The organism is Bradyrhizobium sp. Kon58 (assembly GCF_055807455.1).
This window is the reverse complement of record NZ_JBVVOT010000001.1, coordinates 165,100-219,332: the sequence shown is the minus strand read 5'-3', so window position 1 is coordinate 219,332 and position 54,233 is coordinate 165,100. Positions and strand designations below refer to the sequence as shown.

The following is a 54,233-nucleotide window of genomic DNA, read 5'->3' as shown; positions in this document are numbered from 1 at the left end:
GATGCGGCTGTTGGTGCGAACCTGTTTCTTGACCTCGGCCTGGACGACATCGAGCGGCATGCCCATCAGGGCTGCGGCGATCTCGGCCTGCTGCTCCTGATCATCGGTGATGCCGACGGCGGCGAAGATCGCCTCGTCCAGGGTCGGCGGATCGTGGCGCACGCGCCGCGTGCCATATTTGGTATTCCAGTCTGCGTTCATAACGGCCTCGTTTCGATGCCGGGATACCTAGTGCCGTCTATGTTGCATTGCAATATGAAATTGGTGTGGCATCTCAGCTATGCACCGGTTGGGTGTCAGGGTGGTGACGCGACACCGGCAACGTCCTCGACCCGCTGTTGTGGCCAGCGTTTCAGCGCCGCGTGGCCCGCTTCCGTCAGCCCGTAGATTCCCCGCTCGGTGCGTTCGAACCAGCCATACACATTGTTAAGCATGATCTTGCCGGCATCGGGACAGCGTTGGCGCAATTCGCTCACCTTCCGCGGGCCTGCTGCAAGCTCCGAGGCGCAGGCCAGCGCCTGCTGCCGGTAGGCCGTCATGATCGGCGCGCGGGTGCTGCCGCCCAGCACCGGATCGCCCTGGCGGCGCTGATGCTCTGCGACGAGGCGCGAGCGGACCTTCGGCTCGCGCCGAGGGGCTGCCGTCGGCGGCTTCACCAGCACCTCGACCTGACCGCGGTCGGTCACCCCGAGCATGCCGAAGCCGAGGCGGCGACAGAGATTGCGATAGCGCGCGTCGGTCTCGCGTCCCTTGCCGCGCACTGACATCTTTGCCGCAATCCAGACCTCGTCGCCGGCCGGTGCACGATCGACCGCCTGAAGGATCAGCTCGAGATTGAAGCTCAGCTTGAGCTCGCCGATCACCACCACCGGCGGGTCGCCGGCGCTGAGGCCCACGAGATCGCAGCCGCCGATCTCGCCCTTGACCGTGAAGCCGAGCTCTTCGAGGAAGCGTTTGACGGGCAGATAGAGCGTGGTTTCCAAAGGAAGCTTCCGAGTGTCACGTCCGGTTGGGAATCAGTACCGCGCAGTTTAGCCCGGAACGGCCCTACAGCTCTGCGCCATTTGATCGGGAACAGATGATCCGGCTATCCTGCGGGTGGGACAATCGGGCGCTTCACGAAGATGACCATCAGGAATGGGCTCTATCATATCCGCATCGAAATGCTGGATGCCGTCCAGGGCGGCAACCAGGGCGTCATGGTGATGCGCGACGGCACCATGCGGGGCGGGGATTCATTCTTCTTCGCCTACGGCAGCTACACCTCGGCCGACGGCAAGTGGAAGGGCGAGCTGACCAACGAGGAGCATTCCCCCTCGTTCGACGAGCGCCCGGTGTGGGGCCGCAAGGTCGTGACCATCGGCTTCAGCGGTACCTATAATGACGAGACCGCGTACGGCGAGGGCATCGCGCTCGCCGGCAAGCAGAGCATCCGTTTCAAAGGAAATCTCCGGCTCTTGGTGCCAGATTGACTACACCCGCCCGCCGACCGGAATCAGCGCGCCGGTGACGCCGCTCGCGGCATCGCTGGCGAGGAACAGGATGATTTCGGCGAGCTCCTGCGGCGTCACCCATTTGGCGAAGTCGGCTTTCGGCATGTCGGCGCGGTTCGCCTTGGTGTCGATGATCGAAGGCAGCACCGCGTTCACGGTCACCTTGCCTTTCCACTCGCTCGCCAGCGCCTCGGTGAGCCGGTGGACGCCGGCTTTCGACGCCGCATAGGGGCCCATGCCGGAGCCGGCCTGAAGCGCGCCCATGGCGCCGATATTGACGATGCGGCCGGCTGTGGACGCGGCCAGATGGGGCAGCGCCGCGTGTGAGGCGTTGAGCGCCGTCAGCAGGTTGAGCGCATGCATGCGCTGCCACGTCTTGACGTCGCCGTCGCCCACGGTCTCGAAGGCGAAGCCGCCGGCGATGTTGATCAGCCCATCGAGCTTGCCAAAGTGTCTTGCCGCCGCCTCGACCGCCGTCTTTGCTTGGGCTGCGTCGGACAGATCGACGCCGCCGATCTCGATGCGCTCAGGCGTCGCCGAGATTTGCGATGGCGCATGGTCGATGCCGGCCACGCGCGCGCCGCGCGACTGCGCGGTCTCGGCGACGACTTTTCCAAGTGCGCCGAGTGCTCCGGTCACGATCAGAACCTTGCCTTGCATCATCGTTCTCCAGGCGCGGCCGTATAGGATTTATGCCCGCTTACGATTGCAGATAGCGCGCCTTCAGTGCGGTCCGCTCCGCTGTGCCGAGCTTGAGACCCTTGCGCAAGTAGGTTTCGAGGTCGCCATACTCGCTACCGACGGCCTCGAAAGCAGCGGCAAGATACGAGGCCTCGACGGTGCCGATCGCGTCGAGAACATCGGCGGGAAGATCGGAGACATTTGATGCGTCGCGCTTGTAGTGCTGGTTGGTCAACAGGTAGTCCTCGGCAATGATTTCGTCGGCGACGCCGAGCGCATGCAGGATCAGCGCGCTGGCAAAGCCGGTACGGTCCTTGCCGGCGGTGCAGTGAATGACGAGCGGCGCGCGGTCCTCCAGGAGATGCCCGAACAGGTTGCGGAAACTGGCCGTGTTGTGGCGGACATAGTTGCGATAGGATTCGCGCATGAGTTCGAGCGCGACCGGCGCGGTCAGCCTGCCCCTGGCGAGCTCGGCGCGGAGCGCAGCCACGACCGTCGGCTCGATCGGCAGTGAATGCACGGCGATCTCGTCGACCACGCAGACACCCGCCGCACGCTCCGCGACGCCACGAAAATCGAAGGCGCTGCGCACGCCCAGCGCGCGGACGATCTCGACATCGGCGGCAGTGAGCTGGCCGAGATGGTTGGAGCGGAAGATGTGCCGCCAACGCGTGGTACGGCCATCTGCGGTCGGATAGCCGCCGAGGTCGCGAAAATTGCTGGCGCCTTGCAGGGCGAGGTGGCGGGCGGGGGAGTCTTTCATGGAGGTGTCTTGTCACGCATCTGAAGCGGTCGGTGACCGCCTGTGCGACCATATGATCCCGCAATCAAGTCCGGAATCAAAAAGGGCCGAAACTTCGTTGTTTCGACCCTTTTTCAAACTGACGCCGGACGCTTGAGAGGGCGCGGCGGTATTGAACCGAACGCAGGCATCAGCGATCCCATTTCGGCTTGGCTTCATCGACTGCTTCCTGATGGTACCAGCTGCCGCTGCAGATCGTCTCGTTCACGGGGAGCGAGGCGTGGTTGGCGGGAAGGCGGGTCTCACCGTTGCGGCGCCCCCCGAGAGCGGAGCGGCCCCCGACAGGGAATTGGTAGATCTGTGCAGATCCGTGACTCAGTCCATTGTTCATCATTGCGGTATCTCCCGAGATCGCAGCGCTGGCCTCCATGGTGCGCCCGACTCGTTGGCTTGTGGTTACTGGAATCCCCATATCGGCCGTGCATTCCGAAATGCAAAGTGCTGAAAAGGAAATCAGCCTTGGCCTATTTTGTAGGCAGGTTGCATTCTGCTTCCTCTAAGGCAGCGCTCGGGTGGCTAACGCGTGGGCCGTTGCGAAGGTTGCGGGCGACGGTCGCAGACTTGGCGAATATTGCCGGACGTTGATGCGCGTTTAGTCGGCAACCTCAGGCCGGGGCCTGCCTGCTCCAGAATCGGGCGTTTTCCGCGGGATTTTTGCGGTGCAGCTTCACGCAAAGGTGCGCCGCTATGACGCACGGCGCACTGGCCGATCCGCCGGGAGGGAGAGGGGGCCGCCGGCGGTGGAAAACCTCCCGCGCTGCGGCCTTTTGGCACGTTAAATGCTTGGAAGGGGTCGGCCGATGTTGGCCGGGTAAACAATCGTGCGGGGGCCTGCGGCCCCCACCTTTCGCATCATCTACAGAGAGGCTCAATGACCAAGTATAAGCTCGAGTACATCTGGCTCGACGGATATACGCCGACTCCGAACTTGCGCGGCAAAACTCAGATCAAGGAATTCGCGTCGTTCCCGACGCTCGAGCAGCTTCCGCTCTGGGGCTTCGATGGCTCCTCCACCCAGCAGGCTGAAGGCCACAGCTCCGATTGCGTGCTGAAGCCGGTCGCGGTGTTCCCGGATGGCGCCCGCACCAACGGCGTGCTCGTGATGTGCGAAGTCATGATGCCCGACGGCAAGACCCCGCACTCGACCAACAAGCGCGCCACCATTCTCGACGATTCCGGCGCCTGGTTCGGCTTCGAGCAGGAATACTTCTTCTACAAGGACGGCCGTCCGCTCGGCTTCCCGGCCTCCGGCTATCCGGCGCCCCAGGGTCCGTACTACACCGGCGTCGGCTTCTCGAACGTCGGCGACGTCGCCCGCAAGATCGTCGAAGAGCATCTCGACCTCTGCCTGGCTGCCGGCATCAACCATGAAGGCATCAACGCGGAAGTCGCGAAGGGCCAGTGGGAATTCCAGATCTTCGGCAAAGGCTCCAAGAAGGCCGCTGACGAAATGTGGATGGCCCGCTACCTGATGCTGCGCCTGACCGAGAAGTACGGCATCGACATCGAGTTCCACTGCAAGCCGCTCGGCGACACCGACTGGAACGGCTCCGGCATGCACGCCAACTTCTCGACCGAGTACATGCGCACGGTCGGCGGCAAGGAGTACTTCGAGGCGCTGATGGCCGCCTTCGACAAGAACCTGATGGACCACATCGCCGTCTACGGCCCGGACAACGACAAGCGTCTGACCGGCAAGCACGAGACCGCACCCTGGAACAAGTTCAGCTACGGCATTGCCGATCGCGGTGCTTCGATCCGCGTGCCGCACTCCTTCGTCAACAACGGTTACAAGGGTTATCTGGAAGACCGTCGTCCGAACTCGCAGGGCGACCCATACCAGATCGCTTCGCAGATCCTGAAGACGATCGCCTCCGTGCCGGCCGACAAGAAGGCCGCCGCCTAAATCCTCCCGGCCCGGGCTGGGGGGCTGGCCCGGGTTGGACTTCGATCCGCCGAAGCCGAAAGGCTTCGGCGGATTTTTCATGCTGATGACAGCCGTTGCGGAAGACCCCTCGGACATCATGGCGCGAAACTTGTCCATCGCCGCCGAAAGCGGGATAGAGTGCGTCTGGATGCGTGCAGGGCCGGGGACGGCTGGTGTTTGAAGGCTTCTACAAGACGAGATTTCAGCTCGGCGACGCCGTCGGCCGGAGCGTGATGCATGCTGGCAACGGCAAGATGCTCGGTGGCAATTCGGCCTTCGCCCATATCGGCACCTACGCCAAGACCGAAGCCGGCATCGACATCGTGATCAGCACGGTCCGCCACAACCCCGATCCGAACTACCGCGCCATGGCGGGCACGGACGATGCGACCCTGCTGGCCAAGGGCTGGGCCGACGGCGATCTCTATCGCTTCAAGGGCGAGCTCAAGGAGCTGCCCGGCGTACCCTTTCAATCGTTGATGACGCCGATCACCGAAGACGAGATGCCGATCGCCGGCGGCGTCGGCGAGGCCGGCATCGCCGACGGGCTCTACTCGGTGCATCTGCGCATGCTCGATGGCGTCGACGGCGGTCTCACCGGCGTGATGCTGCTCAACAAGGGCCGCATCCTCGGCGGCGATGCATCATTCTATTATCTCGGCAGCTACACCGCCGCCAACGGGCGCTGGAAGGGCCAGATCCTCAACCAGGAGCACACGCCGGCCAAGGACGATCCGATCTTCGGCGGCCACGAGGTCGGCATCGGCTTCTCCGGCACTTATGATGCCGAGCAGGCGGTGCTGGAGGCAACGGCGCTCGCCGGCAAGCGCAGCCTGCGCCTGACCGCCGCGCTCAAGCTGATGCACCGCGCCTGATCGCCACGGGAATCGCTGATGGAAACAATTCGCATGCTTTCGACGCTCGGCCTGATGGGCGCGATGCGCAGCCTGTCCTCCGCGTACGAGACCGCGACCGGCGTCCACATCGACGCTGATTTCGCGCCGACCTTGGCGCTGCTCAAGCGGCTGCGCGACGGCGAGGCCGCCGATCTCGTGATCCTCACCCGCGAAGGGCTCGACGAGATGATCGGCGAGGGCCGCGTCGTCTCAGGGAACGCGGCCGATCTCGCGCGCTCCTTCGTCGGCATCGCGGTGCGGGCAGGGCAAGCACATCCCGACATCGCCACCGCATCCGCGCTGCGCGACACGCTGCTGGCTGCGCGATCGGTCGCCTATTCGCGGCTGGGGGCGAGCGGCGTGTACTTCGCCCAGCTGGTCGTCCGGATGGGGATCGCGGCAGAGATCAATGCCAAAGCCACCATCGTCGAGCAGGGCTTTACCGCGAAGCGGCTCGTGAGCGGCGAGGCCGAGCTCGCCGTGCAGCAGATCAGCGAGCTGAAGCAGGTCGAGGGCATCGAGGTAGTCGGCCCGGTCCCGCACGATCTGCAAACGCCGGCCGTGTTCTCCGCCGGCCGGATGGCCAACGCCAAACATGCCGAAGCCGCTGACCGGCTGCTGCGCTATCTGGCGTCGCCCGAGGTCGTCCCCGTGCTGCGCCAATCGGGACTCGAGCCTTGAATTTGCCGGGGCGACGACGCAACTTGGCGTCCATGCGGACTTTCCTCGTTGCCATCCTCCTCACGCTTGCGGTGCCGTTGTCGGCGCATGCGCAATCGGCCGATCTCGTCCTGTGCGACCGGGTTGCCGCCGACCCCAGCGATCCCGACAAGCCGGCCGACATCAGGGGCGTGACGGAGATTGCGGCCTCCGACGTCGCGACCGCCATCAAATTCTGCAAGCAGGCCGCGCCGTCGTCGCGGCGCGCGATGTTCGCGCTCGGCCGCGCCTATGCGGCCAACCGGCAGACGGCGGAAGCGATGGCTGCCTGGCGCAAGGCCGCCGACAAGGGATCGAGTGCGGCGATGGTCGAGCTCGGTGTGGCCTACGGTACCGGCTCCGGCGTCGCCAGGGATGAAGCGCAGGCCCGCAAATTGTTCGAGAAGGCGGCGCAAGCCGGCAATCCCCGTGGCATCAGCAATCTCGCCGCGCTCAGTGGCACCGGCGGTGCCGCGCCGGCCGATCCGGCACAGGCGCGCGCATTGCTCGGCAAGGCCGCCGAGACCAATGCGGAAGCGCAGTACCAGCTCGGCGTGATGCTCTCCGAAGGCACGGGCGGGGCGAAGGACGACGCCGCAGCGCGCGCGCTGTTCGAGAAGGCGGCGGCGCAAAACCATCCCGGCGCGCTGGAGCGGATGGGCGCCTTCGCGCAGGAAGGCCGCGGCGGGCCAAAGGACAAGGACGCCGCGAAATCCTATTACGAGCGCGCCGCAGCGCTCGGCGACGCCGATGCCAAGCAGGCGCTGGAGCGGCTGCGCTGTCCCTATGCGATCAAGGACAAGCAGGGCAAGCTCGTCACCACGCTGTGCTTCTAAAGCGCGTTGCACGCGCTTTGGATTTATTTGTGAGCGTGAGCTTTTCGGAAGACCGCTGCGCACTTTTCCGGATCATGCCGTAGCTCACTTGTAGTAGTAGGCGACGTTGTTGCGGGCGTCGCGATAGCTCGTCTCGAGAAAATCCGGATATTGCGCGGCCGCTCGTGCCACCGCGCGCACGACGCAGTCCCAGAAATCGCCGTCCCAGCTGAAATGCGCGAAGGTCGCGTCCTCGAACCTGACGGCGGTGACGATGGCTTGCCTGATCGCATCGTCATCGGCGCACGGATGAGCGCGCTTCATATAACTGAACATCGGCCCCTCATGGGCGTGGTCGCGATCCCGGCGGTACTTCGCGCTGCTTTGCTCCGGCGTGAGGGTGCGGTTGGCGCGGACCTCCTCGACGGTCGGGCGCCCCTCGACCGAATCCAGCTGGGTGCGTCGGCGCCAAAGCTCGAACGCGGCATCGAGCAGCGGCTGCTTCGCCGCGCTTGCGATGAAGGTTGCGATCTGCGCCTCGGCTGATGGCTCCATGTGATCCATGCCGCTTTGTCGCGCGCCTGCAACAGCGGGTTCGAAGCCGGCTTGGGGGAGTGCGTAAGGGCCGCTCGCGACCGGCCAAACAAAAAACTCGAAAAACAACCCCATGCACAGTAGCCAAGTGTTTGAAATCACAGGTCCGCAAATGGCGTGAAATCGCTACCTGCGGAATTGCCGAAATCTATTGCGCCGTCGGGCAAAACAGGCGCATGATGGCATCATGGCAGGGTGTGGCTTCGCGAATGCCCCTGCGCGAAAAAGCCCGATGGTCTTGGTGCGATGGCGGTGCTAGGTAGCGCGTGCTTTCCTTCTGATATTCCGGGTCAATTGCGTTGCTGGACGGACTCTACAAGGTTGAATACGGCGTCAACGATGCCTTCGGCCGCAGCATCATGTGCATGCATGACGGCAAGCTGCTGGGCGGCAATTCGGCCTTCGCGCATCTCGGAAGCTATTTCGAGCGCGACGGCGAGATCATCGCCGAAGTCATCACCGAACGGCACAACGACGATCCCAACTACAAGCCGCTGATGGGGGCCGACGTCGCCTCGATCGGCGCGCGCGGCCGGCTCGTTGGCAACCAGATCCGTCTGGCGGGCAGCGCGGACACGATGCCAGGCGCCGGTTTCTGGGCCAATCTCACGCGGCTCGATGACGAGGGGTTGCCGCCGCAGGGGACGATTGGTCCGGGCGGGGTGGTGAACGGGCTCTATGCGATCCACCTGCGCGCGCTCGACGGGGTCGATGCCGGGCTCTCGGGCGTCATGCTGCTGATGGACGGCCGCATCCTGGGCGGCGATGCGTTCTTCTACTATCTCGGCTCCTATTCCTCGGCTGACGGCCGCTGGAAGGGCGAGATCCTCAACCAGGAGCACACGCCGGCGAAGGGCGAAAATCCCGTGTTCGGCGGCTATGAGGTCGGGATCGGCTTCTCCGGCACCTGCACCGCCGACAGCGGCGAACTCGAAGGCATCGCACTCGCCGGCAAGCGCAGCCTACGGCTGGCGGCCTCACTCAAGCTGATGCGAAGGGCGTAGGACGGTTACTCAAAAATCTGGGTGTCTGCTTTTGAGAGAGTAACGCAGGCTGGCGTGCGACTCGTGGCGATGTCGGCAAGCGACCCCGAAGCGGGCGTGAGCCCCCTCGGAGCCTATGGTCAGCCGATGATCCAATGCGAACAACGTAGTCAGATTTGATGAGCAGCGCGGAACCTACCGAGGCGCACACACCCTTTACTTGTACAAGCCAAATTAAGAAATCATTAGACGAGCCTCGGATATTGACATTCCAAGAGGGGTCACGGATCCGAACGATGCGATAATGGACAGAGTGATGCGAAATGAAGGCTTTGTCTTTGCCGTCCTGAATGCTTATCGATTCAGCGAAACTCTGCGCTTGTGGATCGCAATTGCAATTGTTGCAGCCGTTGACCTCGTATGGCTTCGCGCCGATGGGATGACGATGGCTATCGACCCGACGCAGGCGATTGCGTTCTGCGCGGCCGCTCTTCTCTCCTTTGTTTACACGAGATTGAGGGCGGATCGGCGTATCGCTGAGCTTGCCACCGCTTTAACTCAGATCATTGCCTTTACGATCGTGGGCGCGATCCTAAGTTATTTAACCGTCACGGCAAAGTTTCCGTTGGTCGATTCCCAGCTGGCCGGCGTCGACACCCTGCTGAGACTCAATTGGCTGGCTTTCTTTGAGTGGGTTGAGGCCAGACCAACTATCAAAGCGGTCCTCGCAGTCGCGTATCACAGCTGTATGCCGCAGGTCGCTATCTTGTTGGTGTGGCTGAGTGCGTGCGGGCGATTTGAAAGGATGCGAGAGTTTGTTTGGCTGTTCGTAACATCCCTCCTCGTGATTATTCCGATCTCATGGATACTGCCGGCAGCGAGCGCATGGGTCTACTTCGGCGTCGTCGACCGAGTCGACGCGTATCATTTGATCGATTTTAACGCACTCCGAAGCGGCGAGATGACACGCATCTCGTTGACGCACGTGAATGGTCTGATCACATTCCCTTCTTTTCACGCTGCGCTGGCCATAATACTCATATACGCCAGCCGAGGCGTGAAGATGCTTTTCCCGCTATACCTTGTCTTGAACGTGCTGATGCTTGCTGCAACACCTACTGTAGGCGGCCATTATTTCATTGATGTCATCGCGGGCGCGGGTGTCATTCTCTGCCTCGCTTGCCTTCGACAGCTTCGCTGGGGCGTTTTGTTTGCGCGATGGAACACCTCGCCATCTCACGCGACCGGATAGTCATCCACGCTCTGCAGGGGGCAGAGCGGTTTGTCTTTGGCAGAGGTCATCAAACGACAAACAGATTGAAGTCCGCTTGTAGCCTAACTCGCTAAAGCGAGCTGATCATGTCCGCTCCCAAACCGTGAGGAAGGGGCAACGATGTCTTCGGCCGCAGCATCATGTGCATGCATGACGGCAAGCTGCTGGGCGGCAATTCGGCCTTCGCGCATCTCGGAAGCTATTTCGAGCGCGACGGCGAGATCATCGCCGAAGTCATCGCGGAACGCCATAACGACGATCCCAACTACAAGCCGCTGATGGGGGCTGATGTCGCCTCGATCGGCGCGCGCGGCCGGCTTGTCGGCAACCAGATCCGTCTCGCGGGCAGCGCGGACACGAAACACGGCGACGAACATTGGTTCCTGTCGTTTTGACGCTCGCGGGCCGCAGATCCTTCGCCACTCCTCGAAGTGGCGTTTGGGACAAGGGCTCACCTTTTCATTCGCGCGCAACACGTAGGCGGCTGCGTCAAGAGACTTTTCCGCGCGCCTTGTTTGCCGCGGACCACCGCCGCTCGATTTCCTTCACCGCCGCCCGCATGTTGGGCAGATACTTTTTGGCGGCCGCCTCCGGCGTCATCGACGACGAGAAGAAAATCAGATTTAGGCTGCCGAGGACTGGGCCGCCCCCCGGAATGGCCAGCGCGATCGCGCTGATGCCCGCCTCCGATCCACCGACGGACGAGGCGTAACCGTCCTTTTTCGTCTGTGAGAGAATGTCCTCGATGAAACGACGGTCCTTTGCCAAAGCCGCGTCCTCCTCGACGAGTGATGCGGTGAGGTCCAGCATTTCTCGTCGCAGAGCAGGCGCGGAGGCAGCCAAGATGGCTTTCCCAAGCGCGCTGCGCACCAAGGATCTCCTCCGTCCGACCATGGACCGATGAACGGAGAACGGACTGAAGGGATGTGTGCTTTCCCGAATAAGTACCGACCCGAGTTCGAACACTCCGAAGTCGCTTGGCCAGGAGACGCCATCCAGTAGGCCGAACATCGCGGGCAGTGCCGCCTGGCTCGATAGATCCCGTGAAGACACGCCTTCGCTCAAGGTGCGTACTTGGGACGTCAAGCCGAACAAGGCATTCGTCTCGTCAAAGGTCACGTAGCCATCTTCGCGCAGCGTATCGAGCAGACGATAGCAGGTGGTACGGTTGAGTCCTGTCCGCTTTGCGAGTTGTACGACGTTGGATGGGCCGCTTGCATTGAGCTCGTTGATCAGCGCCAAGCCACGGGAAAGTGCCCTTACGCTGCGGTGCATGATCCCTCCAGACGTGTTCGCACTGCGAACATTTCATAGACTCAGATGGAATCCTACTTCAATCGGCGGCAATCCATCCCGGCACGCCCAAAAGGGCGGCGACGGGAGGAAACGATGGTTCATTCAAGCTTTTATTTGTCTGCGGCCGTGTGCTTGGCTCTCGCGGCGCCGGTCGCGGCGCAGACCGCCGGCGGCCCCCCGAATCTCAGCGGTGGCAAGGTCAAGGTCGGTGTCCTGACTGACATCGCCGGCCCCACGGCCATGGCGAACGGCAAGGGTTCGGTGATCGCGGCTGAAATGGCCGCCGAGGACTTCGGCTCCGGCCTCAACGTCGAGGTGATCTCGGCTGACCATCAGGGCAAACCCGACGTCGGATCGCAGATAGCCGGACGCTGGTTCGACGTCGAAGGCGTGGACGTGGTCGCCGACATGCAGGGATCGCCGATCGGCTTCGCCGTGCAGAATATGGCGGCGCAAAAGAGCAAGATCATGTTGCTGTCCGGCTCGACCTCGTCGGACTTCAACGGCAAAGCCTGCTCGCCGCTTACGGTCCAGTGGACCGTCGACACCTACAACCTCGCGAAAGGCGCCGCCAAGTCCGTGATCGAGGCCGGCGGAACGAAGTGGTATTTTCTGACGGTGGATCAGGCGTATGGCAACGCCCTGACGCGCGATACGTCGGAGCAGGTCAAGCTCAACGGCGGGCAGGTGGTCGGCAACTCCGTGTTTCCGCCGAACACATCCGACTTCGCGTCGTTCCTTCTGACCGCATCCAATGGCGGGGCCAACGTGATCGCCATTGCAGCGTCGAGCGGCGATACGGTCACCGCGATGAAGCAGGCGGACGAATTCGGCCTGAGCTCCACGGCCAAGATCGTTCCGCTTCAGTCTGTGCTGACGGACGTCTACGCGGTTGGTCAGAAGATCGCGCACGACGCTTACGAAGTGTCGCCGTTCTATTGGGACCGGACGCCCGAAACGCGCGCTTGGGCCGAACGCTTCTTTGCCAAAGCCAAGATCATGCCGACCGGATTCCACGCGGGGGTCTACTCCTCCGTCGCGCATTATCTGAAGGCAGTGAAGGCGACGGGTACCGACGACGCTCCGACCGTCATGAAGCAGATGGAGACGGAACACGTGCACGACTTCTTCGCCGACGGCTACATCCGCGCCGACCGCAAGATGATCCACGACATGTACCTGCTCCGGGTCAAGAAGCCCGGCGAAAACAAGGGCGCCTGGGATCTCTACAACGTCATTCAGACGCTGCCCGGCGAATCCGTCAACCGCCCGCTATCCGAAAGTCCGTGCCCGCTGGTGAAGAAGTAGCCGCCAGCCATCGATCGACAATCCAACTCGGCGCAAGGAATCCAAATATGTCAGTCGCCATCGTCTGCGCTTCCCATACTCCCCTGATGTACAAGGGGCCGGCCAGCAACGAAACCGAGCAACGCGTACGAACCGCGTTCGGACGGCTGGGGAGTTTCGTGAAGGAGTTCGCACCGGACTACATCATCCAGTTCGCGCCCGATCACTTCAACGGCTTCTTTTACGATCTGATGCCGTCGTTCTGCGTCGGCGCCGGCGCCGTCTCTCTGGGGGATTGGGGAGGCGGGACGGGGCCGCTGGATGTTCCGGAGAAGACGGCGCTCGAACTCATCGACCATGTGCGGGCCGATGATTTCGATGTGGCCGTGTCGTATCGCATGCCGGTCGATCACGGTTTTGTCCAGTTGTGGGAGGCGATGCTCGGGGACTTCAAGTCGATCTCGATCCTGCCGATCTTCGTCAACGCCGCTGCGCCGCCTGTTCCGACCTACCGCCGCGCCCGGCAACTCGGTGAATCCGTCGGACGGTTCGCGGCACGTTCCGGCAAGCGGGTGTTGTTTGCCGCGTCCGGCGGACTCTCGCACGATCCGCCGCTGCCATCGATCAAGGACGCGCCGCCGGAGATCCGGGAGCGGCTGATCAATGGGCGAAATCCGACCGCGGAAGCCAAGAAAGCCCGCGAGAAGCGGGTGCTCGAGGCGGGCGTTCTCGCAGAAGCGGGAGAGGGGCCGTGCCAGCCGCTCAATCCGGATTGGGATGCGCAGTTCATGGAGATCCTGCGCAGCGGCCAGATCTGGCGTGCCGACGCGCTCGACACCGACAAGGTCCGCGAACTCGCGGGACGCGGCGCCAACGAGGTGCTCGCATGGGTCGCTGCATTCGGCGCCTTCTCGACCGGCGGCCATTTCACGATGGAGCAGGAATTCTACGAAGCCATTCCGGGCTGGATCGCCGGCATGGCGATGATGGCGGCCAAACAGGCGGACGCCACTCACTGATCACGAAAACACCGCGCGAATGCGGAAGCATCGCGGAGCAGGCAAATGGCATACGAAACAGACGTGCTTATCATCGGCGCCGGGCCAACGGGCTCGACGACCGCTCTGGCGCTCGCCAATTGCGGCGTTCGCAGTCACATCGTGTCGCGCGGCAACTGGATGGCAGACAGCCCGCGGGCTCACATCACCAACCAGCGCGCCAATGAGGTCTTCCGCGATCTCGGGATCTCGGACGACGTGGCCAAGTACGCGAGCCCCTGGGAGCTGATGGGCGACACGACCTTCACGACAAGCCTGGCCGGCACCGAGTTGATCCGGATGCGGACGTGGGGAACCGGCGACGATCGCCGCGGCGATTACCTGCGTGCCAGTCCTTGCGGAATGGTCGATATCATCCAGCCGCTGCTCGAGCCCATCCTGTTTCAGAAGGCCGCGGAGAAGGGCGCGACCTTCGCGTTCAACACCGAGTACGTCCGCCACGAGCAGGACAACGATGGCGTAACGGCGACGCTGCGGGATCGCTTGGATGGGCGTGAGTATACCGTTCGTGCGCGCTACATGGTCGGCGCGGACGGCGCTCGATCGATGGTGGTCGACCATCTCGGGCTTCCAATCGAAGGCCAGATGGCGCGCGCCGGCACCGTCTACACCATCTTCAACGCAGATCTGTCCAGGTACAGCAAACATCGGCCGAGCATCCTGAACTGGATCGTCACTCCGGACGCGAGCTTCGGGGAGATCGGCATGGGGCTGCTGCGGGCCGTGCATCCGTGGACGCAGTGGATCGCCGGTTGGGGCTTCGATATCAGCAAGGGCGAGCCGGACCTCGCGCCGGAAGCGATCATTCCGAAGATCAAGGTGCTGATCGGCGACCCTTCGGTTGAGATCGACGTCGTGAGAACCTCGATCTGGTACGTGAACCAGGCATACGTGACCCAGTATTCGAAGGGCAGGGTGCTCTGCGGCGGCGACGCGGTCCATCGGCATCCGCCGTCGAGCGGGCTCGGCAACAACACCTGCGTCCAGGACAGCCACAACCTCGGTTGGAAGCTTGCGTACGCCGTGAAGGGTTGGGCCGGTCCGAAGCTCCTGGAGAGCTACTCGCAGGAGCGGGCGCCGGTCGGAAAGCAGATCGTGCTGCGCGCCAACCAGTCCCGGCTCGACTATGCCCCGCTGAACGCATGCTTCCGCGTGCCGGGCGCCGAGAATCCGGTCGCCGCCGGCATCGCGCGTTTTCGCGATCCGGGTCCGGATGGTGTCGCGGCCCGGAAGGCGGCGCAGGCCGCGCTTGATCTCAAGCAGACGGAATTCAATGCCCAGGGCACCGAGATGAACCAGCGGTACGAATCCTCGGCCGTGATTCCCGACGTCGGTGGCGAGCCCGAGCAGTGGCGGCGAGATCGCGGCCTCTACAATCAGCCGACGTCGCGCCCGGGTGCCAAGATCCCGCATGCGTGGCTCGTCGATCGCGACGGCTTGCGGGTGTCGACGCTCGACGTGACGGGCAAGGGTCTCTTCACCATCGTGACGGGCCTTGCCGGCGCCGCATGGAAGGACGCGGCGCTGCGTCTCGACCTCCCGTTTCTCCGGGTCGTCGTGACAGGCTCTCCCGAAGCGCAGGACCTCTATTGCGAGTGGCAGCGCATTCGCGAAATCGAGGAAGCCGGCGTTCTTCTCGTCCGTCCCGATGGTGTGGTCGCCTGGCGCGACATGGAGGGGACCTCCGACGTGGGCAAAGCCTTCGACCGGCTGAGTGCTGCCATACGCGCGGTTCTCGATCTTCCAGACCTCTCGGCGATCCCGCGCGAGAAGCCGCAGCCCCCGTCGAAGCAGAGCGGCACGCCGCTCTTCGCCTGACACACAAACCAACGAGATCGAGTCATGAGCGACACAAGACCAGCGAACTTCTCCAGCGTCTGGGCCGACCTGCGGGGCGTGTCCTTCAAGCAGCACTACATCGACGCCGGCGGAGTCCGGACCCGCTGCATCGAGTCGGGCGACCCCTCCAAGCCGCTCGTCCTGGCGCTGCACGGTGTCGGCGGCCATGCAGAGGCATATTCGAGGAATTTCGGGCCTCATGCCGATCACTTCTGGTTTGTCGCGATCGACATGCTGGGACACGGTTGGACCGACAAGCCCGCGATCGACTACCAGGTCAAGGACTACGCCGACCACGTGCTCGCCGTCCTGAAGGCGCTCGGCAGGGACAAGGCCATGATCAGCGGTGAATCGCTGGGCGGCTGGGTCGCGACCTATCTCGCCGTACATCGTCCCGCCGTGGTGGAGAAATTGATCCTCAACACTGCCGGCGGTTGGACCGCGCACCCGCAGGTGATGGAACGACTGAAGAAGCTATCGAATGAGGCCGCTTCCGATCCCTCATGGGAGCGTATCAAGACGCGCCTCGAATTCCTGATGTGCGACAAGAGCATGGTCTCCGACGACCTGATCCAGACCCGCCGGGCGATCTATGCGCAGCCGGGATTCGCCGACACGATGAAGCGGATCATGTGCCTGCAGGAGATGGACATCCGCCGACCCAACATGATCACCGCCGAGCAATACCGGTCGATCAAGGCGCCGACCATGGTCGTGTGGACCTCACATGACCCGACCGCCACGCCCGAGGAAGGCAAGCAGATCGCGGACATGATTCCGGGTTCGAAATTCGTCGTCATGAACCGCTGCGGCCACTGGCCTCAGTTCGAGGACGCGGAGCAGTTCAACCGCCTGCACATCGAATTCCTCCGGACCGGCAAGTAAGGATCGTTCAGATGAACCAGCAAACCAAGCACGGCGGGCTCGCCGCCGAGATCCGCGCGGCTTACGCGGGCACCCCGATCGCGCCCATCCGGACGCAACTGGCAGAGCTCGATGTCGATGCAGCCTACGCCATCCAGCAGGAGAACACTGCGCACTGGGAAAAGGAGGGGCGGCGCGTCGTCGGAAGCAAGATCGGATTGACCTCCCGTGCGGTCCAGAAGCAGCTCGGCGTCGATCGCCCGGACTTCGGCGTACTCTTCGCCGACATGATCGTGGGAGAAGACGAGCCTGTCGCCGCGGGGCGCGTCCTGCAGCCGAAGATCGAGGCGGAGGTAGCCTTCCTACTCGACCGCGATATCGAGGTCGAAACGCCGACCCTGGCCGACGTCGTGCGGGCAGTGGCCTATGCGATGCCCGCCCTCGAGATCGTGGGCAGCCGTATCACCAATTGGGATATCGGAATCGTCGATACCGTCGCCGACAACGCCTCGTCGGGGCTCTTCGTTCTGGGAGGACCCGTCCGGCGGCTGGATGGCTTGGACCTCCGCTCTCTCCAGATGCAGATGACGAGGAAGGACGAGGTCGTCTCGAAGGGGACGGGCGCCGCCTGCCTCGGCAATCCGCTCAACGCGATGGCCTGGCTCGCCGGCGAACTGGCGCGTCGCAAGCGGCCGCTACGCGCGGGCGACGTCGTTCTTTCCGGAGCGCTGGGACCGATGGTGCCGGTGAATCCGGGCGACGCATTCGAGGCCAACATCGCCGGGCTAGGGACCGTTTCGGCGCGATTCGCCTAGCCACACGAGCCGTATGCGTCGTGAACTCCTCGGGTGGCGGCGGTGCAGTCGACGTCGTCACGGCGCCGGACACGCCGCTCCCGTCTTCACCCAGGCCTCGACAAGCGCGCCGGCCTGCTGTTGCGTGCCCGGCACGGGTGAGCGGCCGAAGCCGGGCTTCCAGGCCCAGCCGACGAGGGTGTCCTTGCCGATATGGTCGATCAGGTCTTCCACCTTGCGGCCGCCATTGCGCGCGGGATCCCTGATCTGCTCGCAGATCTCGCCGACGGTCTTGCCCTCCCAGGCCATCTCGCGCGGGGCGAGATGCCAGTCGGGATGGCCGGGCATGCGGCCGGGCTCGAAATTGGCCTTCTGGTGGCAGGTGTTGCAGCGCATCGCCTCGAGCCCGTGGCCGTCGGCGCCGCGCGTGACCGGCGGCTGATGCAGGCGGGCACTGTCGCCCTGGTGCGGCCTGTCGCCGGCCGGATGACAATTGGTGCAGCGCGGATGCGTCAGCACCTTGCCGAGCTCGGTGAAGATTGCGGCCGAACGCTTCTCCGTGTCGCCGATCGAAGCAAAGCTCTCGGGCGAGGCGAGGGCGTGGCTTGCCGTCTCCGACGCCGCGTAGCCCGCACCGAGACTGCCGGCGAGGGCGGCGACCACGGCAATCATCTTGAACCGCACGTCGGGGATCATGATGCGTGTCACTTGGTGGCCATGAGGTAGCGCTTCGAGTCGGCGAGGATCACGTCGCGCACCGCCTCGTGATATTTGACGTAGCCGGTGCAGCGGCAGAGATGACCGTCGAGCGCGTCCGCGATGGTCTGCTCCAGCGCCTCGCGCGCGACCGGTGCCCGCGATAGGCGCTCCAGCAAGACCTGGCCCTCATTGAGGAAGCCGGCGGTGCAATAGCCGCACTGAAAGGCGAAATGCGCGATGAAGGCCTTTTGCAGGGTCGAGAGCTCGCCGTCCCTGGCGTGGCCCTCGACGGTGCGGATCGACTTGCCGTCGAAATTCACGGCGGGCGCGACGCAGGTCGGGCTGGTGGTGCTGGTGCCATCGGGCGCATCGATGATGACGGCGCAGCTCAGGCATTGCGCGGCGCCGCAGCCGAACTTGGTGCCGGTCATGCCCAGCATCTCGCGCAGAAAATCGTTCATCGAGAGATCGTCGCGGACGTCCATCGGACCGTGCTTTTGGCCGTTGATGGTGAGGCTGAGGGTCGTCACGCGAGCACTCCCTTCAATAGGCTTGCGGTGACCGGCAGCGCGCGGAAGCGATGGCCGGTGGCGTCGTGGATGGCGTTGATCAGCGCCGGCACGATCGGGATCATCACGACCTCCGCCATGCCCTTCGGTGCTTCGTCTGCCGTTTGCGGCTTCAGCATCTCGATCTCGAGATCGCGGAGCGGCAGGTCGGAGCCGCGTGCGACCAGATAGCGCCCGAGATTCCATTCGCCGTTGCCCGGCCCGCCCTCGAACGGGGGCAGGGTTTCGAGCAACGCGTAGCCGACGCCCATGGCGAATCCGCCCTGGGCCTGGCCCATCACCACCTCGGGCACCAGCGCGGTGCCACATTCGAGCACGCTATAGGCCTTGGCGATGCGAAGCGCGCCGGTTGCGCGCTCGATCTCGACGCGGACGACCGTGCCGCACATCGAGGTGTAGGCGGTGCCGATCCGGTTGTTGTCGGTCGGCGGAAACTTGACGCGGGTGCGGTTGATCCGCTCGAACCTGCCGTTGCCTTTGCGGATCGCCAGCGCGTCGATCTCGGCGCGGTATTGCTCGCCGGACAGCGGGAAGCGGGCCCGCGACCATGCCCAGCGCGAGAAGCTGTGCGCGACCGCACCGGTGACGAAGCCGCGCTTGTGAGCCGTCGCCGCGAGCGCAGGAAGGCCGAGCGGTTCGAGCCCGGGCATGGTGAGCTGGCCGTTCTGCCAGCTTGCGCTGGCCCATTGCCCCGCGCGCGGATCGGTCTTTGCGATGCGCCACAGCTCAAGCGCGGCGGGCCACAGGCCGAAGCGGAAAATGACGCGAGCGGCTTCCGCGGCGGAATGCGTGCCGACATGGGCGCCGATCGAGGAGCTCGTCGGCGAGCTGATCGCAGGCACCCAGCGCGGGTTTTTCTCCGCGGCATCCTGGGTCTTCTGGTCCATGGTTGAGGGATCGCCGGATGTGACCAGCCCGAGCACGTCATAGCTGTCGACGCGGGCGACCGAGACCTCATCGGCGATGGCGCCGAGATGGCTTGCGACCCGGTTGGCCAGCGCCGTCCCGATGCCGTTGCCCATCTCGACATGATCGCAGAAGATGACGATCTTGCCGTCAGGGGCGAGCTCGACACGGCCGAGCGAGCCGTCCGCGCCGGAGCCATAGTCTTTCGTCACGCAGGCGACGCCTGTGCCGACCAGTCGATCCGACGAGGTCTGCTTGAACTGTGCCCGCTGCTGCCAGATCGGGTGCTTCTCGAGCTTGTCGAGGATTTCGGGCGTGCGCACCGAGACGATGTAGGGATTGCCCGTCATGGTCCGGCCGTTCTGCGGCAGCGCGTTGCGCCGCCGGAAATCGATCGGATCGTGCTTGAGCTCGGATGCCGCTTCGTCGATCAGGACCTCCAGCGCCGTCATGGCTTGCAGGATGCCGTAGCCCCGCATCGAGCCCGCGCTCACGCCGCGCGAGTGCACCGCGACAGTCCTGACGTCGACCTTCGGAATGTCGTAGATGCCGATCGCGCCGGTGCCTGCGACGACGGCGACGCTGGCCGAGAAATGGGCGAGCCCGCCGCCGTCGAGCACGTGATCGGCCGCGAACGCCTTGATCTTGCCGGTCGCGCGATCGATGCCGATGCGCGAGCGCATCTTGATCGCGTGGCGTTTGATGCCGGCCTGAAATTGCTGGTAGCGGTCATGCGCCAGCCGCACCGGCTTGCCGGGAAAGCAGACCGCCGCGAGCGCAACATAGAGAATGAAAGGCGTGTGATCGCGACCACCAAAGCCGCCACCGACATGGGCGAACTGCGCGTTGATGTGCGCCGGCTTGTAGGGCGCACGGGCCTTGCCGAACAGATGCGCGATCGACTCCGCCGCCTCGTAGGGCGACTGGACGCCAAGCAGCAGTTCGAGATTGCCGCCCTTGCCGTCGTACCAGGCGAGCCCGCATTCCGGCTCCAGGAACATCGGGTCGACCGATTGCGTCTCGAACTCGCGGTCGAGCACCAGCATGGATGCGTCATCAGCTGCAAGTTCGGCACGGATCTGCTCGCCATGTTTCGCCGCCTTGGCGTAATCCGCCGGCATGTCCTTCGCGAGCGGCGACCACACCGGCAGCGCCGCGCTCTGCACCTTCTTGGGCGAGACCCAGCCGGCCTGGAGCGGCGAATAGACATCCGGTTGGTCAGGCGAGGGACCTGCCACGCGGGTGAAGCGGAAGGCCCCGTAATCGGGCACCACGACAGGCCCGGTCTCCTCGCCGAATTGGACGAACGTGCCGTCGCGCAGCGCGAGACGCGCCTGGTCGAAGGCATCGAACTTTTCGAAGATCAAAAGCGCGACCGGCTGCCCCAGATAAAGCGGCGTCTTGCCGATCGGACAGAACAGGTCGCCCGCATAGAATTCCGGGACCTGTGTGCCGATGCGGTCGAGATCGGCGGCTGTCACCACCACTGACGGCTTGAGCGCGCCACCGAGGCGGCCGAGGTCCATGCCGGTATAGACATGCGTGGCGTCGTTGGCGCGGACCAGGATGGCGTGCGAGGTGGCCTGCGGCCAACCCTGCAGATCGTTGGCGCGAAAGTCGGAGGCGTAAAGTTTCGCACCGGTGACCTTGGCGACGCCGTCGACGCGGCCGGCGCCCGTTGTCGCGGGATTGAACTTGCCGCGTCCAGGCAGCGTCTCGTGCGTTGCGAAGGGCACGCCCGCCGCGGACGTCAGATGTGACAGGCTGACCGAGATGCCTCCCGCCGACAACCACTTCACGAACTCACGTCGCGAAGGCCCCATGATCATATCCTTGTACAGAGTTTCGAGAACATCGGGATGCGGCCAGCATGTGATGTCCAGAGGGCATAGGCGAGCACCAATGCGAATCCGTCACGATGCATCATGCGACGATAGAACGGGTGAGGAGGTTTACAACCGATGAATGTAGTGCGCTCGCAGATCGAATTGTGGTTTGGTGCTTGCTTTAGAGTCGAATCGAACGGAAGACGGTCCGGCAACAGGGGGCGCAATTCAAATGCAGCAGGATCCGAACGGTGCGTCTTCAGTCACCAGCGCGATGGGCACGACGACATTGTCGCGCCGTCAATTGCTGGATTGCGGTCTCAAAGCCGGCGCGTTGTCGCTGTTCGCAGGTGCCGCGAATGCCCAGCACGCCGTGCACGACCATGCGGGCACGTCCCACACCGCGGACATGTCGCCGACCATGGGGATGGTCGCTGAAACGCCCGTTCCCGCCATGGACCAAGCGCTGGTCGAGCCCGAGGTGCGGCGGTCCGTCAATGGCGTGCTGAACACGACCATTCGCGTCGGCTATGCCTATCGCCAGATCGGCGGCGTCCGGCTCTATGTCAGATCCTATGAAGGCGGCAGCCCCGGACCGACCTTGCGCATGAAGCCCGGCGATACGCTGCGCATCAAGATGATCAACGATCTGCCGCCGAACCGCGATGGATTGCCGGCCGACATCAGCCATCCGCACCAGTTCAACAATACCAATTTCCATTTCCACGGCGCGCATACCAGCCCGAGCGGGATTTCCGACAACGTCATGCGCTCGATGGTGCCGGGCCGCAGCTATAACATCGAAATCACCCTGCCGGCCGATCACACCAGGGGCACCTACTGGTATCACCCGCATCACCACGGCAGCGCCGACATCCAGATGTCCTCCGGCATGGTCGGCGCGATCGTCATCGAGGGCGATTTCGCCGAAATTCCAGAGATCGCCACAGCCCGCGAACGCCTCATGGTGCTGACCCAGGTGGTCTACGATGCCAACGGCATGGTCGAGAATTTCGAGACGCTGTTTCCCGAGACCGCGACGCGCTTTCTCGCCATCAACGGCCAGCGCCGGCCAATGATCGAGATGCGGCCCGGCGAAGTGCAGCGCTGGCGCATCCTCAATGCCGCCTATCAGGACGACATGCTGCTCGATCTCGAGAAGCACGATCTGCAAGCGATCGCCTATGACGGCATCCAGCTCGGCGCCATGCAGCCGCTCAAGCAGGTCCTGATCGCGCCCGGCCAGCGCGCGGACATTCTGGTCAAGGCAGGCAGCCCCGGCACCTACGCCTTCAACGCGGCGCAGTACGACCAGGGCCATCCTTCGCCGGTGGGACCGCTGGCGCGGGTCGTGGTGTCAGGCGCGCCGATGGACATGAAGCTGCCGCGCGCTTTGCCGCCGGCGCCGCTCGCGACCATCAAGGATTCCGAGATCACCAACCGCCGCAAGGTGGTGCTGTCGGCGACCGCGCCGGAGGCCGATGCCGCCGGCCATTGGCAGGAATTCGAGTTCTTCGTCGACGGCAAGAAGTTCGACCCCAGCCGCATCGATCAGCGGGTCAAGCTGGGCGCGGTCGAGGAGTGGACCATCGTCAACACGCATGAGCATGACGACCACGTGTTCCACATCCATACCAACCCGTTCCAGGTGATCTCGGCCAATGGCAAGGCGCTGGCGGTGCCGGAATGGCGGGATTCCGTGATCGTGGAGCGCAAGGGCGGCCAAGTCGTGTTCCGCTCGCGCTTCATCGATTTCACCGGCGTCTACATGCTTCACTGCCACATGATGAACCATGAGGAGATGGGCATGATGCAGACCGTGGAGGTCTACAAGGCCTAAGCTGCGGGTCGAATTGCGCGAATTCGGCGGCGCGCGGCGCTGATCCGGGTCCGGCCGGGCTTCCCCTGGCGGCCCGCATGGCCTATGACGCTGCAACGCAACAATCCCCCAAAAAGACCCCATGATCCGCCTCGACAACGTCAGCAAGCAAGCCGGCCACCAGATCCTGTTCATCGAAGCCTCCGCCGCCCTCAACAAGGGCGAGAAGATCGGGCTCGTCGGGCCGAACGGCGCCGGCAAGACCACGCTCTTCCGGATGATCGCCGGCGAGGAACCGCCCGATGAGGGGCAGGTCTCGACCGATCGCGGCATCACCATCGGCTATTTCAACCAGGACGTCGGCGAGATGGCCGGCCGCAGCGCCGTGGCCGAGGTCATGGACGGGGCTGGGCCGGTGAGCGCGGTGGCGGCCGAGCTGCACGAGCTCGAGACCGCGATGGCCGACCCTGATAAGGCCGACCAGATGGACGAGATCATCGCCCGCTACGGCGAGGTGCAGCACGCGTTCGAGGAGCTCGACGGCTACGCGCTCGACGGCCGCGCGCGCGAGGCGCTGTCCGGCCTCGGCTTCAGCCAGGAGATGATGGACGGCGACGTCGGCAAGCTCTCCGGCGGCTGGAAGATGCGCGTGGCGCTGGCGCGTATTCTCCTGATGCGCCCCGACGTCATGCTGCTCGACGAGCCGAGCAACCATCTCGATCTCGAAAGCCTGATCTGGCTGGAGAAGTTCCTGCACGACTATGAAGGCACGCTGCTGATGACCTCGCATGATCGCGAGTTCATCAACCGCGTGATCTCGAAAGTGGTCGAGATCGATTCCGGCTCGCTCACCACCTACGCCGGCAATTACGAGTTCTACGAGCAGCAGCGGGCGCTGAGCGAGAAGCAGCAGCAGGCGCAGTTCGAGCGCCAGCAGGCGATGCTCGCCAAGGAGATCAAGTTCATCGAGCGGTTCAAGGCGCGCGCCTCTCACGCAGCTCAGGTGCAGAGCCGGGTGAAGAAGCTCGACAAGATCGAGCGGGTCGAGCCGCCGCGCCGCCGCCAGACGGTGGCGTTCGACTTTCCGCCGGCGCCGCGCTCGGGCGAGGACGTCGTTGCGCTCAAGAAGGTGTTCAAGGGCTACGGCAGCAAGCGCATCTATGACGGGCTTGATTTCATGATCCGCCGCCGAGAACGCTGGTGCGTGATGGGCGTCAACGGCGCCGGCAAATCGACACTGCTCAAGCTCGTTGCGGGTGCGAGCGAGCCGGACGATGGCACCGTGGCGGTCGGCGGCAGCGTCAAGATGGGCTATTTCGCCCAGCATGCGATGGATTTGCTCGACGGCGAGCAGACGGTGTTCGAGTCACTCGAATACGCGTTTCCGACCGCGGGGCAGGGCTCCTTGCGCGCGCTCGCCGGCTGCTTCGGCTTCTCCGGCGACGACGTCGAGAAGCGCTGCCGCGTGCTGTCGGGCGGCGAGAAGGCGCGCCTCGTGATGGCGAAGATGCTGTTCGATCCTCCGAACTTTCTGGTGCTGGACGAGCCGACCAACCATCTCGACCTCGCCACCAAGGAGATGCTGATCACGGCGCTGTCGGATTTTGAGGGCACCATGCTGTTCGTCTCGCATGATCGGCATTTTCTCAGCGTCCTGTCGAACCGCGTGCTGGAGCTGACGCCCGAGGGCATCCACCAGTTCGGCGGCGGCTACACCGAATATGTCGCGCGCACGGGGCAGGAAGCGCCGGGGTTGCGGTCGTAGTAGTCGGCGGTAGCCCGGATGGAGCGAAGCGCAATCCGGGTTTCGTGCGACGCGGGCAGTCGTGCGATGCGGTTGGTCCGGCCCCGGATTGCGCTTCGCTCCATCCGGGCTACAAGGGGCCTATTGAAATCTTGTAGCCCGGATGGAGCGTAAGCGTAATCCGGGTCAGTCTTCGCGTTCGCCGAAGCTACCAACAAGCTCTCCAGATCCTCCCCAATCGAGCGGAAGCAGACCTTCGCGGACGTAGCGATGGAGCGACGAATGCGGCCAGTGTATCGGTGACGCGACAAGGCCGTGCTTGACCGGATTGTAGTGAATGTAGTTCGCGCAGCGTTCGAAATCGGTCTCGTCGCGAATGGTATGCTCCCAAAACCGCCGTTGCCAGAGAGAGAACTCGCCGCGGTGGTTGCGGGAGATGGGAGCGCCTGAAGCGGCGAGTTGATGTGTGAAGGAGCTCTTGATCCGCCGCCATCGGCTGGAATAATCAGCATCATTGTCCGGCAGCGTCATGATGACATGCAGATGATCGGGGAGGACCACGATTGCATCGATCGTGAATGGCCTGTCGGCGCGCGTCATACGAAATGCGCCGCGCAGCTTGTGAACATGATCCACCAACGCGGATGATCGTCGATCATCCAGCGTCACTGTGAAGAAGAAGGTCCCACCTGGGAGAAGATTGCGCCGATAGCGAACCACGCGAGCACCTTCCCGGATTACGCTTCGCTCCATCCGGGCTACAGCCGGATCAAGAGATTTGCAATCCATTCGCTTGCTTGCACGTTTCAGGGGCTCTCGCTACGCTGCTTCAAAAGGCGGGGGCGAAATAGCCATGAAGCAATTGCGCATCGGCGACATCACCATTGACGCGGTGATCGAGCGGGAGGGGCCGTGGCGGCGGCCGCAGGATTTTTTCCCGGCCTATGACGAGGACGTGTTCAGGCGCCATCTGCCGACGATGGAGCCGGAGGTGTTCGATGCCGCGCGCGGCATGATGGTGATCACCTATCAGACCTTCGTGGTGCGCACGCCGCGCCACACCATCCTGGTCGATACCTGCACCGGCGAGGACAAGGGCCACCCGCCGCCGTTCGATTTTCCCGGCAAGGCGCGCTGGCGCAACGAGCTGTTCGCGCTCGGCATCGGCTTCGAGCAGATCGACTACGTCTTCTGCACGCATCTGCATATCGATCACACCGGCTGGAATACGACCTTGCGCGACGGCCGTTGGGTGCCGACTTTTCCGAATGCGAAATATGTCTTCCACAAGGGTGAGTATGCGGCCTGGGAGGCCGAGCACGCCAAGGGCAGCAACCCGCCCGGTACCGTGTTTCGCGACAACTGCCTGCCGATCGTCGAGGCAGGCCAAGCGCTCTTGGTCGATGACGATTACGCGCTCGACGAGACCGTCACACTGACGCCGACGCCGGGGCATTCGCCCTGTCATTGCTGCGTGAACATTTTCTCGAAGGGCCAGCGCGCGGTGGTGGCCGGCGATCTCATGCATCACCAGATTCAGTGCCGCGAGCCGGACTGGTCGGCCAAGCCGGATTGGGATGCGAAGCAGTCGGCGGTGTCGCGGCGGAAGTTTTTTGCTTCCGTCGCCGACACCGACACGCTGATCCTGCCGATTCATTTTCCGGCGCCGACGGTCGGGCTGATCAAGCCGTTCGGCGCCGCTTTCGACTACCGTTTCAAGCGGGAGTAGGGCGACGCGACGCTCTAGTAAGTGAAGAACATCCGCTGGATTTCCTTGGTGTCGGTCGTCTTGGTCAGCGCCAGCATCAGCAGAATGCGCGCCTTTTGAGGATTGAGCGTATCCGAGACGACGAAGTCGTGCTCGTCGTCCTTGGCCTCGCCATTGCGTGCGACGATGCCGTTGCCGACACGGCTGCTGCGCACGATCACGACTCCCTTCTTGCGGGCCTCGTCGAGGGCCGGCTCGACCGCGGGCCGAGCCAGGCTGCCGTCTCCCACGCCGGCATGCACGATCCCCTTGGAACCGGCGGCGACAAACGCGTCGATCGCGACCCGGTTCATGTTGGCGTAGCCGTAGACGATGTCGACCTGCGGCAGGACATCGAGGCTGGAGACATCGAATTCGGAGTCTGCCGTGTGCCGCCGCGTCGATTGACGATAGAAGAACGGCTTGTTGCCCTGCATGTAGCCGAGAAAGCCGAGTTCAGGGGTGCGGAAGGTGTCTGCCGTCGAGGTGTTGTTCTTGGTGACATCGCGAGCCGCGTTGATCTGATCGTTGAGAGCAACGAGCACGCCCTTGCCGACGGCCTCGTCACTGCCCGCGAGGATCACCGCGTTGAAGAGGTTGATCGGCCCATCCGCGCTGATTGCCGTCGACGGCCGCATCGCGCCGACCACGACGACAGGTTTCTTGCTCTTGACGACGAGGTCCAGAAAATAGCTGGTTTCCTCGATCGTATCGGTCCCGTGCGTGATCACAATGCCATCGACGTCGTCCTGCGCGAGCAGCGTGTTGACGCGCTTGGCGAGCTTGAGCCAGTAGTCATTGTTCATGTTCTCGCTGGCGATCTGGAAAACCTGCTCGCCCTTGACGTTGGCGACCGTTTTCAGTTCGGGGACGGCATTCAGGAGCGTCTCAATGCCCACCGTGGCGGCGGTGTAGCCGACGACAGTGGTGCTGCTCGCCCCGCTGCCGGCGATCGTGCCGCCGGTTGCGAGCACCATGACGTTGGGAAGTCCCGGGCCCCTCGCATGCGCGACGTCAAAACTGATGAGCAACGCGAACAGCACGCTCATTATCGCCATCGTGTAATCACGCACTCGAAACTGCAACATCTCGACCACCCTTTGCTGGAAGATTCGTTGGTACGCCCCGGTTCGCTCAGCGCTGCATGTTCCGCTAGCCGAGGCACTCTGTCTAGGGTGGCGACGATTTTGATCTGCGCGCTCAGCGCGTGCGAGAAGAGGCAAACGGTCTTTGCCTCTGTTATTCAGAGACAAAAACGTGGATGCCCGGGACAAGCCCGGGCATGACGAGTTTGTGGAACCGTTGCTCGCTAAATGAGCACCAGAGTCGCAGCGGTCAGGCGCCGACTTCGCACTTCTTCATAAAGCTGTTCTTGGCGGCGCCGGCGAGCGGCTTGCCCTCGGCGCTGACGGCCTTGGGCGCGCAGGCGTCGGCCTTGCACTTCTTCATGAACGAGGTCTTGGCCGCACCAGCCAGGGCCTTGCCGTCCTTGCCGACGGCCTTGCTTTCGCAGGTGTCCTCCGCGAAGGCCGAACCCGCTGCAAACGTGGCAACGATCGCAGCCAGGAAAATCCGCTTCATCATGATTGTCTCCCTAAACCAGAAATGGCGCGCGGATTGGAGCCGGGAATCGTGGCGCAATCAAGCTGGATGAGCGCCCGCCGTCCGGTCTTCCTGGCGATTTTTCGACCGCGGGTGCGACGGGACCGACGGCCTGCTGCACTGCTCGCTGACCGGGACGGGTGATCCTGCTAGCTTCGGGCGCGTTTAACCGGAGGGAGCACCGTGATGGAGTCCTTGATCGAGAATGTGCCGGATGCCGCTTCTGACCGGCATTCTCACCTGGTTCGGCCGCAAGAGATGGAATGGCAGAATACGCGCTTTCCCGGCTGCGAGGCCAAGACGCTGCTGTTCGATCGCAGCAGCGGTCTGATGACCGCGTTGATGCGCTTTGCGCCGGGATCGGTGCTGCCCGATCACGAGCATGTCGGAGTCGAGCAGAGTTATGTCATCGAAGGCGCTCTCGTCGACAACGAGGGACCGGCCAAGGGGATTGCCTGCAGGGCCGGCGAATTCATCTGGCGCGAGGCGGGCAGCCGGCATGCCGCCTGGTGCCCGGAGGGCGCCCTGATCCTGGCGATCTTCCAGGTGCCGAACAAGTTCTTCGAAGCCGACGGCCGCGTCGTCGATGCCGCCGGTCAGGATTGGGACCAGACGTGGGGGCACACCGACGCGCAACGGGCGCGGAGATAGGCGGCTCTTCGCAGCTCAAGTGCCATCATCGATGCTTCTGACGAGCATGGTGACCTGAACGGCGATCAGCCGCCGCATCTCCGTGCCGTTCCTGGCGGTTTCGCGCAGTCCCCGCATGCCGAACACCAGGCATCGTGCCAGCACTTCCGGCTCGTCCGCGATCCCAGCGGCCTTCACCTGATCGCGGATGAGGTCGGCGACCAAAGACTGGAAGTTGTCGTAGACCTTCCGAACTGCCGGGAAACGGAGGTCGAAGAGATCTGCCGAATCGGGGTGCGCCTCTATCAGGTCGAAGCCATGCGATCCCCAGGATTTACAGGCGTGGAGCAGCTTGGCGTGAAGGCCATCGAGCCGCGCGATTGCGGCCCTGATCTCCCGATGCTTCTGCTCGTCCATTCCCTGGATCACCGCCGCGAACACGGCGTCCTTGTCGGAGAAGAGCAAATAGAGCGCCGGCCGCGACATTCCGGCCTTGGCGGCGATGTCGCCCATCGTCGTGCGGGCTTGGCCGTAGCGGGAGAAGACCTCCGTCGCAGCCGCGACGGCACGCTCCTCTTTCGAAATGCTGGAACGAGCCATGAGCCTCACGGGCGTCGGAATTGCACGTCGGTCATATTGACATAATATCAATAATTGTCAATTTGCCGGTAGCGGCATGAAGCCATGAGAGGGTCTGCGACATGAACGATGAAGCGCGACTGAAGACCTGGAACACCTATCAGGCGGCGTGGGGACCCATCGATGAGGACGAGCGGCGTCGGCTGCTCGAGCAAAGCGTGGCCGCGGACTGCGTCTATACCGATCCGGGCTCGCAGGTGGAGGGACGTGACGCCTTGATGGCGCGTATCGGTCAATCTCAGATCAAGTTTCCTGGCGCGCATTTCAGGAATGACAGCTTCCTCGAGCACCATGATCAGGGGCTTTTTCGCTGGACCATGTATGACGGCGCCGGTCGCGTGTTCGTCACGGGCGAGAGTTTCGGCCGCTTCGGCGACGATGGCCGCCTCGTTCAGGCGACCGGCTTCTTCGACGTGCCCGCTGCGAAGGCCTGAACGCCGGCCGGCGCGGCGGTCGATCCTGCCGCTCCCGACATCGCCCTCATACGCCGCGCGCGAGAAGTGCCTTGAAGTCCGCGCGTGCGCGCCGCGCTTCGGCTCGCGCCACGTCGGAGGCGTCGCCGAGGCCGAAATAGCCGTGGATCAGGCCGGGGCCTTCATGGTGCTTTACCGGCACACCGGCGGCTTCCAGCGCCCGTGCATAGGCTACGCCCTCGTCGCGCAGGGGATCGAACCAGGCGGTGGTGACGATCGCGGGCGCGACGCCGGCGAGCGAGGTGGCGCGCAGCGGCGAGACACGCCAGTCGGTGGCATGCGAGGGATCGGCGAGATAATGGCCGCAAAACCACTCCATCACGGCACGTGAAAGAAAGTAGCCCTCGGCATTCTCGGCGCGCGAGGGAAAACGAGCGTTCTCGCGCGCGTCCGCATAACTGCCGAGCACATCAGTCACGGGGTAGACCAGCAGTTGCGCGGCGAGCTTGATGCCGGCGTCACGGCAGGCGATTGCAGTGGTGGCGGCGAGATTGCCGCCGGCGCTGTCGCCGGCAACGCCGAGGCGTTTTGCATCGCCGCCAAATTCCGCGACGCGGCCAAACACGTCGCTGACCGCGGCAAAGGCGTCCTCGAACGCACCGGGAAAGCGCGTTTCGGGCGGGCGGCGATAGTCGACGGAGACGACGACTGCGCCGGTCTCGATCGCAAGGTTGCGGGCCTGCCGGTCGTGGGTCTCGAGGTCGCCCGCGACCCAGCCGCCGCCATGGAAGAACACCACGGTCGGCGCCGGCGTTGTGCCGACCCGGTAGACACGTGCATCGAGCGGTCCGGCGCCGCCTTTCACCTTGATATCCGCGACGATGTCGACGGGTGGCGGCGGTATGGCCGCGCGCGAGGCAGCCAGTGCGCGCAAGGAATCGCGGGCGCTCTGTGGCGTCATCGTGGTGGCATCGCGCATCGGCAACAGCGGAATGATCTGGGCGATGACGGGATCGAGCGGTGCGGCCATGGAATCCTCACACGGTTCTTGGTCTTGCTTGCGGGTTAGCATAGATATGGCGCGCCGCGTCGGCAACCGCTCGCATGTGGCAATGCCGGAGAATGAACGGCAGGGAGGTCTTGAGGTGGAATTCGAAACGCTGGTCCAGTCGCGCCGCAGCGTGCGCGGCTTCAGGAACGAGCCGGTGCCGCGCGCGGTGATCGAGGCGATCATCGACAGCGCCAAGCGTGCGCCGTCGTCGATGAACACCCAGCCCTGGCATGTCCACGTGCTCACAGGCGGTCCGCTGGAACAGCTGCGCCGACGCAACATGGAGGAGATGGTTGCCGGCGCCAAGGTCAAGCGCGACATCGTCAGTCACGGCGAGTACCAGGGCGTGCACCGGACCCGGCAAGTCGATGTTGCCAAGAAACTGTTCGGCGCGATGGGGATCGCGCGCGACGACAAGCCGATGCGCCAGGACTGGGTGCTGCGCGGCTTCCGCCAGTTCGACGCGCCAGTTTCGCTGGTCTTGACCTATGACCGCGTGCTCGATCCCGGCGCGGTCTGCCATTTCGATCTGGGCGCGCTCTGCTACGGTATCGTGCTCGCGGCCTGGGACCGCGGGCTCGGTTCGGTGATCAACGGGCAGGGCATCATGCGCTCCGACATCGTGCGCGAGGTCGCGAACATTCCGGAGGACGAGGTGATCATGACCTGCGTCGCGATGGGCTATCCCGACGACAACTTTGCCGCGAACGCGGTGCGCTCCGATCGCGAGGGCAACGACGATTTCGTGCGTTACGTCGGATTCGCCGAGTAGCGCAGGCAGAGGAGATTATTCTCTCGCGAATTTTTTTTGGTGCGGACCGCTTGGCGGCCTCTTGCAATCTCGATCGCGCGGGAGGAACAATGTGGGGACTGAAAGGTTTGATGCTGGCGCGAGGGAATTGACATGCGGCGGCTCGCTAGCCTGGTTCGACGGTTCTTCGGCCCGCGAGTGCGGCGTCCGATCGATGATGATCCAAGTCTTCCTTTCACCCCCGAAGAGTTCGGCCGGATGATCCGCAGCGGCCGGCACGAGGACATGAAGCTGCTGGCCGAAGGGCTCGCCTGCCGAACTGTTCCGCGCCGCACCAGACATCGCGCCGCGCACTAGACTGGGGTCGAGACGGGTTGCTGCGCTCACCTCGTGAGAGCGACCTGCCTGAACGCGGTCAGCAGTGCTTTCTCCAACTTTCCGCTCATCCCGCATAGGATGTCATAGGCTTCGCCGCGTGGCAGCGTCGGCTTGTAGTGCCGATACTCGATCAGGGCAGCGAAGATGTCCGAGATCGTGAGAATCCGCACGATGTCGCCAATACTCTCGGCCCCGAGCGCATCCGGATAGCCGCTGCCGTCGAGAAATTCGTGATGATGCCGCACCGCATCGAGGATCTCTGGCGAGATATTGTCGTGGTCTTTCAGGAAATCGTAACCCGCCATCGGGTGAGTCTCGATCATGGCACGTTCGGCCGGATCGAGACGGCCGGGCTTGTCGAGGATGGCGAGCGGGATCCGGGCCTTGCCGACGTCGTGGAACATGGCCGCCGAATACAGCCGCTCGAGATCGGCCCGGCCCACACCGAGACTCAGCCCGAAGTCGATTGCAACGCCGGTCACGAGCAGGCAGTGCTGGTAGGTTCCCTCGTGGTGGCGCCGCACCGTGGTGAGCCACTCGGACAAGCCATGCTGGGTGATGCGATCAGCGATCTTGCGGCCGGCTTCCTTCGTGCCGTCGACATCGATGGGCTCGCCGAGCGTAACGGCCGTGAACATCGACGCGATCGCCGTCGCCGCCGCCTCAACGGCATTGTCCGGCTGCGTCGAGTGACCTGAGGAAGCAGACGCCTCTTCGGCAGGATCAACCAGCGCTGCCAGCAGCTTGATCTTGTCGATCGTCCCGGGAAGGACGAGTGTGGCCCCGAGCGCGTAGGCCTGCGAGATACTCATGTGAGAGGCGTGCTCGACCAGGAAGATGCGCTTCGTTGCCTTTGCGAGCTTTGCGGCTCGTTTCTTGATGGCCGCAATGGTGTGGACGTCACGCAATTCCGCACGGATGACGATCGCGAACGGCATCTGGGACAGCTTGGCTTCCGCGTCGAGCCGTTCGCCTGCGACGGCAAACCGTTGCTCGAGAATTGAACAGACGCTCGACAGTTTGTCCGAGGAATCAGCCAGCACATGCACGAATGGGCGTGCCGATTCCTTCTCTCGGATGCCGCCGTCGCCTTTGACGGGGCGGGATATCATTCGCGCGTTCTGCACGGTTGACCTGAATCATGCTGGAGTTGGATGGGGCTGATGAATCCTTGGGCCTATTTGCTCTGAGCGGCAGCCTGCACGGCGACTGCCGCTTTCTTCTTGCCGTCTGCGGTGACGAAGTGCACGCCGGCCGTGGTGCCGTCGATCCAGACCAGTTCGCAGCGCCGGTAGGCGAGCCCCGTCGAGGACAGCAGCAGGAAGAATTCCTTGGCTTGGAGCACGTCGAGTGTACCCTCGACCGCGATCTTTGCACCGCTTTGCGATACGTCGAGCAAAACGCAACTGCGCCGCCACGTGCCGTCCGAGCCCATCAGATTGACGGGCTGCTTGTGGTCCATTTTCACGCGAAACGCTTTACGGCCGTCGAACTTCATCGGCTCACCCCCATCTTCGCGCCGTGATTTCCCGGGTCGCCCGTGCTGGCGTTTGCTGCTATTTGCCCCCATCGCACTGTCCATTGGCTGGTGGACAGAAGCAGCGTCTCGAAGATCCGTTGCGCGCGCTCGCGCTCAGAATAGGAGAGCCTTTTTCCGCTGCGGTTGCTCAGGATGGTAAGGGTGGTCTGCCAGTTCAGCCGCGACGCCCGGCACGCCATGACCAGCCCCTCGCAATCGTCATCGCTCACGACATGCTCGATGATTTCGAGCGGCGCCCCTGAAAGCACCGACAGTGCCGTGAACAGATTGGCCGTCTCGCCGCGGATCGCAAAACGGTTCACTGTGGAATCGTTGAGCTTGCCGATGCGGTTGAGGGCGACGATCTCCGGCCTCGCGCTTGCATAGTCGGCCCGGCAAGGCCGCTTTGGCGGAGTCGGCTCCGCTTCCGGCACCAGCGCCGCAGCGGGCGGGTTGGGCGTCGCCGGTGCCTGCCGGGCTGGTGGGACGGAGAGCAGCTTGCGCACGACCAAATCGGGTGTGCCGGGCCGGAGCACCAGCGCCTTCGCGATCTCGCCGTCCTGGTCGGCCTTGGCAATCAGCGCTGCATAGGCTGCGTCCGAGAATTTCGTTCCCGGGTTCCTGATCAGGTCAAGGCAGGTCGGGCCGCCGTGCTTGATCAGCGCCTCGGTCACGGTCGGCGCGATGTCGCTGCGCGCGGCGATCGCGCGTCGATGCCACTCGCCACGGGAGTCAATGACAGCCTCGAGATCGGCCGCGGAAAGTGCACGCGACTTGAGCAACACAGGACCCGCCACGTCCGGATTATCGTGCGAGGCGAGACGCCACAATGTTTCGGGAGGCGCGATGTCGAGCTCGGCGAGTGCCATGCTGAGCTGAACCAGTGCGCTGGTCTCGACCCGTTCCGTCAAGCGTAGCAGAACTCCGTCGGCCACGTTGGTGAGCATTGCCTGGCACTGGCCGCGGCTGCCAGTGAGCAACTGCACCATGCCGGAGAGAATGCGTGCGCAACGCTCCGCGGGGCACGTTGCGACCGTCTCTTCCAATTCAGCGAGAATATCAGCAGGCGAATTTGCCATCATGGCAGGGGCCTGACTCAAAATTGATTTTGAATATCGAACAGCGCTTATTCGGCCCGACAGACGTTAATTTGAAATGTTGCATTCGATTGTTCGGGTATTGCTGCACCGCTGGCAGCCAGGAAAACGCTATCGAAAATTGGCGACATTTGATGCGCCGGCTTGTCCTTGGACTTCGACCCTCGCCAACTGGTCAGCATAGTCGAAGTGATTCTTTCAGACTTAAGGGACACCGGAGCGGGGAAGTCGGGCCGGCATCGTCGCCGGACGCGCGTGTGTTGCGAGGCGAAGTTTCACATTGCCATGAACAGAACTGATGATCCGCCGACGCTGGCGCCAAAGATATTTCGCTTCACCGACGTCGATGAATTTCGAAATGCCATACGAGGCCTCGACTTCGAGTTCACGCCTTTCGTACGGAGGATTTCGGCCGAGCAGATTATTCTGTCGCTGCCCGGCTGCGACGTGAATTTGACGCGGGCATTTCCGCGAGTCGTCGACGCACAGCTCGTCGAGAATTGTACCGCGATCGGTTTCACGATGGACGATTTGGACGTGCCGGTTCGATTCAACGGCACGAGGCGCGCACGACCCGTTATCGTCATCGGCAACGGCGGCGCGGCTTACACCATCATCGAGGAGGTGCAGCGGCAAATCGCCTCGGTGGTGTTCAGGCCGGAGGTGACGGATCGCGGCTGGCCACAAGCAACCCTCTGCTTCAACATCTTCGAAGCGACCGCTGCGGGCTTGAGCCGGCTCCGCGGTGTGGTTCGGGAAGTCTTGGCAGCCGCGTCGGAGCCCGTCGACGCGCCCGACGTGCCGCTGAAGGCGGCCGCCATGAAGGAGAGCCTGCTGGGGGCTGTGGACGCAATCTTCCAAAGTATCGTTCCCGCGCGATGGACCCTGCGCCCCAATGACGAGCGCAACTTCAAGGTCTTTCAGGACATCCGCGCGCTGCTTTCCGACGACCTCTCGCAGCCCATCTACAGCGACGAGATCGCGCGCAAACTCGGCTTGTCCGTTCGCACCATGCACGACGTCGTCCGCCGCTATCGCGGAATGAGCCTGCACCGCTACTTGCGCCTGCGGCGGCTGTGGCTGGTGCGTCAGCGGCTGCTCGCCGGCGCCGACAGCGTCAAGGCCGTCGCGCTGGCGTTCGGCTTCTGGCATCTCGGCGACTTCTCCAGAAGCTATCGCGACCAGTTCGGCGAGACACCGTCGCGAACGCTTGAATGCGGACGGCGAACATAGCGCGTCAAAACGTTGAGGCCGGCCTGCTAATCCGTGCTATACTACCGGTCATGAGCAATCGCATCCTCGTCCTCTACGGTTCCTACCGTTCCGACCGCATGGGCATTCGCCTTGCGAATTTCGTCATCGATCGCCTGCGCGCCCGCGGCGACGACGTCGTGTTCATCGACGCCAAGGCGATCGGCCTGCCGATGCTCGATCGCATGTACAAGGAGTATCCCAAGGGCGCCGCACCCGAGGCGCTGGAGAAGCTGGCCGGAGAGATCCGCGGCGCCGATGGCTTCGTCTTCATCACCGGCGAATACAATTGGGGCATTCAACCGGGCCTGAAAAATCTCACTGACCACTTCCTCGAGGAGTGGTTCTGGCGTCCGGCCGCGATCGTGAGCTATTCGGCCGGCCGCCTGTCCGGCGCGCGTGCCTCGACCGCCTGGCATGGCACGTTGTCGGAGATGGGCATGGTGGTGGTGTCGAGCACCATCGGCGTCGGTCCGATCGCACAGACACTGTCGGAGGCGGGCGAACCGATCGGCGAGGGCGGCAAGGCGCTGGAACGCTCGTTCCCGCGTTTCGCCGACGATCTCGCATGGTGGATCGAGGCGGCCAAGGCGCAGCGGGCGCGCAAGGCGCCGCCTTACTGACGGTCCCGTAGCCCGGATGGAGCGCAGCGCAATCCGGGACAGTGCATCCGTAGCGATAGGATTCCCGGATTACGCTTTCGCTCCATCCGGGCTACGAAGCTGCGCGTTTGCCGCGCTTACGCCGCCCTGACCTCGCCGAGGAAGCGGTCGAACTGTCCGGCGAGATCGCGCGACTGGGTCGAGAGCTGTTCGGCTGCCCCCAGCACCTCTCTTGCGGCCGTGCCGGTATCGTCGGCGGCGCGCTGCACGCCTGATATGTTTGTGTTGACCTCCTGGGTGCCGCGCGCGGCCTCCTGGACGCTGCGGGCGATCTCCTTGGTCGCCGAGCCCTGCTCCTCGATCGCGGCCGCGATTGCGGTGCCGATCTGGTCGATCTCGCCGATCACGTCAGCGACGTTGCGGATCGCGGTGACGGTCTCGTCGCTCGCCGCCTGGATCGCCGAAATTTGCTCGGAGATTTCGGTGGTGGCCTTGGCGGTCTGGCCGGCCAGCGATTTCACCTCGGCAGCAACCACCGCAAAGCCGCGGCCGGCGTCGCCGGCGCGGGCGGCCTCGATGGTCGCGTTGAGCGCCAGCAAATTGGTCTGCTCGGCGATGCTCTGGATCAGCGTGACGACGTCGCCGATCTTCTGCGCGCCCTCGGCCAACGCTCGGGCGGTGTCGCCGGTGCGGCGGGCGTTGTCGACGGCGCGGGCCGCGATCTCGGTGGATTGGGCCACCTGACGGCCGATCTCTGAGATCGAGGAGGTCAGCTCTTCGGTGGCGCTCGCGACGGTCTGTACGTTGCTCGATGTCTGCTGTGAGGCAGCGGCGACGACCGCGGCCTGGCTGTTGGTCTGGGCCGCCGTCGAGGTCATCGACTGCGCCGTGCTCTCCATGGTGGATGACGCGCGGGACAGGCCGCCGACGAGCTCGGTGACCTTGGTTTCGAACGCGCGGGTGATCCCGTCGAGCGCCTGTGCGCGGCGCATCTTACCGTCGTTCTCGGCCTGCTTCTCCGCCGCAAGGCTGTCGGCGCGGATCATGTTGTCCTTGAAGACCCGGACGGCCGCGGCCATGGCGCCGATTTCGTCGGAACGCTCGGCACCGGGAATCTCTTCCGCAACCTCGCCGTCGGCAAGCCGCGACATCCGCGTCGTCAGATTGACGATCGGGGCGCAGACGCGGCGGCGGACCGTGACGATGAGGCCGGCGCTGGCGATCAGCACCGCGAGAAGGCCCGCGAGTGCGATGGTGAAGCTGGTGTGGGCCGCAGTGGAGGCACCGGCGAGAATCTGCTCGGCGTTGTCGTAGAAGGCGTCGCGGACCTCGATGATGGTGCTGAGGCCGCGCTGCGTGGCGGTGTAATAGGTGTCCATGTCGTGTTCGTACTTGCCGCTGACCGCACCCTCCTTCACCAGCTTGAGCTCGCGGCCGAACTCTTCGATGTAGATCGCGTTGAATTTCTCCAGTGCGGCGGCGATGTTCGCCGGCGTTGCGGGATTGCCGCGCAGCTCCAGCAGCGACATCACGATCTGGTCGTTGCGGCCCTGCGAGCGGCTGATCTCGGCCTTCTCGGCATCGGTCGCCGGTTTCTTGCCGCCGACGAGATTCTTGTGCAGGCTGGAGTTGAAGCCGCCGACGTCGCGCAACGTCATCGCGATGTTGGCGTAGCTGGCCTGCCGGTAGGCATCGCCGTTGAGGATCGCCATGCGGCGGACCTGCTCGTTGAGCAGCGCAGTCACGCTGGCGTTGAGCACGGCATTTTCGGCGACGATCTTCTTGGCGGCGTCCTTGCGCGCCTCCGGCGGGCCGGACATCGCCTTGTCGATAGCCTCGCGCAGCGCGGTGAACTTCGAATTGATGGCGTCGATGTTGCCGCCGGTGGTGTTGCCGTCGTCGAACGGGCCCGGCAGGTCCTTGCGCAACGCGTTCATCGTGTCGCGGGCGGCATCGGTCTGCTTGCGCAGCTTGCCCTGCTCGGCAAGCAGCGCCGGGTCGACGGCGGGAGGGCCATAGAGAATGTTGGTGGAAAAGCCGCGCTCGGGATTGAGGTAGCGCGGGATGTCGCTGACGGCGCGAACGATCGCGAGGCGCCCCTGGGCTTCGGTGATCCGCTCCATCGTCTGGTATTTCGTTACGGCGACGTAGACGGCGAGGCCGCCGCCCACGGTCGAGAGCGAGACGATGGCGGTGGTCAGGAGCGTACCGATTTTCATGAGTGTGTCCGGCAACTGGCGCGGGAAATTATTGCACGGACAATAGGCAGGCGATGTTAATCCCGGGTTTACGCTGGTGGCCGCCGGCAGCCGCGGTCACCGGGCCTTGCGGTCGAGGGCGGCGAGCATATCGAGCGTTGCCTGATCGCGCTCGCCCGAAAAGTACCGGGCGAGCGCCTCGTCGAAAACGGGCTCGTCGGACACCGCTTCGAACAGCGTCATCGACGAGCGGAATTTGGCGTCATCGGGCGCGCCGAGGATGGCGTTGATGGCCCGGCCCTCGACAGCGAGCACGAGCCTCGTGCATTCGATCAGGCGCGGACCGAGGATGGGGTGGGCGAGATAGGCCTTGGCCTCGGCGCGCGAGGCGATGGCGTAGCGCTGCGACATGGCGCTGGAGCCGAGGCCGGCGACCTGCGGGAAGACGAACCACATCCAGTGGCTCTGCTTTCGGCCCCGGGTCAGCTCCCCCCGAACGTCGCCATAAACCGGGTCCTGGGCCTGGACAAAGCGTTTGAGATCGAACGGATCGGTCATAAGATACCTTAGGATACCCTGGAATGGCTTGCCGGAGCCTTGCCAGACCCCTGCCGGCCGCGATTATGCCTAACTTTTGGCTCCCAATGTGGTAGCTGGTATAGAATCTCCGGGTGGGGGTGGGTCCCCCCGGGGATCGATTTTGGGGAGCTGATGGTTTCCGACCGGGCACAAGCCGAGAGGCTATTGTCGCGCCGCCGTATTGGGCGAGCCGAGACGATATTGCTGTCTCTGGCCGCTGTCGCGCTGGCGCTGGGCGCCGCCGCCTGGGTCGCGGATATCGGCGGTTCGGCCTCGCTGGTCACCGCCGCGCTGCCGCCGGCCAATGCGCCTTCATTCGATGATCGTTTCGCTTCCGCTTCCAGCAGTCCGCCCGCCCGCGAGCTCGGCTTGCGGACGCTGGAGCGCTCCGCGGTGAGTGCAGTCCAGCTCAAATTGCGCGACGCCAAGGCGATGCTCGCCCAGAAGCTCCAGGGCGACGACTGGCGCTCGACCCTGACCGACGACGACCGGCACATGTCCGAGGAGACGAGACAATCGCAGCGTGCCGACGCCATCCCGATGCCGCGCTCGCGCCCGCCCCAGGCCGACATCTCCGCCCAGATCGCCTCCAGCCAGGCTTATGCCGAGACCAATCCCAGGATCGACAACCGCAACTTCTTCGAAAAATTCACCGACAAGATCAAGCTGGCCTCGCTGACGCCCGACAGCGGCCTGTTCGGCAAGGCGCCGGATCTCGCCGCGCTCGGGTACGATTCGCGGACGGCGGTCTACGACATCTCGGCCAAGGCGCTTTACCTGCCGAGCGGCCTCGCGCTGGAAGCGCATTCCGGCATGGGCGCGCTGATGGACGATCCGGAGCACGTCGACCAGCGGATGGTCGGCGCGACCCCGCCCGCGACCTACGACCTGAAGCCGCGCGAAAAACTGTTTCACGGCGTCCGCGCACTGCGCTTGACGCCTACCGAAGGCACCAGCGCGCTCGGCCGCGTCGGTCTGCTCACCCACAATTACATGCTCGGGCCCCGTGGCGACTCCAACGGCTGCGTGTCGATCAAGGACTATGATCGGTTCATGAAGGCCTACGACAACGGTGAGTTCAACCGTCTGGTCGTGGTGCCCAGGCTGACCCCATCGGCGACCGCCTCGCAGCGCGCGAGCACCGAGTCCTGATATCTGCTCCTGATATTTGCCTGCCGCGGCGGGGCTGCCGTTTTCCCTTCGTTAAGCCGTCATCGTCCAGAAGCAGCCCATGAGTGATCCGCAAAGTGAGTGATCCGCAAAATTCCGAGACCCCGCTGCGCACGACGTTCAAGATCAAGCTGAACGGCGACACGCTGGCGATCGCGACCGTCGGCCAGGCCTATCAATTCCTCACCAACTTCAAATCGGTCGAGTGGATGGAATTCCGCTCGCTGCACGAAGACGCGGTCGCGGCGCTCGAAGGCGCCGCCGAGAACGCCATGCTCGTCGTGCAGGCGACCAACGCCGTGCGCGCGCTGTTTGTGAGCGCAAAGCTGCTCTGAGAGCGACACGGCAGATATTTGGGAAGAGTCCCGGATTGCGCTGCGCTCCATCCGGGCTACCGCTCACGACTTGAACTCCGCTATAGGAACGGCAATAGCTTCGCGAAGATCGCGCTCAAGCCGATACGTTGAAACATAGTTCAGGGAGAGACCCATCATGAAACGCCGTACATTCCTCAAGGGCGGCGCGGTTGCCGGTGCGACGACGCTGGTTGCCGCACCCGCGATCGCGCAGAGCGCGCCCGAGATCAGATGGCGCCTGACCTCGAGCTTCCCGAAGTCGCTGGACACCATCTACGGCACCGCGCAAACGTTTGCGAAATATGTTGCCGAGGCCAGCGACAACAAATTCCAGATCCAGACCTTTGCGGCCGGCGAGCTCGTCCCCGGCCTGCAGGCGCTCGATGCGGTCAGCACAGCCTCTGTCGATATGGCGCAGACGCCGCTCTATTTCTACATCGGCAAGGAGCCGGCGCTGGCCTACGCGACCGGCGCGCCGTTCGGCATGAACCATCGCCATCAGGAGTCATGGTGGCATTTCGGCGGCGGCGCCGACCTCACCAACGAGGCGCTGAAGCCGTTCAAGGCGCATGCCATTCTCTGCGGCAATTCCGGCACCCAGATGGGCGGCTGGTTCCGCAAGGAGATCAAGACCGTCGACGATCTCAAGGGTCTCAAATTCCGCATCGCCGGCATGGGCGGCCATGTGCTGGCGCGGCTCGGAGTGGTCCCGCAACAGATCGCGGGCGGCGACATCTATCCGGCGCTGGAGAAGGGCACGATCGACGCGGTCGAATTCGTCGGTCCCTATGACGACGAAAAGCTCGGTTTCCAGAAGGTCGCCAAATACTATTACTTCCCGGGCTGGTGGGAAGGCGGCGCCATGCTGCACATGATCGTCAACGACGAGAAGTGGGCGTCGCTGCCCAAGCAGTACCAGGCGATCGTGAACCAGGCCGCCTCGGCGGCGGGCGCCTGGATGCTCGAGAAATACGACAGCGTCAATCCGGCGGCGCTGAAGCGGCTGATCGCCAATGGCGCGGAGCTGAAGGCGTTTCCGCAGCCGGTTCTGGAGGCCTGCTATGCCGCGACCCAGGAGCATCTGAACGAGCTCGCCACCAAGAGCGACCTGTTCAAGCGCACCAAGGAAAGCCACGACGCCTATATGAAAGAGCTGCTGTTCTACACGCAGATCGCGGAGAATTTCTACGACAATTATCTGCTCGGCAAGATGCGCAAGGGCTGATCTCAGGCCACCGCGACGGGCGGCCGGATTGCTTTGCGCCCACCTCCGGCCGCCCGTCGTTGCGTCAGACTTATGACGATGCATTCCTGCAACATGCCGCCGAAAACCGATGGTGGGATGATGCCGTCCATGCTTCTTCAACCTAACGGTTGATGTGGGATTTTGGCCGTTCCTCCAGACCTTGTTGAAGCAGGGAATGGAGTCGAAAATGACCTTACTGAACAGCATTGGCGGAACCGCTGGCAGGAGCAAGCTTCGCCCGATCGCGTCCTGCCTGGCTATCCTCCTTGCGACCACATTCCTCCACGCCGGTTCCGCGCTGGCCGCCGACTACGCGGCCGGCGGCGGCGTCATCAACGGGCCATCCGGCGAGGCGACGGCGGTAGGCCAGACGGCGACGACGGAGGGCACGTTCGCCACCGCCTATGGCGCCTTGTCCACTGCAACCGGCGAAACCGCGCTTGCCGTGGGCACCGTGTCCAAGGCGATCGGCGATAATGCAACCGCGATCGGCATCGGCACCGCTGCAACCGGAATATCGGCGAGCGCCTTCGGTGACAACGCCACCGCAACTGGCACCGGCGCCACGGCGACTGGTACGCACTCCAGCGCCATTGGTGCGAACGCCGCGGCGTTCGGCGGCAACGCCTTCGCAAGCGGGGCAACCGCCACGGCGACGGGCGCCCACAGTAGCGCGTTTGGCACCGCAGCGACCGCAACGGGCGAGGGCAGCAACGCCCTCGGCAACAACACAACCGCGACGGGCGCCGGCAGCCTGGCCAACGGCGACTTTGCGACGGCGACAGGCCAGAACAGCAACGCCAGCGGCCAGTTCGCGACCGCGACCGGCACCAACAGCAAGGCGAATGGCGCCGCTGCCACGGCCTATGGTCAAGGCAGCACCGCGACCGGCAGCAACGCCGTGGCCATCGGTGAAACCAGCACCGCCACAGGCAATTTCGCGACCGCGCTCGGCAACAACAGCAATGCCATTGGCAACGTTACGGTGGCGGTAGGTGCTTTCAGCTCCGCCAACGGCGAGGGGACCGTCGCGGTCGGAAATTCGAGCAATGCAGGTGCGACCAACGCCACCGCGCTCGGCGCTTCGGCCGTGGCCGTCACCGGCGGCACCGCACTCGGCAACAGTTCACGGGCGGACGGCACCAATTCGCTGGCGCTCGGTATGAATGCGACCGCATCGGGAGCCAATTCCGTCGCGATCGGCGCAGGCTCGACCGCAACGCTGGCCAATACCGTGTCGTTCGGTACGTCTGGCAACGAGCGGCGCCTGACCAATGTCGCCGCCGGCGTCGCGCCGACCGACGCGGTCAACATGAGCCAGCTCACCGGCATCACTGCCGGATTTCAGTCGCAGATTGGTTCGCTCCAGGCGCAGATCGGCAACAATCTGACCGAGGCGCGACGCGGCATCGCCGCCGCGGTTGCAGCCGCCAGCGCGCCGATGCCGTCCGCGCCGGGCAAGACCACCTGGCAGGTGCGCGGCTCGGCGTTTCACGGCGAAGGCGGTTTCGGTGCTGGTTTCGCACATCGCCTCAACACCACCATGCCCCTCACGGTCGTGGGCGGCTATGGCAACGGCGGCGGCACCGAGCACACCGCCTATGTCGGCGTCGGCGGGGAGTTTTGAGCGTTCACCTCACGCCGAGCCGAGACCCAGCTTGGCATAGATGCGCCGCGCATAGGCACCGAACGCGTCCGTCGTCTTCAGCGGCAGATCCCGCGGGAAGGGCAGGTCGATCGGGAAATAATCGGCCATCTTTGCCGGACCGACCGTCAGCACGGCGCAGTGCGAGGACAGGAATACGGCTTCCTGGATCGAATGCGTGATGAAGATGATGGTCTTGCCGCTCTCGCGCCAGATCCGCAGCATCTCCAGATTCATCTGCTCGCGCGTCAAGGCGTCGAGCGCGCCGAACGGCTCGTCCATCAGGATCAGTTTCGGGTCGTGAATGAAGGCGCGCGCAATGGCGGTGCGCTGCTGCATGCCGCCGGAGAGCTCTCGCGGATATTTCTGCTCGTAGCCGGCAAGGCCCACCAGATTGAGCAGATCGCGTGCCCGCTCGCGCGCGGCCTTCATGGGAAGACCGACGATCTCCGCCGGCAGCAGCACGTTGTCCAGGATGGTGCGCCATTTCAACAGCAGCGCCTGCTGGAACACCATGCCGATGTCGCGGGTCGGATCGAACGGGCTTTTGGCATTGCCGATCTTCACCGTGCCGCCGTCGGCGTCGTGCAGGCCGGCCAAGATCTTCATCACCGTGGTCTTGCCGCAGCCGGACGGCCCGACCAGCGAGACCAGCTCACCCTCCTGCACGTCCATGGTGACGTCGGACACCGCCAGGAATTCGGCGCCGCCGCTGCGATAGACCTTGCGGACGCCTTGCAGGCTGATGAAGGGGTTTGAGCTCATGCCAGCCATTTGTTCAAGTTTGCGGCCACGAAGGCGTCGTCGCTGAGATCTGAATGCTCGCGGTACACGCGGTCGATCTCGTCCTTCTGGCCGGGGCTGAGGCCCTCGTTCGGATCGAGGCACCACAGACCCTGCATCAGGCCCTGCCGTCGCAGCACCTCATGACAGCCGGCGATGCAGCCGTGAAAATCGTTGGCGACGTCGAAGAAGGCGCTGTTGCAATCGGTGACGCGGGCATCGAGCGCGAGCAAATCGGCCGGGACGCTGTCCCTGTGCCGTGCCGCCTTGCAGCGCTCGAATTGCTTGATCGCGCTCGCCGTCCACACCGACCAATGGCCGAGCAGACCCCCCTTGAAGTAGGTCCGCGTGGTGACGCCCTTGTCGCGGAGGTCGAACGGCAGCATCAAATCGAGCAGGATGTGGTCGTCATTGCCGGTATAGAGCGCAACGCGGTCGAGCGCGCCGGCTGCCGCGACGCCGCGCAGAACATCAAGGGTCCTGTAGCGGTTGAACGGCGCGATCTTGATCGCGATGACATTGTCGATCGAGGCAAAGCGCTGCCAGAACCGGCTCGACAGGACAACGCCGCCGACTGCCGGCTGAAGATAGAAGCCGACCAGCGGAATTTCGGCTGCGACCGCTGCGCAATGCGCGATGATCTCGTCCTCCGACGCGCTCTTCATCGCAGCGAGACTGAGGAGCCCTGCGTGATAGCCGATGTCGCGCGCGGTGCGGGCTTCAGCGGTGGCCTGCCTGGTCGGACCGGCGAGGCCCGCGACCAGCGCCAGCGGACGCTTGGTCCAGTCCGCCGCCGTCTCGGCGGCGAGCTCGAGCACGGGACGATAGAGGCCGACATCGCGGATCGCAAACTGCGTGGTGTGCACACCGACCGCGAGGCCGCCCGAGCCGGCGTCGATGTAATAGCGCGTCAGAGCGCGCTGATGCTGTTTGTCGAGCTGGCGTTCGGCGGTGAGCGCGAGGGGATGCGCCGGCAGCACGGTGCCGTCGGCGATCAGATTGCGGATCTCGCTGTTGATCTGGCTGTGGTGCATGATGTCCTATCCGAATTCAGGGCCGGCAACGGCGAATGGCATGTCCTCACCCGTGGCTATGGCGGGGCCGAACCGCATGCGCTGGAACGGCCGTTCGATGCTCCAGCCCGATGCGGTCAATCCTTCAGGGAACGCGGCGTGCGACGCGACGGCGTCGAGCAGCAGCGGCCCGGTCTCCGATCGCGCGATGGCATCGACCAGGGCCAGCGCGGCTGCCGTGTCGTCGGCAAACAGCGGACCGATATGGCGCGCGGTGCGTCCGTCGCGAACCAGCGCGATGGCGCCGTTCGCGGAAACGATGCGTGAGCCGGGACGCTGAGCGAAGTTGGAGAGCAGGGCGGTTCGATCGAGGCCCGTAGCGCGCCGGTCACGCGCGCGGAGCGCGTCGAGCGTCGCGGATGAAGGTGGCTGCGCGGACGCGAACGCGGATTTCACCAGCTTGAGGCGGCGCAATTGCAGCGTCGGCGTGAACCCGAGCGGTCCATAGACGGCAGCACCGTCGGGTGTTGCGTCGAGCCAGCTCGTCAGGCCGTTCCTGCGGGCAGTTTCGAGGCAGGCATCGACGAGGCGCGTTGCCAGGCCGCGACGGCGATGGGTGCCTGATACCAGCACCATGCTGATCCAGGCGTTTTTGCTGGAGTAGGGCAGCAGGGCCGCGGTTGCCACCAGCCGTCTGCCGTCGCGAATGCCGAATACGATTCCATCGTGCAGGAAGATGCGCCAGTCCTCCTCGGTCTGGTTCCAGTGTGCTTCCGTCGACAGCACGAGCCCGGCGATCGCATCGTCGGCGCCGAGCTTGATGATGGCCGGATCGTCAGTAGCGTCCATCGCGCACCTCGTATTTGGTGGGCTTGCCGAGGCTCGGCATGGCGCGGGACACCCAATCCGCGGTCCAGGCGATCAGCTGCTCGGTGTCCACGACCGGCAGGCCGAACAGCTCGACGGCCTTGGACGTGTCGGTCAGCCACGCCGTCGGCTGTTCGTTTCCTGTCAGCACCGGCGCGCGGCCGAACCTCGCGCCGAATCTCGCTGCGAGGTCGCGCACCGCCAAAATCTCGTGGCCGCTGACATTGATCGGCGAGGTCGGCGCCGTGCAATGCGCGAGGCAGCGCAGCGCCTGGGACGAGGCATCGCCCTGCCAGATGAAATTGACATGACCGATGCTGACGTCGATCGGCGTGCCCGTGAGCACCTTCGATGCGATGTCGTGGAGCACGCCATAGCGCATGTCGATCGCGTAATTGAGGCGGAACAGCCGCCCGGGCGTTCCGAACTTGCGCGAAAAATACTCGAACATGCGCTCGCGGCCGACGCAGGACTGGGCGTACTCGCCGGGCGGGTTCGGCGCCATGTCCTCGCCCGAGCCTTTGCCGTCAACGGGGACGAAAGGATAGATGCAGCCGGTTGAGAACGCCACGATCCGCGATGACGGGAAGGCCTGCGCGACCAGTGCCGGCACGTGCGCATTCATCGCCCAGGTCAGCGAGAGGTCGCCCTCCGCGCCGAATTTGCGGCCAGCCATGAAGACGATGTTGGGCGCCTTCGGCAGCGCCTGAATGGCCACCTCGTCCATCAAATCGCAGTTGACGGTCTCGACGCCACGCGCGTGCAGCCAGTCCTTGACGCTGGCGTCGCTGAAGCGGGCGACGCCGATGACGCGGCGATCGGGCGCTGCGGCTTTGGCGAGCCCCGCCAGCGTCGGCCCCATCTTGCCGGCGACGCCGAGGATCATGATGTCGCCGTCAACCCTGGCGAGGTCGTCGATCAATGCCTGCGTCGGCCGGCACAGGAGATCGTCGAGCGCAGCGATATCAGGGATGGTCTTCGGCAGTGTCTGGCGGGTCAGGAGCATGGTTGTGGTCCCTGGTCTTGGCTTTGACGTTTCAAGTCGGTGTTGCGTCACCGACGACGAACATGCGTTCGAGGGCGAGGACGAAGCCGTAAAGCGCGACACCGAGCAGTGTCAGCAGCACGACGGCCATCACCATCGCGGGCGTGTCGAGCGACGACTGCACCTGGATCATGAGGTAGCCGAGCCCGCGCTCGGAGGCGATGAACTCGCCGACGACGGCGCCGGCCACCGCGAGGATGGCGCCGACCTTCATGCCGGAGAATATGTAAGGCAGCGATCCCGGCAGCTGGATCTTGCGGAACAGCGTCCAGCGCGAGCCGCGCAGCGATTTGACCAGATCGAGCAGATCCGGCTCGACCTCGCGCAAGCCACGCGCGGTGGTGAGCAGGATCGGAAAGAAACAGATGCTGAAGGCGATCAGGATGTTCGGCACGATGCCGTAGGAGAACCAGACGATGAGGAGCGGGCCGAGCGCGACCTTCGGAATCATGTTCAGCGTCACGAACAGCGGCAGCAGTACGAGGCTGATCAGCGGCGCCCAGCTGAAGATCACGGCCAGCGCCACGCCGACGAATGCGCCGAGCGCAAAGCCGCCAAGGATCTCGATCGCCGTCACCAGCGTATTGGCGCCCCAGGCGTAGCTCGCGGTTCCCAGCGTCTGGATTGTCGCGAGCGGCGAGGGCAGGATGAACTTCGGCACGTGGAAGGCATCGACCAGGACCTGCCAGAGCACGAGCACGGCGAGGTGCACGATCAGGACGATCGCAAAGCTGCGCGTGTTGCGGGCGCCGTCTCCTGTCACCGGTTGCTCCCTGTTGCCAGCGGCCACCTTGCCGCCTGGTCTCAAGCCTAACCGTCCTTGAGGGAAGTTTCAACCAGTTGGTTGATTACGGGCGGAGCGAATGCAGCACGAGATCGGCGACGTGCCGGCGGCGGGCGCGGCGCGCGGCCCGGCTCGACAGGTCCTTGCCGAAGATCGCCGACAGCGTCGGCGTGTTCGAGAGATAGAAATAGCTGAGGCCCGCGATGGAGATATAGAGCTGGATCGGGTCGATCCCCTTGCGGAACATGCCGGCGCGGACGCCCTCGTGAAGGATGTGGGACACGCTCTTCACCAGCGGCGAATGCATCGCCTCCAGCCGCGTCGAGCCACGGACGTGGCGGGCGCCCCCGCGGTTCTCGTCGTTCAGAAGCACGATGAAATCGGGGTTTGCCGCCAAGTAATCGAACGAGGCCTCGATCAGCTTCCGGATCGCCTTTTCAGGCGGCAGGCCTTCGAGATTGAGCTGGCGCTCCTGTTCGCGGATATCGGCGTAAACCCATTCGAGCACGGCAAGATAGAGCGCGTCCTTGTCGCCGAAATAGTGATAGACGAGCTGCTTGTTGACGCCGGCGCGCTCCGCGATCTCGTCGACGCGTGCACCGGCAAAGCCGTGCCGGGCGAACTCCTCGCGCGCCGCGGTGAGCAGCTTCTTGCGGGTGGCGACCGGGTCGCGCCGCTGCGGCACGGTGTCGCCTGAACGTTTTGCGGGCATTTCCAACCAAACAGTTGACAAGTTGAGGGCGGCCTTGTTGCATTGGTATCCTCACAGGGGGAGAGCGACAAGCCGGTCGCGGGCAACGAGGAGAGATGCGATGAAGCGTTTGCAGGCGGCGGGCTCGGCCCTGGCTGTGGCCCTGATGCTCGGATCACCAGTCGTGCCCGCGACCGCGGGCGAGGCGGTCAACCTGATCCTGAACTGGGCACCGACGGCCGATCACTCGCCTTATTATTACGCCAAGGCGCAAGGCTGGTACGAGAAGGCGGGCATCGATCTGACCATCGAGGTCGGCAAGGGCTCCGGCGTCTCCGCCGCAAAGGTCGGCTCCGGCGGCTCGCCCTTCGGCGTCGCCGATCTCGCCACCATGCTGGTGGCGAAGAGCAAGGGCGCCGACGCTGTTGCCGTGATGAGCGTCTACGCCAACACCGGCCAGACCTTCTACTGGCTGAAGAGCTACGGCGTGAACGGGGTGAAGGATTTTGCCGGCCACAAGATCGGCAATCCGCCCGGGGACGCCTCGCGCGTGATGTGGCCGGCCTTCGCCAAGGCTGCAGGGCTTGCGCCCGACTCCGTCGGCTTCGTCAATGTCGGGCCGACGGCGAAGATCGCCGCGCTGAAGAGCCATACCGTCGACATCATCAGCGACTTCTACAACGAGCACGATTTGAAGGTGATCGAGTTCGGGCCCGATCTCGGCTACGTCAATTGGAAGGACATTGGGCTCAATCCTTACGGCAATTCGCTGATCGTCAACGGCGGCTATCTGCAGAAGAACCCGAAGCTGGTCGAGGAGTTCGTGCGGGTCACGCAAAAGGCGTTTGCGACTTGCGTCGCCGACGCCGCGCCCTGCCTGAAGGCGCTGCTCGACCAGGTCTCCGGTCTCGACAAGGAGAACCAGGAGCGCCAGTGGGAGCGCATCAAGTTCCTGATGACGGACGAATTCACGACGACGAAGGCGCTCGGCTGGATCGACGGCGAGCGCATGAAGAAGGACTACGAGCTGGTCCAGACCTATCTCGGCATGGAGAAGCCATTCGACGTCACGACGGCGTTCACGACCAAGATGCTCGACCCCGCGATCAAAATGGATGCGAGCAAGGTGAAGAAGTAGGGGGCTTCCTTATCGTCGTCCTGGCGAAAGCCAGGACCCATTACCCCAGGGCGCGATTTGGCGAAGACTCGTGGTTCGGTACTCCCACCGTCCGCATCGATGGATTCCGCGGTATGGGTCCTGGCTTTCGCCAGGACGACGCTGGAGATCGGGGCGGCTGCCCGTCGCCGAGAGCCACGGCCCGACGCCCACCACTCCACGTAACCCCACGGAGAAATTAACCGGCCATTAACCATATCGGCGGCATCGTTAACCATTCAATAACAGGGAACGAGTCGGCCGCTATGGAGGCTGCAGTAAAACCTCAACGCCAAATGGTGCGCCTGCGCGGGCGCTCCTATGTGGCCTTCGTGTTCGTGCCGACGGTTCCCATCCAGGACTGGCTGCAGGAGATCGATACCACCATCGCGCGCTCCCCGGGCTTCTTCGCCGGCCGCCCCGTGGTGATCGACCTGTCCTCGGTCGATCTCAGCCAGTCCGGCATCGGCCATCTGCTCACCAGCCTTCAGGACCGCAACATCCGCGTGCTCGGGATCGAGGGCGTGGAGGAGGCGCGGCTGACCCCCGTGATGCCGCCGCTGCTGTCGGGCGGGCGCAGCTGCGTGGTCGAGCCGAGTGCGCCCAAGAAGGTTGAGGCCAAGGTCGAGACCAAGCCGACATCGCTGCTGCTCGAAAGCCCCGTGCGCTCCGGCCAGACCGTGATCTTCCCCGAAGGCGACGTCACCATTTTGGGTTCTGTCGGCTCCGGCGCCGAGGTCGTTGCCGGCGGCTCCATTCACATCTACGGCGCGCTGCGCGGCCGTGCCATGGCGGGCGTGAACGGTCACACGAGCGCACGCATCTATTGTCAGAAGATCGAGGCCGAACTGCTTGCAATCGATGGTTTTTACCAGACCGCCGACGATATCGACGCGGCCCTGCGCGGCAAGCCGGCCCAGGCCTGGCTGCAGGGCAACACCATGCGAATTACCGCGCTGAACTGACCAGAAGGAGATTTGAGAGATGGCCAAGGTACTGGTCGTGACGTCAGGCAAGGGGGGCGTCGGCAAGACCACGACGACCGCCGCGCTGGGAGCTGCGCTCGCGCAACGCGGCGAAAAGGTCGTCGTCGTCGATTTCGACGTCGGCTTGCGCAACCTCGACCTCGTGATGGGCGCCGAACGCCGCGTCGTGTTCGACCTCATCAACGTGGTGCAGGGTGTCGCAAAGCTGCCGCAGGCGCTGATCAAGGACAAGCGGCTGGAGAACCTCTGGCTGCTGCCGGCCTCGCAAACCCGCGACAAGGACGCGCTGACCGAAGAGGGCGTGGGCAAGGTCATAGACGATCTGCGCAGCCGTTTCGACTGGGTGATCTGCGACAGCCCGGCGGGCATCGAGCGCGGCGCCTCCATGGCGATGCGCTTTGCCGACGAAGCCGTGATCGTCACCAATCCGGAAGTCTCCTCGGTGCGCGATTCAGATCGCATCATCGGCATGCTCGATTCCAAGACGGTGCGGGCCGAGAAGGGCGAGCGGGTCGAGAAGCATATCCTCATCACCCGCTATGATCCCTCGCGCGCCGCGCGCGGCGAGATGCTGACCATCGAGGACATCCTCGAAATTCTTGCAACACCCTTGCTCGGCATCATCCCGGAGAGCCAGGACGTGCTGCGCGCCTCCAATGTAGGCACGCCGGTGACGCTGTCGAACGCGGAAGGTGCTCCGGCGCGGGCCTATATCGACGCGGCGCGGCGGCTGTGCGGCGACACCGTGCCGATGCAGGTGCCGACCGAGCGCAAGGGCTTCATGGACCGCCTGCTGCGAAGGAGGGCCGCATGAGCATGGGTTTGCTTCGGCTTCTCCGCGGCAACAAGGCCTCTGCACCCGTCGCGCGCGAACGGTTGCAGATCCTGCTTGCTCATGAACGCGGACTGCGCGGCCAGCCCGATCTGCTCGGTGTGCTGCGTGAGGAAATTCTCGCGGTCGTCTCCAGGCACGTCACGCTGGACCCGACCAAGGTCATCGTCCGGCTCGATCGCGGCGACGAGGTCTCGACCCTCGAGGTCGATATCGAGGTGCCCAATGATTTCGAGCGCAGGCGCGCGGCGGCCGGGTAGGGATTTCGGCTGCGACGCTTCGAATTTGGGGTGGGTGAGAAGGCGGTCCGCTGGGCATAGCGGGCCGCCTTTTGCGCGCCGGTATGAACGCTACGGAACGAGGTCAAGGGCTCAATCGTTGTGAACAACCCGCGGCGGCGCGATGCACCGCGGTTTCCTCAAACGGGAGAACGCCCATGATGACCGAGGTCCAGGTCCACACCGTCGCGCGCCAGATGCTGGAACAGCATGGTTTTGCGGCGATCGCGAAGGCCGCCGAACAGGCCCGGGCCTGCGAGGGCCGCGGCGAGGCCGATGACGCCAAAGAGTGGCGTCACATCGCCGACGCGATGAAGATCATACGCGGTCCGCACCAGAGCTGATACTCCCGCGCGTTCAACGCTCCCCGCGGTCGGCGCCCTGCGGCGACGTACGATGCTGCGTCTGCGGCTGGGAGCGCTCGCCCGTTTCCTTGCAGGGCAGCGGCTCCCACGAGCCGTCCGGCGCCTGCTGATAGGCGCTGCACGATGACGACGAGGTCGATTTGTCCTCGCCCTTCTGGGCGTCTGAATTCTTCGCCATCACCGGCGCAGTCAGGATCGTGGCGACGGCAAACGCGACGGCGAGAAGGACATGGTTGATCCGCATGGGGCTCCCCTGTTCGAATTCGAAGAGAGCCGCATGCTGGCGAGGATTGTGACGATTATTGGCCGAAGCAAAAGTTCCGGCGCGGCGTGCTTAACGCCGCGCAACAACGCTAGCCGCCCTTGCTGCGGATCAGGCCGGCGAGGTTGGTCTTCTGGGCCTCGCACCAGCTGGGCATGCCGAGGCGGCGTTGGTTGAGGTCGGTCGCCTGGGTGGCCACCGCGACCTCGGCCATCAGATCGTCGTCCTGCTTCTCGCCCAATTTGCCGCCGGTGTGCATCCAGGCGATCGCCTTGCGGACCTTCTCGGTGGTGCCTTCGGGCAGCTGCATCTGCTCCGCCTTCTGCACCAGATCCTGGTAGACGACATCGGTGCCGGGACATTCGACCTTGGCGGCGAAGGCCTGCAAGACCAGCGTGACATAGGTCGAACGTGGATGGTCGGCCGCTTGGGCCGGCGCCGCCAGCAGCAACAGGGCCGTCATCAGAAAACCAGTGCGCATCCTTGGTACCTCCCCGGATTTTTGGGAAGGCTAGCGGCTGGCGCGCCGCTCCGCAATGGGGATAGCGTGCGGCTGCGAAGACGGCCGGCGGGCTAGCGCCGCCAGGCCGGCACCGGATCGAGCGGCGTGCGATAGACCTCTTTGTGATCGCGGTCGGTGACGCGCACAGCGCAACCCTTGCTTTGCAACTCGGGCTTCACCTGCGACAGCTCGGTGGCCAGTTGAACGGCGCGATCGGAGGCGACCTCGATGTCTTCGAGGATGATGCCGCCCTGGTTCTTGAACTCTTCACCAACCACGAGATCGAAGGAATAGTAAGGCATCCGAATTCCCCGGTGTGACGAATTGAGCTTCGGCTTTCAACACGTGACCGATGGTACCACTGAGTCGATGTTTATCGAATGAACGGCGCGCGCAATCTCTGTGCTTATGGCGCAGAAATGATGTGCAGCATTCAAGCGTGTTAAGATTTTATTAAATATGTCGGCGTGATCATGAGGCATGGAATTGCAGCAGAACCGGGCTCCGGGAACCGGCAGCCGCAAGAGAAGGCCGCCGGCATAAATCCCGACGGCCTTTTCTCTTAATCGAAAACGATCGAAGCGCCGCTTCCCGTAGTCACCCGGAGTCAACGCATCACATCGACTCGGACAGCATCGCTGGCGCGACGCTTTCGTGTCGTCGCGTGACGATGGTTCAGCGCAGCGGCATTGGCGGGCGTACGACAGGTCCGTCGTCGTCGGCAACGGCTTGCGTCGTCATGGCAGCTGGCGGTGGGACTGCGGCAGCCTGCGACGGCGGCGGCGGAGCGAGCGGCGCGGGCGAATAAGCCGGCATGTAGGTGTGCGACACCACCGGCTTGGGCTTGCGAACCGGCGGCGCAGCAGGCCGCGGCGGCAGCGCGGACATTTGCGCGCGCGGATCGACGCGCGGCTTCGCATCGGCCACGGGC

Annotated in this window: 61 protein-coding genes (2 of these 61 only partly in view); 31 read left to right on the top strand and 30 right to left on the bottom strand. The window is 64.1% G+C overall.

Annotated features, from left to right (window positions below):
• Together AC0L20_RS01125 and AC0L20_RS01120 are read right to left on the bottom strand one after the other, a co-directional pair.
• On the bottom strand, positions 1-201 hold the 5' portion of the coding sequence (locus AC0L20_RS01125; protein ID WP_007591844.1) for a hypothetical protein. It extends 105 nt beyond the left edge of the window; 201 of the gene's 306 nt are visible here — the first part of the coding sequence; its start codon is at positions 199-201; its stop codon lies beyond the left edge, outside the window.
• Between the two features lie 95 nt (positions 202-296).
• On the bottom strand, positions 297-983 hold the full coding sequence (locus AC0L20_RS01120; RefSeq protein ID WP_473287097.1) for a DUF2161 domain-containing phosphodiesterase: 687 nt from the start codon (positions 981-983) through the stop codon (positions 297-299).
• A gap of 141 nt (positions 984-1,124) precedes the next feature.
• Here AC0L20_RS01120 and AC0L20_RS01115 point away from each other — a divergent pair, with 141 nt between their 5' ends.
• On the top strand, positions 1,125-1,472 hold the full coding sequence (locus tag AC0L20_RS01115) for a hypothetical protein (protein ID WP_456764610.1): 348 nt from the start codon (positions 1,125-1,127) through the stop codon (positions 1,470-1,472).
• Here the strand turns inward: AC0L20_RS01115 and AC0L20_RS01110 are convergent, their stop codons facing one another.
• The 3 genes from AC0L20_RS01110 to AC0L20_RS01100 all read right to left on the bottom strand — a co-directional run bounded on the left by AC0L20_RS01110 (position 1,473) and on the right by AC0L20_RS01100 (position 3,310).
• Positions 1,473-2,153, bottom strand: coding sequence for an SDR family oxidoreductase (locus AC0L20_RS01110; protein ID WP_473287096.1), 681 nt, complete (start codon positions 2,151-2,153; stop codon positions 1,473-1,475).
• Positions 2,154-2,193: 40 nt separating this feature from the next.
• The gene (locus AC0L20_RS01105) at positions 2,194-2,937 is read right to left on the bottom strand and encodes a tyrosine-protein phosphatase (protein ID WP_473287095.1); all 744 of its coding nucleotides are present in this window, start codon (positions 2,935-2,937) and stop codon (positions 2,194-2,196) included.
• Positions 2,938-3,106: 169 nt separating this feature from the next.
• On the bottom strand, positions 3,107-3,310 hold the full coding sequence (locus tag AC0L20_RS01100; RefSeq protein WP_007591835.1) for a DUF2735 domain-containing protein: 204 nt from the start codon (positions 3,308-3,310) through the stop codon (positions 3,107-3,109).
• A gap of 537 nt (positions 3,311-3,847) precedes the next feature.
• On the opposite strand from AC0L20_RS01100, the gene AC0L20_RS01095 reads away from it, so the two are divergent.
• From AC0L20_RS01095 to AC0L20_RS01080, 4 genes are all read left to right on the top strand, one after another.
• Complete coding sequence (locus AC0L20_RS01095; RefSeq protein WP_007591833.1) at positions 3,848-4,882, top strand: glutamine synthetase beta-grasp domain-containing protein; 1,035 nt, start codon at positions 3,848-3,850, stop codon at positions 4,880-4,882.
• A gap of 194 nt (positions 4,883-5,076) precedes the next feature.
• Entirely contained in the window at positions 5,077-5,778 is a 702-nt protein-coding gene (locus AC0L20_RS01090; protein WP_473287094.1) for a GrlR family regulatory protein, read from the top strand.
• An 18-nt stretch (positions 5,779-5,796) separates the two neighbouring features.
• Positions 5,797-6,480 carry a substrate-binding domain-containing protein gene (locus AC0L20_RS01085; protein WP_473287093.1) on the top strand — a complete coding sequence of 228 codons (684 nt, stop codon included), beginning with the start codon at positions 5,797-5,799 and terminating at the stop codon, positions 6,478-6,480.
• Positions 6,481-6,512: 32 nt separating this feature from the next.
• Positions 6,513-7,334, top strand: a complete 822-nt coding sequence (locus tag AC0L20_RS01080; protein ID WP_473287092.1) for a tetratricopeptide repeat protein — start codon at positions 6,513-6,515, stop codon at positions 7,332-7,334.
• 84 nt (positions 7,335-7,418) lie between these two features.
• On the opposite strand, the gene AC0L20_RS01075 is transcribed toward AC0L20_RS01080, so the two are convergent.
• Positions 7,419-7,868 (bottom strand): hypothetical protein, encoded by a 450-nt coding sequence (locus AC0L20_RS01075; RefSeq protein WP_473287091.1) that lies wholly within the window; start codon positions 7,866-7,868, stop codon positions 7,419-7,421.
• A gap of 338 nt (positions 7,869-8,206) precedes the next feature.
• On the opposite strand from AC0L20_RS01075, the gene AC0L20_RS01070 reads away from it, so the two are divergent.
• From AC0L20_RS01070 to AC0L20_RS01060, 3 genes are all read left to right on the top strand, one after another.
• The gene (locus tag AC0L20_RS01070) at positions 8,207-8,911 is read left to right on the top strand and encodes a GrlR family regulatory protein (protein WP_247408493.1); all 705 of its coding nucleotides are present in this window, start codon (positions 8,207-8,209) and stop codon (positions 8,909-8,911) included.
• A 283-nt stretch (positions 8,912-9,194) separates the two neighbouring features.
• Positions 9,195-10,142 carry a phosphatase PAP2 family protein gene (locus AC0L20_RS01065; RefSeq protein WP_473287090.1) on the top strand — a complete coding sequence of 316 codons (948 nt, stop codon included), beginning with the start codon at positions 9,195-9,197 and terminating at the stop codon, positions 10,140-10,142.
• 167 nt (positions 10,143-10,309) lie between these two features.
• Complete coding sequence (locus AC0L20_RS01060; protein ID WP_473287089.1) at positions 10,310-10,558, top strand: hypothetical protein; 249 nt, start codon at positions 10,310-10,312, stop codon at positions 10,556-10,558.
• Between the two features lie 94 nt (positions 10,559-10,652).
• Here the strand turns inward: AC0L20_RS01060 and AC0L20_RS01055 are convergent, their stop codons facing one another.
• On the bottom strand, positions 10,653-11,438 hold the full coding sequence (locus AC0L20_RS01055; RefSeq protein ID WP_473257059.1) for an IclR family transcriptional regulator domain-containing protein: 786 nt from the start codon (positions 11,436-11,438) through the stop codon (positions 10,653-10,655).
• A 114-nt stretch (positions 11,439-11,552) separates the two neighbouring features.
• On the opposite strand from AC0L20_RS01055, the gene AC0L20_RS01050 reads away from it, so the two are divergent.
• Genes AC0L20_RS01050 through mhpD form a run of 5 tightly spaced genes read left to right on the top strand, consistent with a single transcriptional unit; the run spans position 11,553 to position 17,322 of the window.
• Positions 11,553-12,767, top strand: coding sequence for an ABC transporter substrate-binding protein (locus tag AC0L20_RS01050; RefSeq protein WP_473287088.1), 1,215 nt, complete (start codon positions 11,553-11,555; stop codon positions 12,765-12,767).
• A 47-nt stretch (positions 12,768-12,814) separates the two neighbouring features.
• On the top strand, positions 12,815-13,765 hold the full coding sequence (locus AC0L20_RS01045; protein ID WP_473287087.1) for a 3-carboxyethylcatechol 2,3-dioxygenase: 951 nt from the start codon (positions 12,815-12,817) through the stop codon (positions 13,763-13,765).
• Positions 13,766-13,810: 45 nt separating this feature from the next.
• A complete protein-coding gene (locus AC0L20_RS01040; RefSeq protein ID WP_473287086.1) occupies positions 13,811-15,622 on the top strand; it encodes an FAD-dependent monooxygenase in 1,812 nt (603 codons plus the stop codon).
• Positions 15,623-15,646: 24 nt separating this feature from the next.
• Positions 15,647-16,528, top strand: a complete 882-nt coding sequence (locus AC0L20_RS01035) for an alpha/beta fold hydrolase (protein WP_473287085.1) — start codon at positions 15,647-15,649, stop codon at positions 16,526-16,528.
• 11 nt (positions 16,529-16,539) lie between these two features.
• The gene (gene mhpD, locus AC0L20_RS01030) at positions 16,540-17,322 is read left to right on the top strand and encodes a 2-keto-4-pentenoate hydratase (protein ID WP_473287084.1); all 783 of its coding nucleotides are present in this window, start codon (positions 16,540-16,542) and stop codon (positions 17,320-17,322) included.
• A gap of 57 nt (positions 17,323-17,379) precedes the next feature.
• Here the strand turns inward: mhpD and AC0L20_RS01025 are convergent, their stop codons facing one another.
• Genes AC0L20_RS01025 through AC0L20_RS01015 form a run of 3 tightly spaced genes read right to left on the bottom strand, consistent with a single transcriptional unit; the run spans position 17,380 to position 21,298 of the window.
• Positions 17,380-17,997 (bottom strand): Isoquinoline 1-oxidoreductase subunit, encoded by a 618-nt coding sequence (locus AC0L20_RS01025; protein WP_473287456.1) that lies wholly within the window; start codon positions 17,995-17,997, stop codon positions 17,380-17,382.
• A gap of 8 nt (positions 17,998-18,005) precedes the next feature.
• Positions 18,006-18,530, bottom strand: a complete 525-nt coding sequence (locus AC0L20_RS01020) for a (2Fe-2S)-binding protein (RefSeq protein ID WP_473287083.1) — start codon at positions 18,528-18,530, stop codon at positions 18,006-18,008.
• Positions 18,527-21,298, bottom strand: coding sequence for a xanthine dehydrogenase family protein molybdopterin-binding subunit (locus tag AC0L20_RS01015; RefSeq protein ID WP_473287082.1), 2,772 nt, complete (start codon positions 21,296-21,298; stop codon positions 18,527-18,529). Before AC0L20_RS01015 ends, AC0L20_RS01020 begins: the two co-directional genes overlap by 4 nt.
• 235 nt (positions 21,299-21,533) lie before the next feature.
• Here AC0L20_RS01015 and AC0L20_RS01010 point away from each other — a divergent pair, with 235 nt between their 5' ends.
• Together AC0L20_RS01010 and AC0L20_RS01005 are read left to right on the top strand one after the other, a co-directional pair.
• Entirely contained in the window at positions 21,534-23,141 is a 1,608-nt protein-coding gene (locus AC0L20_RS01010) for a multicopper oxidase family protein (RefSeq protein WP_473287081.1), read from the top strand.
• Between the two features lie 121 nt (positions 23,142-23,262).
• Entirely contained in the window at positions 23,263-24,885 is a 1,623-nt protein-coding gene (locus tag AC0L20_RS01005; protein ID WP_007591795.1) for an ABC-F family ATP-binding cassette domain-containing protein, read from the top strand.
• 165 nt (positions 24,886-25,050) lie between these two features.
• Here AC0L20_RS01005 and AC0L20_RS01000 read toward each other — a convergent pair whose 3' ends face one another.
• Positions 25,051-25,584 (bottom strand): REP-associated tyrosine transposase, encoded by a 534-nt coding sequence (locus tag AC0L20_RS01000; RefSeq protein WP_473287080.1) that lies wholly within the window; start codon positions 25,582-25,584, stop codon positions 25,051-25,053.
• Positions 25,585-25,717: 133 nt separating this feature from the next.
• Between AC0L20_RS01000 and AC0L20_RS00995 the strand changes: the two genes are divergently transcribed.
• Positions 25,718-26,593 (top strand): MBL fold metallo-hydrolase, encoded by an 876-nt coding sequence (locus tag AC0L20_RS00995; protein ID WP_473287079.1) that lies wholly within the window; start codon positions 25,718-25,720, stop codon positions 26,591-26,593.
• A 14-nt stretch (positions 26,594-26,607) separates the two neighbouring features.
• Here AC0L20_RS00995 and AC0L20_RS00990 read toward each other — a convergent pair whose 3' ends face one another.
• On the bottom strand, positions 26,608-27,660 hold the full coding sequence (locus AC0L20_RS00990) for a type II asparaginase (protein ID WP_473287078.1): 1,053 nt from the start codon (positions 27,658-27,660) through the stop codon (positions 26,608-26,610).
• A 286-nt stretch (positions 27,661-27,946) separates the two neighbouring features.
• Positions 27,947-28,195 (bottom strand): hypothetical protein, encoded by a 249-nt coding sequence (locus tag AC0L20_RS00985; protein WP_035962662.1) that lies wholly within the window; start codon positions 28,193-28,195, stop codon positions 27,947-27,949.
• A gap of 204 nt (positions 28,196-28,399) precedes the next feature.
• On the opposite strand from AC0L20_RS00985, the gene AC0L20_RS00980 reads away from it, so the two are divergent.
• Complete coding sequence (locus AC0L20_RS00980) at positions 28,400-28,864, top strand: cupin domain-containing protein (RefSeq protein ID WP_473287077.1); 465 nt, start codon at positions 28,400-28,402, stop codon at positions 28,862-28,864.
• A gap of 15 nt (positions 28,865-28,879) precedes the next feature.
• Here AC0L20_RS00980 and AC0L20_RS00975 read toward each other — a convergent pair whose 3' ends face one another.
• The gene (locus tag AC0L20_RS00975; RefSeq protein WP_473287076.1) at positions 28,880-29,443 is read right to left on the bottom strand and encodes a TetR/AcrR family transcriptional regulator; all 564 of its coding nucleotides are present in this window, start codon (positions 29,441-29,443) and stop codon (positions 28,880-28,882) included.
• A 101-nt stretch (positions 29,444-29,544) separates the two neighbouring features.
• Here AC0L20_RS00975 and AC0L20_RS00970 point away from each other — a divergent pair, with 101 nt between their 5' ends.
• Positions 29,545-29,916 carry a nuclear transport factor 2 family protein gene (locus AC0L20_RS00970; protein ID WP_473287075.1) on the top strand — a complete coding sequence of 124 codons (372 nt, stop codon included), beginning with the start codon at positions 29,545-29,547 and terminating at the stop codon, positions 29,914-29,916.
• A 46-nt stretch (positions 29,917-29,962) separates the two neighbouring features.
• Here AC0L20_RS00970 and AC0L20_RS00965 read toward each other — a convergent pair whose 3' ends face one another.
• Positions 29,963-30,925 (bottom strand): alpha/beta hydrolase, encoded by a 963-nt coding sequence (locus AC0L20_RS00965; protein ID WP_473287074.1) that lies wholly within the window; start codon positions 30,923-30,925, stop codon positions 29,963-29,965.
• A 115-nt stretch (positions 30,926-31,040) separates the two neighbouring features.
• Between AC0L20_RS00965 and AC0L20_RS00960 the strand changes: the two genes are divergently transcribed.
• Both AC0L20_RS00960 and AC0L20_RS00955 read left to right on the top strand, forming a co-directional pair.
• The gene (locus AC0L20_RS00960) at positions 31,041-31,718 is read left to right on the top strand and encodes a nitroreductase (RefSeq protein WP_027517616.1); all 678 of its coding nucleotides are present in this window, start codon (positions 31,041-31,043) and stop codon (positions 31,716-31,718) included.
• Between the two features lie 132 nt (positions 31,719-31,850).
• Entirely contained in the window at positions 31,851-32,054 is a 204-nt protein-coding gene (locus AC0L20_RS00955) for a hypothetical protein (RefSeq protein ID WP_007591770.1), read from the top strand.
• A gap of 26 nt (positions 32,055-32,080) precedes the next feature.
• Here the strand turns inward: AC0L20_RS00955 and AC0L20_RS00950 are convergent, their stop codons facing one another.
• From AC0L20_RS00950 to AC0L20_RS00940, 3 genes are read right to left on the bottom strand one after another with little or no spacing between them, the layout of a single operon-like run.
• Positions 32,081-33,202, bottom strand: a complete 1,122-nt coding sequence (locus AC0L20_RS00950; protein WP_473287073.1) for an HD-GYP domain-containing protein — start codon at positions 33,200-33,202, stop codon at positions 32,081-32,083.
• A gap of 50 nt (positions 33,203-33,252) precedes the next feature.
• Positions 33,253-33,573, bottom strand: coding sequence for a PilZ domain-containing protein (locus tag AC0L20_RS00945; protein ID WP_473287072.1), 321 nt, complete (start codon positions 33,571-33,573; stop codon positions 33,253-33,255).
• Complete coding sequence (locus AC0L20_RS00940; RefSeq protein WP_473287071.1) at positions 33,570-34,676, bottom strand: DUF2336 domain-containing protein; 1,107 nt, start codon at positions 34,674-34,676, stop codon at positions 33,570-33,572. The genes AC0L20_RS00945 and AC0L20_RS00940 overlap by 4 nt, the downstream gene beginning before the upstream one ends.
• A 300-nt stretch (positions 34,677-34,976) precedes the next feature.
• Between AC0L20_RS00940 and AC0L20_RS00935 the strand changes: the two genes are divergently transcribed.
• Complete coding sequence (locus AC0L20_RS00935) at positions 34,977-35,924, top strand: AraC family transcriptional regulator (RefSeq protein WP_473287070.1); 948 nt, start codon at positions 34,977-34,979, stop codon at positions 35,922-35,924.
• 50 nt (positions 35,925-35,974) lie between these two features.
• A complete protein-coding gene (locus AC0L20_RS00930) occupies positions 35,975-36,565 on the top strand; it encodes an NADPH-dependent FMN reductase (RefSeq protein WP_473287069.1) in 591 nt (196 codons plus the stop codon).
• A gap of 116 nt (positions 36,566-36,681) precedes the next feature.
• On the opposite strand, the gene AC0L20_RS00925 is transcribed toward AC0L20_RS00930, so the two are convergent.
• Together AC0L20_RS00925 and AC0L20_RS00920 are read right to left on the bottom strand one after the other, a co-directional pair.
• Positions 36,682-38,763 carry a methyl-accepting chemotaxis protein gene (locus AC0L20_RS00925; RefSeq protein WP_473287068.1) on the bottom strand — a complete coding sequence of 694 codons (2,082 nt, stop codon included), beginning with the start codon at positions 38,761-38,763 and terminating at the stop codon, positions 36,682-36,684.
• 96 nt (positions 38,764-38,859) lie between these two features.
• Complete coding sequence (locus AC0L20_RS00920) at positions 38,860-39,300, bottom strand: DUF1810 domain-containing protein (protein WP_473287067.1); 441 nt, start codon at positions 39,298-39,300, stop codon at positions 38,860-38,862.
• 222 nt (positions 39,301-39,522) lie between these two features.
• Between AC0L20_RS00920 and AC0L20_RS00915 the strand changes: the two genes are divergently transcribed.
• From AC0L20_RS00915 to AC0L20_RS00900, 4 genes are all read left to right on the top strand, one after another.
• Positions 39,523-40,473, top strand: coding sequence for a DUF2778 domain-containing protein (locus AC0L20_RS00915; protein ID WP_456764583.1), 951 nt, complete (start codon positions 39,523-39,525; stop codon positions 40,471-40,473).
• 95 nt (positions 40,474-40,568) lie between these two features.
• A complete protein-coding gene (locus tag AC0L20_RS00910; RefSeq protein ID WP_275171839.1) occupies positions 40,569-40,826 on the top strand; it encodes a hypothetical protein in 258 nt (85 codons plus the stop codon).
• A 157-nt stretch (positions 40,827-40,983) separates the two neighbouring features.
• Complete coding sequence (locus AC0L20_RS00905) at positions 40,984-42,072, top strand: TRAP transporter substrate-binding protein (RefSeq protein WP_473287066.1); 1,089 nt, start codon at positions 40,984-40,986, stop codon at positions 42,070-42,072.
• Between the two features lie 208 nt (positions 42,073-42,280).
• Complete coding sequence (locus AC0L20_RS00900) at positions 42,281-43,720, top strand: YadA family autotransporter adhesin (protein WP_473287065.1); 1,440 nt, start codon at positions 42,281-42,283, stop codon at positions 43,718-43,720.
• A 9-nt stretch (positions 43,721-43,729) separates the two neighbouring features.
• Here the strand turns inward: AC0L20_RS00900 and AC0L20_RS00895 are convergent, their stop codons facing one another.
• The 6 genes from AC0L20_RS00895 to AC0L20_RS00870 all read right to left on the bottom strand — a co-directional run bounded on the left by AC0L20_RS00895 (position 43,730) and on the right by AC0L20_RS00870 (position 48,942).
• Entirely contained in the window at positions 43,730-44,512 is a 783-nt protein-coding gene (locus AC0L20_RS00895) for an ABC transporter ATP-binding protein (protein WP_473287064.1), read from the bottom strand.
• Complete coding sequence (locus AC0L20_RS00890) at positions 44,500-45,555, bottom strand: dihydrodipicolinate synthase family protein (protein ID WP_473287063.1); 1,056 nt, start codon at positions 45,553-45,555, stop codon at positions 44,500-44,502. Before AC0L20_RS00890 ends, AC0L20_RS00895 begins: the two co-directional genes overlap by 13 nt.
• A gap of 6 nt (positions 45,556-45,561) precedes the next feature.
• The gene (locus AC0L20_RS00885) at positions 45,562-46,383 is read right to left on the bottom strand and encodes a GNAT family N-acetyltransferase (RefSeq protein ID WP_473287062.1); all 822 of its coding nucleotides are present in this window, start codon (positions 46,381-46,383) and stop codon (positions 45,562-45,564) included.
• The gene (locus AC0L20_RS00880) at positions 46,370-47,407 is read right to left on the bottom strand and encodes an NAD-dependent epimerase/dehydratase family protein (protein WP_473287061.1); all 1,038 of its coding nucleotides are present in this window, start codon (positions 47,405-47,407) and stop codon (positions 46,370-46,372) included. The genes AC0L20_RS00885 and AC0L20_RS00880 overlap by 14 nt, the downstream gene beginning before the upstream one ends.
• A gap of 31 nt (positions 47,408-47,438) precedes the next feature.
• The gene (locus tag AC0L20_RS00875; protein ID WP_473287060.1) at positions 47,439-48,209 is read right to left on the bottom strand and encodes an ABC transporter permease; all 771 of its coding nucleotides are present in this window, start codon (positions 48,207-48,209) and stop codon (positions 47,439-47,441) included.
• 85 nt (positions 48,210-48,294) lie between these two features.
• A complete protein-coding gene (locus AC0L20_RS00870; RefSeq protein WP_007609554.1) occupies positions 48,295-48,942 on the bottom strand; it encodes a TetR/AcrR family transcriptional regulator in 648 nt (215 codons plus the stop codon).
• 100 nt (positions 48,943-49,042) lie between these two features.
• Between AC0L20_RS00870 and AC0L20_RS00865 the strand changes: the two genes are divergently transcribed.
• The 5 genes from AC0L20_RS00865 (at position 49,043) to AC0L20_RS00845 (ending at position 52,517) form a co-directional block, all read left to right on the top strand.
• Positions 49,043-50,059: an ABC transporter substrate-binding protein gene (locus AC0L20_RS00865; RefSeq protein ID WP_473287059.1), complete on the top strand. Its 1,017-nt coding sequence runs from the start codon at positions 49,043-49,045 to the stop codon at positions 50,057-50,059.
• Between the two features lie 284 nt (positions 50,060-50,343).
• Positions 50,344-51,042, top strand: coding sequence for a septum site-determining protein MinC (gene minC, locus AC0L20_RS00860; RefSeq protein ID WP_473287058.1), 699 nt, complete (start codon positions 50,344-50,346; stop codon positions 51,040-51,042).
• A 19-nt stretch (positions 51,043-51,061) separates the two neighbouring features.
• Complete coding sequence (minD, locus tag AC0L20_RS00855) at positions 51,062-51,877, top strand: septum site-determining protein MinD (RefSeq protein WP_007591740.1); 816 nt, start codon at positions 51,062-51,064, stop codon at positions 51,875-51,877.
• A complete protein-coding gene (minE, locus tag AC0L20_RS00850) occupies positions 51,874-52,155 on the top strand; it encodes a cell division topological specificity factor MinE (protein ID WP_007609560.1) in 282 nt (93 codons plus the stop codon). The genes minD and minE overlap by 4 nt, the downstream gene beginning before the upstream one ends.
• 176 nt (positions 52,156-52,331) lie before the next feature.
• Positions 52,332-52,517, top strand: a complete 186-nt coding sequence (locus AC0L20_RS00845; protein WP_007609561.1) for a hypothetical protein — start codon at positions 52,332-52,334, stop codon at positions 52,515-52,517.
• A 13-nt stretch (positions 52,518-52,530) separates the two neighbouring features.
• On the opposite strand, the gene AC0L20_RS00840 is transcribed toward AC0L20_RS00845, so the two are convergent.
• The 4 genes from AC0L20_RS00840 to AC0L20_RS00825 form a co-directional block, all read right to left on the bottom strand.
• A complete protein-coding gene (locus tag AC0L20_RS00840; RefSeq protein WP_456764572.1) occupies positions 52,531-52,782 on the bottom strand; it encodes a hypothetical protein in 252 nt (83 codons plus the stop codon).
• A 109-nt stretch (positions 52,783-52,891) separates the two neighbouring features.
• Positions 52,892-53,281: a hypothetical protein gene (locus tag AC0L20_RS00835; protein ID WP_027517634.1), complete on the bottom strand. Its 390-nt coding sequence runs from the start codon at positions 53,279-53,281 to the stop codon at positions 52,892-52,894.
• A gap of 92 nt (positions 53,282-53,373) precedes the next feature.
• Entirely contained in the window at positions 53,374-53,604 is a 231-nt protein-coding gene (locus AC0L20_RS00830; protein WP_007591727.1) for a DUF6894 family protein, read from the bottom strand.
• 373 nt (positions 53,605-53,977) lie between these two features.
• On the bottom strand, positions 53,978-54,233 hold the end of the coding sequence (locus AC0L20_RS00825) for a hypothetical protein (RefSeq protein ID WP_473287057.1). 764 nt of this gene lie beyond the right edge of the window; 256 of the gene's 1,020 nt are visible here — the last part of the coding sequence; its start codon lies beyond the right edge, outside the window — the gene reads right to left on this strand; its stop codon occupies positions 53,978-53,980.

Excerpts from the sequence above, each read along its gene's own strand:
- AC0L20_RS01015 (WP_473287082.1), bottom strand. The coding sequence starts at position 21,298 with ATGGGGCCTTCGCGACGTGAGTTCGTGAAGTGGTTGTCGGCGGGAGGC.
- AC0L20_RS00890 (WP_473287063.1), bottom strand. The coding sequence starts at position 45,555 with ATGCACCACAGCCAGATCAACAGCGAGATCCGCAATCTGATCGCCGAC.
- AC0L20_RS01045 (WP_473287087.1), top strand. The coding sequence starts at position 12,815 with ATGTCAGTCGCCATCGTCTGCGCTTCCCATACTCCCCTGATGTACAAG.
- AC0L20_RS01025 (WP_473287456.1), bottom strand. The coding sequence starts at position 17,997 with ATGATCCCCGACGTGCGGTTCAAGATGATTGCCGTGGTCGCCGCCCTC.
- AC0L20_RS00965 (WP_473287074.1), bottom strand. The coding sequence starts at position 30,925 with ATGGCCGCACCGCTCGATCCCGTCATCGCCCAGATCATTCCGCTGTTG.
- AC0L20_RS00840 (WP_456764572.1), bottom strand. The coding sequence starts at position 52,782 with ATGCGGATCAACCATGTCCTTCTCGCCGTCGCGTTTGCCGTCGCCACG.
- AC0L20_RS01085 (WP_473287093.1), top strand. The coding sequence starts at position 5,797 with ATGGAAACAATTCGCATGCTTTCGACGCTCGGCCTGATGGGCGCGATG.
- AC0L20_RS00990 (WP_473287078.1), bottom strand. The coding sequence starts at position 27,660 with ATGAGCGTGCTGTTCGCGTTGCTCATCAGTTTTGACGTCGCGCATGCG.
- AC0L20_RS01065 (WP_473287090.1), top strand. The coding sequence starts at position 9,195 with ATGGACAGAGTGATGCGAAATGAAGGCTTTGTCTTTGCCGTCCTGAAT.
- AC0L20_RS00945 (WP_473287072.1), bottom strand. The coding sequence starts at position 33,573 with ATGAAGTTCGACGGCCGTAAAGCGTTTCGCGTGAAAATGGACCACAAG.
- AC0L20_RS01005 (WP_007591795.1), top strand. The coding sequence starts at position 23,263 with ATGATCCGCCTCGACAACGTCAGCAAGCAAGCCGGCCACCAGATCCTG.
- AC0L20_RS00845 (WP_007609561.1), top strand. The coding sequence starts at position 52,332 with ATGATGACCGAGGTCCAGGTCCACACCGTCGCGCGCCAGATGCTGGAA.
- AC0L20_RS00920 (WP_473287067.1), bottom strand. The coding sequence starts at position 39,300 with ATGACCGATCCGTTCGATCTCAAACGCTTTGTCCAGGCCCAGGACCCG.
- AC0L20_RS00955 (WP_007591770.1), top strand. The coding sequence starts at position 31,851 with ATGCGGCGGCTCGCTAGCCTGGTTCGACGGTTCTTCGGCCCGCGAGTG.
- AC0L20_RS01100 (WP_007591835.1), bottom strand. The coding sequence starts at position 3,310 with ATGATGAACAATGGACTGAGTCACGGATCTGCACAGATCTACCAATTC.
- AC0L20_RS00995 (WP_473287079.1), top strand. The coding sequence starts at position 25,718 with ATGAAGCAATTGCGCATCGGCGACATCACCATTGACGCGGTGATCGAG.
- AC0L20_RS00830 (WP_007591727.1), bottom strand. The coding sequence starts at position 53,604 with ATGCCTTACTATTCCTTCGATCTCGTGGTTGGTGAAGAGTTCAAGAAC.
- AC0L20_RS00905 (WP_473287066.1), top strand. The coding sequence starts at position 40,984 with ATGAAACGCCGTACATTCCTCAAGGGCGGCGCGGTTGCCGGTGCGACG.
- AC0L20_RS00870 (WP_007609554.1), bottom strand. The coding sequence starts at position 48,942 with ATGCCCGCAAAACGTTCAGGCGACACCGTGCCGCAGCGGCGCGACCCG.
- AC0L20_RS00980 (WP_473287077.1), top strand. The coding sequence starts at position 28,400 with ATGGAGTCCTTGATCGAGAATGTGCCGGATGCCGCTTCTGACCGGCAT.
- minE (WP_007609560.1), top strand. The coding sequence starts at position 51,874 with ATGAGCATGGGTTTGCTTCGGCTTCTCCGCGGCAACAAGGCCTCTGCA.
- AC0L20_RS00895 (WP_473287064.1), bottom strand. The coding sequence starts at position 44,512 with ATGGCTGGCATGAGCTCAAACCCCTTCATCAGCCTGCAAGGCGTCCGC.
- AC0L20_RS00880 (WP_473287061.1), bottom strand. The coding sequence starts at position 47,407 with ATGCTCCTGACCCGCCAGACACTGCCGAAGACCATCCCTGATATCGCT.
- mhpD (WP_473287084.1), top strand. The coding sequence starts at position 16,540 with ATGAACCAGCAAACCAAGCACGGCGGGCTCGCCGCCGAGATCCGCGCG.
- AC0L20_RS00940 (WP_473287071.1), bottom strand. The coding sequence starts at position 34,676 with ATGATGGCAAATTCGCCTGCTGATATTCTCGCTGAATTGGAAGAGACG.
- minC (WP_473287058.1), top strand. The coding sequence starts at position 50,344 with ATGGAGGCTGCAGTAAAACCTCAACGCCAAATGGTGCGCCTGCGCGGG.
- AC0L20_RS00900 (WP_473287065.1), top strand. The coding sequence starts at position 42,281 with ATGACCTTACTGAACAGCATTGGCGGAACCGCTGGCAGGAGCAAGCTT.
- AC0L20_RS00885 (WP_473287062.1), bottom strand. The coding sequence starts at position 46,383 with ATGGACGCTACTGACGATCCGGCCATCATCAAGCTCGGCGCCGACGAT.
- AC0L20_RS00970 (WP_473287075.1), top strand. The coding sequence starts at position 29,545 with ATGAACGATGAAGCGCGACTGAAGACCTGGAACACCTATCAGGCGGCG.
- AC0L20_RS01110 (WP_473287096.1), bottom strand. The coding sequence starts at position 2,153 with ATGCAAGGCAAGGTTCTGATCGTGACCGGAGCACTCGGCGCACTTGGA.
- AC0L20_RS01055 (WP_473257059.1), bottom strand. The coding sequence starts at position 11,438 with ATGCACCGCAGCGTAAGGGCACTTTCCCGTGGCTTGGCGCTGATCAAC.
- AC0L20_RS01095 (WP_007591833.1), top strand. The coding sequence starts at position 3,848 with ATGACCAAGTATAAGCTCGAGTACATCTGGCTCGACGGATATACGCCG.
- AC0L20_RS00985 (WP_035962662.1), bottom strand. The coding sequence starts at position 28,195 with ATGATGAAGCGGATTTTCCTGGCTGCGATCGTTGCCACGTTTGCAGCG.
- AC0L20_RS01035 (WP_473287085.1), top strand. The coding sequence starts at position 15,647 with ATGAGCGACACAAGACCAGCGAACTTCTCCAGCGTCTGGGCCGACCTG.
- AC0L20_RS00835 (WP_027517634.1), bottom strand. The coding sequence starts at position 53,281 with ATGCGCACTGGTTTTCTGATGACGGCCCTGTTGCTGCTGGCGGCGCCG.
- AC0L20_RS01010 (WP_473287081.1), top strand. The coding sequence starts at position 21,534 with ATGCAGCAGGATCCGAACGGTGCGTCTTCAGTCACCAGCGCGATGGGC.
- AC0L20_RS01075 (WP_473287091.1), bottom strand. The coding sequence starts at position 7,868 with ATGGAGCCATCAGCCGAGGCGCAGATCGCAACCTTCATCGCAAGCGCG.
- AC0L20_RS00865 (WP_473287059.1), top strand. The coding sequence starts at position 49,043 with ATGAAGCGTTTGCAGGCGGCGGGCTCGGCCCTGGCTGTGGCCCTGATG.
- AC0L20_RS01050 (WP_473287088.1), top strand. The coding sequence starts at position 11,553 with ATGGTTCATTCAAGCTTTTATTTGTCTGCGGCCGTGTGCTTGGCTCTC.
- AC0L20_RS00975 (WP_473287076.1), bottom strand. The coding sequence starts at position 29,443 with ATGGCTCGTTCCAGCATTTCGAAAGAGGAGCGTGCCGTCGCGGCTGCG.
- AC0L20_RS01115 (WP_456764610.1), top strand. The coding sequence starts at position 1,125 with ATGACCATCAGGAATGGGCTCTATCATATCCGCATCGAAATGCTGGAT.
- AC0L20_RS00925 (WP_473287068.1), bottom strand. The coding sequence starts at position 38,763 with ATGAAAATCGGTACGCTCCTGACCACCGCCATCGTCTCGCTCTCGACC.
- AC0L20_RS01040 (WP_473287086.1), top strand. The coding sequence starts at position 13,811 with ATGGCATACGAAACAGACGTGCTTATCATCGGCGCCGGGCCAACGGGC.
- AC0L20_RS01105 (WP_473287095.1), bottom strand. The coding sequence starts at position 2,937 with ATGAAAGACTCCCCCGCCCGCCACCTCGCCCTGCAAGGCGCCAGCAAT.
- AC0L20_RS01060 (WP_473287089.1), top strand. The coding sequence starts at position 10,310 with ATGCATGACGGCAAGCTGCTGGGCGGCAATTCGGCCTTCGCGCATCTC.
- AC0L20_RS01080 (WP_473287092.1), top strand. The coding sequence starts at position 6,513 with ATGCGGACTTTCCTCGTTGCCATCCTCCTCACGCTTGCGGTGCCGTTG.
- AC0L20_RS00935 (WP_473287070.1), top strand. The coding sequence starts at position 34,977 with ATGAACAGAACTGATGATCCGCCGACGCTGGCGCCAAAGATATTTCGC.
- minD (WP_007591740.1), top strand. The coding sequence starts at position 51,062 with ATGGCCAAGGTACTGGTCGTGACGTCAGGCAAGGGGGGCGTCGGCAAG.
- AC0L20_RS00930 (WP_473287069.1), top strand. The coding sequence starts at position 35,975 with ATGAGCAATCGCATCCTCGTCCTCTACGGTTCCTACCGTTCCGACCGC.